Origin of the sequence: Kitasatospora sp. NPDC088779, assembly GCF_040685395.1 — a bacterium.
Lineage (GTDB): Bacteria > Actinomycetota > Actinomycetes > Streptomycetales > Streptomycetaceae > Kitasatospora.
Map to the genome: position 1 here is coordinate 1 of NZ_JBFBHW010000037.1, position 56,529 is coordinate 56,529.

Genomic DNA, 56,529 nt, shown 5'->3' on the forward strand with positions numbered 1-56,529 from the left:
CGCTGTTGAGTTCTCAAGGAACGGACACTTCCTTCGGACCGCCTTCCAGCGGGCCCTCCGGGCGCTTCGTTCTTTCGTGTTCCCAGCTTACCAGACGTTTTCCGCCCCGTTTACCGGAGGTTTTCGCATCTGAAATCTGGTGTTAACCGCCAAGTCGCGGCGACTCGGCCAACCATAGCGGGTCACCCGCCGGAGTGCGAATCGGGGCGCTCCCGGTGTCACCCGGTCGGCGGCATGATTTGTTGCTCTCGCGAGCATATACAGCAATGGTCCCGATTCGCCAAGATGCCTGTAGAGTGCGGCGCATCGACTAAGAGGACTAGACCACTAAACGGTCGGTGAGCCGCCGGACGACGAGCCGGACTGGGTGTGGGTCTTCGCCCGGGAATGTCAGCAGATGTCCGAAGTTGACATGATTTAGGCTTCAGTCGATCGTCCTGCCGCTGCTCGCGGCCGCTCGCTGTACCGCTCACTTGGGAGGCAGAACCATGACCACTGTGACGTCGCCGCTGACCGGCAAGGTCGTCGGGCTCGCCGGCGTGCCCGACCCGGTGTTCTCCGGCGCGATGGTCGGCCCCGGCACCGCGATCGACCCGGAGCGCCGGCCGACCGAGGCGGTCGCTCCGGTGGACGGCGTCGTCGTCTCCATGCACCCGCACGCGTTCGTCGTGGTGGACGCCGAGGGCCACGGTGTACTGACCCACCTGGGGATCGACACCGTGCAGCTGAACGGCGAGGGCTTCGAGCTGCTGGTCAACAAGGGCGACACGGTGACCCGCGGTCAGGCCGTCATCAAGTGGGACCCGGCCGCCGTCGAGGCCGCGGGCAAGTCGCCCATCTCGCCGATCGTGGCGCTGGAGGCGAACGCCGACTCGCTCGGCGACCTGCGGGAGGACGGCGAGGCCGTCTCCGGCGAGGCCCTGTTCAGCTGGAGCTGACCTCTTACTTTGCACACACCCGCCCCGCAGGAGTTGTCGGGGCGGCCCGGCACACAGCGGTTCCCGGCGGGGCCGCTCCTCTCAGCGGAGACAGGTGACATGAAGAAGACGCTGCGCGGCGTGGGTGTCAGCCACGGGGTCGCGATCGGCCAGGTGCGGCACATGGGGACGGCGGTGCTGGAGCCCCCGGCCACCCAGATCCCGACCGAGGACGCCCCCCGCGAGCAGGCCCGTGCCCAGGCCGCCGTCGAGGCGGTCGCCGCGGACCTGATCGCCCGTGGCAACCTGGCCGGTGGCGAGGCGCAGGCCGTCCTGGAGGCCCAGGCGCTGATGGCTCAGGATCCGGAGCTGATGGCCGACGTGTCCCGCCGGATCGCCGTCGGCAGCAGCGCCGAGCGCGGTGTGTACGACGCCTTCGCCGCCTACCGGGCCCTGCTCGCCTCCGCCGGCGACTACCTGGCCGGGCGGGTCGCCGACCTGGACGACGTCCGCAACCGCATCGTGGCCCGGCTGCTGGGCGTGCCGATGCCGGGTGTGCCGGACAGCGACGAGCCGTACGTGCTGTTCGCGCGGGACCTGGCGCCGGCCGACACCGCGCTGCTCGACCCGACGCTGGTGCTCGGCTTCGTGACCGAGGAGGGCGGGCCGACCAGCCACAGCGCCATCCTGGCGCGGGCGTTGGGCGTGCCGGCCGTGGTCGCGCTGCCCGCTGCGACGGACGTCGCCGAGGGCACCGTCGTCGCCGTGGACGGCAGCTCCGGTGACGTGCTGCTGGACCCCTCGCAGGAGAAGCAGGACGAGCTGCGGGCGGTCGCCGCCCAGCGCAAGGCCGCGCTGGCCGCGTCCTCCGGCCCGGGGCAGACCTCCGACGGGCACCGCGTGCCGCTGCTGGCCAACGTGGGCGGCCCGGCGGACGTGCCGGCCGCGCTGGAGAACGGCGCCGAGGGCGTCGGCCTGTTCCGGACCGAGTTCCTCTTCCTGGACGACTCCGCGAAGGCGCCCACCGAGGAGAAGCAGGTCGAGGCGTACCGCAAGGTGCTGGAGGCGTTCCCGGAGGGCCGGGTCGTGGTCCGGGCGCTGGACGCGGGCGCGGACAAGCCGCTGGACTTCCTCACCCCGGCCGACGAGCCGAACCCGGCGCTGGGCGTGCGCGGTCTGCGCACCCTGCTGGAGCACCCGGAGGTGCTGCGGACGCAGCTGCGGGCGCTGGCCAGGGCCGCCGAGGGCCTGCCGGTGCACCTTGAGGTGATGGCCCCGATGGTGGCCGACCGCAAGGACGCCAAGGACTTCGCCCAGGCGTGTCGCGAGGCGGGGCTGGAGGCCAAGTTCGGCGCGATGGTGGAGATCCCGTCGGCCGCGCTGCGGGCCCGGTCGATCCTCCAGGAGGTCGAGTTCCTCTCGCTGGGGACCAACGACCTCGCGCAGTACACCTTCGCCGCCGACCGTCAGGTGGGCGCGCTGGCCCGGCTGCAGGACCCGTGGCAGCCGGCGCTGCTGGACCTGATCGCCGCGGCCGCCGAGGCGGCGCAGGCCACCGGCAAGAGCTGCGGCGTCTGCGGTGAGGCGGCCGCCGACCCGCTGCTGGCCGTGGTGCTGACCGGTCTGGGCGTCACCAGCCTCTCGATGGGCTCGGCCTCGATCCCCTACGTGCGGTCGACGCTGGCCAAGTACACGCTGGCGCAGTGCCGCCGGGCGGCCGAGGCGGCCCGGGCGACGGACAGCGCCGAGGAGGCGCGGGCCGCCGCACAGCAGGTGCTGTCGGGCGAGTAGGACAGGTGAACAGCAGGAAGGGGTGCTCCCACCGGGCCGGTGGGAGCACCCCTTCGGCGTGTCCGGTCAGGCGGGGCTCTGCCGGTCGCGGCGAAGCTGCTCGAAGAAGCGCAGGTGGTCGATGTCGTCGACGGAGCCGGGGTTGACGGCCTGCTCCAGCGGGGTGCCGGAGAGGATCCGCTTGACCGGGACCTCGATGCGCTTGCCGGTGAGGGTGTGCGGGAGGCCGCGCACCGCGATGACCTCGTCGGGGACGTGGCGCGGGGAGAGTTCGGTGCGCAGCGAGGTGCGGATGCGGCCGATCAGCCCCTCGTCGAGCTCGGCGCCGGGGGCGAGGACGACGAACAGCGGCATCCAGTAGCCGCCGTCGGGCTCCTCCAGGCCGATGACCAGGGATTCGGCGATCTCGGGGAGGCGCTCGACGACCTCGTAGATGTCCGAGGAGCCCATCCGGACGCCCTGGCGGTTGAGCGTGGAGTCGGAGCGGCCGTGGATGACGACGGTGCCGCGGGAGGTGACGGTGATCCAGTCACCGTGGCGCCAGACGCCGGGATACATGTCGAAGTAGCTGTCGTGGTACCGGGTGCCCTCGGGGTCGTTCCAGAAGCCGGTGGGCATGGACGGGATGGGCTTGGTGACGACGAGTTCGCCGACGGTGTCGGTGTGCGGGTGGCCCTGGACGTCCCAGGACTCGACGGCGGCGCCGAGGCAGGGGGCCTGGATCTCGCCGAGGTGGACGGGCAGGGTGGGAACGCCGCCGACGAAGCAGGAGCAGACGTCGGTGCCGCCGCTGACGGAGGCGAGCCAGACGTCCTCCTTGACCTCCTCGTAGATCCAGCGGAAGCCGTCGGGCGGGAGCGGGGAGCCGGTGGTGCCGATGCAGCGGACGGCGGAGAGGTCGAGGTCGCGGCCGGGGTGCAGCTCGGCCTTGCGGCTGGCGATCACGTAGGCGGCGGAGGTGCCGAGGACGGTGGCGCGGGTGCGGGCGGCGACCGACCAGAGGGCGCCGGTGTCGGGGTGGCCGGGGCTGCCGTCGTAGGTGACGATCGTGGCCCCGACCAGGAGGCCGGCCAGTAGGAAGTTCCACATCATCCAGCCGGTGGAGGTGTACCAGAGGAAGCGGTCCTGGGGGCCGAGGTCGAGGTGGAGGCCGGCCTGCTTGAGGTGTTCGAGCAGGACGCCGCCCTGGCTCTGGACGATGGCCTTGGGCAGGCCGGTGGTGCCGGAGGAGTAGAGCACCCAGAGCGGGTGGTCGAAGGGGACGGCCTCGTAGACCGGCTCGACGTCGTCGGCGACCAGGTCGTCCCAGTGCAGGGCGCCCTCGGGGGCGGGGGCGCCGAGCAGCGGGACGTGGACGACGGTGCGCAGGGTGGGGAGTTCGCGGCGCAGTTCGGCGACGACCTCGGTGCGGTCGTGGTCCTTGCCGCCGTAGTGGTAGCCGTCGACGGCGAAGAGGACGGCGGGTTCGATCTGCTGGAGGCGGTCCAGGACGCTGCGGGCGCCGAAGTCGGGGGCGCAGCTGGTCCAGATCGCGCCGACGGCGGCGGTGGCGAGGAGGGCGACGGCGGCCTGCGGGATGTTGGGCAGGTAGGCGCTGACGCGGTCGCCGGGGCCGATGCCCCGGGCGCGCAGGGCGGCGGCCAACGAGCCGACCTGGCGGCGCAGTTCGGACCAGGTGAGGACGGCCGGCTGCTCGGTGGTCTCGTCGAGGTGCAGGACGGCCGGGCGGTCGGCGTTGGCCGGGTCCTCGGCGGCGCGCAGGGCGTGTTCGGCGTAGTTGAGGCGGGCGCCGGGGAACCAGCGGGCGCCGGGCATGGCGGGGTCGGCGAGGATGGCCTCGGGGGCCTGGGTGAAGCGGACGTCGAACCACTGGGTGATCGCGGTCCAGAAGCGGTCGAGGTCGGCGGTGGACCAGGCGTGCAGGTCGGCGTAGCGCTGGGCGGCCTGCTGGTCGTCGGCGGCCGGGGCGAGCGGGGCGGCCGGGGCGCCGTGGTGTCCGGCGGCCCAGGCCTGGAAGGCCACCAGGCTGGTGGCTGCGGCGCGAGCGGGGTTGGGGCGCCAGAGCGGTTGGTCCTGGGGTGGGGTGCTCACGGTGGTGGTCTCCCGGCCGGTGGTGGGGACGGGAGTGCTTGTGGCAGGCCCGTCCGGTTGGGCTGTCGGTGCAGACCATGCCATGCGAGCGGCCGCCGCGCCAGGGTCCGCCCGGTGGGTGCCGGGCCGGTCAGCGGCCGGAGATCCCGCCGCCGGACTCACCGCTGAACTCGCCGCCGAACCAGGAGCGGGAGACCCGGGTGTGGAAGGGGAAGGCGAGCGGGGTGTCGGGGGCGGCGAGCTGCCAGCCGTCGGTCTCGTCGGTGGGGCGCGAGGGCGGGAGGTCGGCGAGCGGACGGGCCGGGAGCAGGCCGAAGAGGCAGAGGAAGCCTCCCCTGGCGTCGGAGTCGGTGGCGACCAGGGTGATGTCGGCGGCGTCCGCCAGGATGCCGGTCTCCTCGCGCAGTTCGCGCACGCACGCCTGCTGCCAGCTCTCGCCGTAGTCCACGTAGCCGCCGGGGAAGGCGAGTTGGCCGTAGCCGGGCTCGATGGTGCGGCGGATGACGACGAGGGTGGGGTCGGCGTCGGGGCGGGTGACCGGGAGGAGGGTGACCACGACGGGCAGCGGGTTGCGGTAGCTGATCTCGGCGCAGCCGGGGCAGGTGCGGGGCCAGTGGTCGGTGCCGGCCGGGTAGGGCGTGCCGCAGAAGTGGCAGTGGGAGAACGGCTGGTTGACCGCGCGTGTCGGGTCGTCAGTGGTCATGGCCGGATGGTAGCCGGGTGCGCGCGGCTGCCGTCAGCGGAGCTCGCCGTCGCGGGTGGGGCGGAGCAGGGCGGGGTGCAGGAGGCTGGCGTCGCCGGCGTGGTAGGTGCGGGCCCGGGGGCCGCCGCGGGCGCCGCCGCGGGCGGTGGTGGCGCCGGTGCTCTCGACGAAGCCGGGGACGGAGAGGACCTTGCGGTGGAAGTTGCCGGGGTGGAGCTTCTCGTCCCAGACGGCCTCGTAGACGGCGCGCAGGTCGGGGATGGTGAAGTCGTAGGGCAGGAAGGCGGTGGCGAGCGGGCTGTACTCGAGTTTGGCCCGGACGCGGTCGAGGCCGTCGGCGAGGATGCGCGCGTGGTCGAAGGCGAGCGTGCGGGAGGACTGGCCGGTGGGCCCGCCGACACCACCCCCGTGGGTGTCGGCGGGCGCACCGGCGGCTCGGGGTCGGCCGCAGGGCCGTATGCCCAGGTCGAGGTCGGCGACGGGGTGCCAGGTGGCAGCTGCGGCGTCCGTGCCGGCCTGCGGGTCGGGCAGGTCGGGGGCGAAGGCGAGGTAGGCGACGGAGACGACGTGCATGCGCGGGTCTCGCTCGGGGGCGCCGTAGGTGCCGAGCTGTTCGAGGTGGACGCGGCAGAGCGCGGCCTCGACCTCGGAGCCGCCGAGCAGGCCGGTCTCCTCGGCCAGTTCGCGGGCGGCGGCCTCGTCCAGGCTCTCCTCCCCGGCGCGCAGGAAGCCACCGGGCAGGGCCCAGCAGCCCTGGTGGGGCGGGGCGCCGCGCTGGACGAGCAGGACGTGCAGGCCGCCGTGGCGCAAGGTCAGGGCGACCACGTCGACGGTGACGGCGATCGGGGCGTAGGCGCGCGGGTCGTAGGCGGCGAGCCACTCCTGCTCGCTCGCGGGCGTGGTCGGGGGCGGGGTGGACGGGTCGTCCGCTTCCATCACCGGCTCCTCTCCGCGCTCGCCGCCGTACGGGGTGCTGTCGTTCTCTGGCTGAGCACAACGTAGCGATTCCGTTCCCCGGCGGCAAATGGTTTTCCGGGTCCGCGGGGATGCCCGGCTTCTAGGCTGTGACCAGGAACGACCGCGCCCGAGGAGGCCCCATGCCCACTGCTCCCCCGCCGGACTTCGCCGCGGCGCTGGCGGCCGGTCCGCTGGTGCTGGACGGCGGGATGTCGAACCAGCTGGCGGCGGCCGGGCACGACCTCCTCGACGAGCTGTGGTCGGCGCGGCTGCTGGCGGACGCGCCGGAGGCGGTGGTGGCGGCGCACCGGGCGTACTTCGCGGCCGGTGCGGACGTCGCCATCACGGCGAGCTACCAGGCGAGCTTCGAGGGCTTCGCCCGGCGCGGAACGGGCCGGGCCCAGGCCGCGCGGCTGCTGGCGCGCAGCGTGGAGCTGGCCCGGGAGGCGGCGCGGGCCGAGCCGGGCGGGCGGCGGCGCTGGGTGGCGGCGTCGGTGGGGCCGTACGGGGCGGTGCTGGCGGACGGTTCGGAGTACCGGGGCCGGTACGGGCTGAGCACCGCGGAACTGGTGGCCTTCCACCGGCCGCGACTGGAGGCGCTGGCGGCGGCCGGGCCGGACGTGCTGGCGCTGGAGACGGTGCCGGACGCGGACGAGGCGCGGGCGCTGCTGGAGCTGGTGCGCGAGCTGGGCGTGCCGGCCTGGCTGTCGTTCAGCGTGGCGGGCGACCGGACCGGGGCGGGCCAGCCGCTGGCGGAGGCGTTCGCGCTGGCGGCCGAGGTGGACGAGGTGCTGGCGGTGGGCGTGAACTGCTGCACCCCGCAGGACGCGGACCGGGCGGTGGCGCTGGCGGCCGAGGTGACCGGCAAGCCGGTGGTGGTGTACCCGAACAGCGGGGAGGAGTGGGACGCCGCGCGCCGGGACTGGCGCGGCGAGCCGACGTTCCGCTCGGCCCGGGTGGGCGGCTGGCTGGCGGGCGGCGCACGGCTGGTGGGCGGCTGCTGCCGGGTGGGGCCGGACGGGATCGCCGCGCTGGCGGCGGAGGTCGCGGTGCGGCGGGGGCGCTCGAACGGCGTCGAGGAGTGAGGGACGTCCGGGGGTGAGCGGCGCGGCGGGTCGGCGGGCGGGCGGAGGTTAACAAACGGCCGAGCGCGGGTTACCGAGGGGGAAGGTGCACGGACCGGCGACGGCCTGGCAGACTCGTCCCGTTACCACCGCGGTCGACAATGTCGACCGCCTGTCAGCGCGGAGGTCCCCATGCCCGGCCCGATCCAGTCGCTCTCCCGGGCCGCCGCGATCTTGCGCCTGCTGGCCGGCGGTGAGCGCCGCCTGGGCCTGTCCGAGGTCGCGACGTCGCTGGACCTCGCCAAGGGCACCGCGCACGGCATCCTGCGCACGCTCCAGCAGGAGGGGTTCGTCGAGCAGGACCCGGAGAGCGGCAAGTACCAGCTGGGCGCCGAACTGCTGCGGCTGGGGCAGAGCTACCTGGACGTGCACGAGCTGCGGGCACGGGCGCTGGTCTGGGCGGACGACCTGGCCCGGGCGGCCGGCGAGACCGTCTACCTGGGGGTGCTGCACCAGCAGGGCGTGCTGGTCGTGCACCACGTCTTCCGGCCGGACGACACTCGGCAGGTGCTGGAGGTCGGCTCGATGCAGCCGCTGCACAGCACCGCTCTGGGCAAGGTGCTGGTGGCCTACGACCCGGTCGCGCGCGGCGAGTTGGGCGACGGGCCGTACGAGTCGTACACCCTGCGGACGCTGACCGAGGCGGCCGACGTGGACGCCGAGTGCGCGCTGATCCGCGAGCGCGGCTGGACGGACTCGATCGAGGAGACCTGGGAGGGCGTGGCCTCGATCGGCGCGCTGATCCAGGACCGGCGGCGCAACCCGGTGGGCGCGGTGTGCATCAGCGGCCCGGTGGAGCGGGTCTGCGAGGACGGCTTCGTTAAGCCGTCGCTGGTGGCCTCGGTGCGCAGCGCGGCACGGGCGATCTCCCGCGATCTGGGCGCCGGGCGCTTCTGAAACCCGAGGCCGCGCCGGCGGCCACATCGTCACGCTGAGGCGCGGACGGGCATCGGCCTGTCCGCGCCTTGGCGTTTTGCCCTGGTTTGGCCCGCTCCGCTGGGTAACTTCGGGGGAAGGGTCACAGCTCCGTAACCCTGCCTTGACGTGAGGGCAACCAGGGGAGGAAGCTTCCGCATAACGGTCGACATTGTCGAACGATGGCCGGGAAGATCACTCCCCCGATGCGCTCACCCGCACAACGATCGGCCGGCCGCCCCCACCCACACCTCCGGGCCATATGGACAAGGGAGTCTTTGTGTCCGCGTTCTCCAACGGCGACGTCTTCGTCGGCGAAACCCTCGGCACCGCCGCCCTGATACTTCTCGGTGGCGGCGTCTGCGCCGCCGTGACCCTCAAGAAGTCGAAGGCCCTCAACGCCGGCTGGCTGGCGATCACCTTCGGCTGGGGCTTCGCGGTCCTGATCGCCGCGTACATCTCGGCTCCGAAGTCCGGCGCCCACCTCAACCCGGCCGTCACCGTCGCGCTCGCCATCAAGAGCGGTGACTGGAGCCAGGTGCCGCTCTACCTCGGCTCCCAGTTCCTCGGCGCGATGATCGGCGCCGTGCTGGTCTGGCTCACCTACCTCGGCCAGTTCCAGGCCAACGAGGAACCCACCCTCGGCATCTTCTCGACCGGGCCCGAGATCCGGAACCCGATCCAGAACGTCGTCACCGAGGTCATCGGCACCTTCATCCTCTGCATGGCGATCCTCACCCTCGGCAAGAACGACGGTCTGGCCGCCGGCGGCCTCAGCACCCTGATCGTGGCCCTCACGGTCGTCGGCATCGGCCTCTCGCTGGGCGGCCCCACCGGCTACGCGATCAACCCGGTCCGCGACCTCGGCCCGCGCATCGTGCACTCGCTGCTGCCCATCCCGAACAAGGGCGGCTCCGACTGGTCGTACGCCTGGGTGCCGGTCGTCGGCCCGCTGATCGGCGGCGCACTGGCCGGCGGTCTGTACAACGCGATGTTCTGACGGGCCGGGTTCGAACCCGCCGAGCACGGGGACCGACCACTGTGTCGGGCCCACCCACCCCGTAACCCCCGAATCCTGAGCCGAGGACCCTCTGATGACCTCCACTGGCAACTACATCGCCGCGATCGACCAGGGCACCACCTCCAGCCGTTGCATCATCTTCGGCGCCGACGGCCGGATCGTCGCCGTCGACCAGCAGGAGCACCGGCAGATCTTCCCGCAGCCCGGCTACGTCGAGCACGACGCCGCCGAGATCTGGACCCGGGTGCAGTCGGTCGTCCGCGGCGCGCTGGAGAAGGCCGGCCTGACCAAGGACGACATCCGCGCGATCGGCATCACCAACCAGCGCGAGACCACCGTCCTGTGGGACAAGAACACCGGCGAGCCGGTCCACAACGCGCTGGTGTGGCAGGACACCCGCACCGAGGGCCTCTGCCGCGAGCTCGGCCGCAACGTCGGCCAGGACCGCTTCCGCCGCGAGACCGGCCTCCCGCTCGCCAGCTACTTTGCCGGCCCGAAGATCCGCTGGCTGCTGGACAACGTCGAGGGCCTGCGCGAGCGCGCCGAGGCCGGCGACATCCTGTTTGGCACCATGGACACCTGGGTGATCTGGAACCTCACCGGCGGTGTCAACGGCGGCAAGCACGTCACCGACGTCACCAACGCCAGCCGCACCATGCTGATGAACCTGCACACCCTGCAGTGGGACGAGAAGATCGCCGAATCGATCGGCGTGCCGATGGCCGTCCTGCCGGAGATCCGCTCCTCCGCCGAGGTCTACGGCGAGGCCGTCGGCGACCTGGCCGGCGTCCCGGTCGCCTCCGCGCTCGGCGACCAGCAGGCCGCGCTGTTCGGCCAGACCTGCTTCGACGAGGGCGAGGCCAAGTCCACCTACGGCACCGGCACCTTCCTGCTGCTCAACACCGGCGAGAAGATCGTCAACTCGTACCACGGCCTGCTGACCACCGTCGGCTACCGGATCGGCGACCAGGCCCCGGTCTACGCCCTGGAAGGCTCGATCGCCGTCACCGGCTCGCTCGTCCAGTGGCTGCGCGACCAGCTCGGCATCATCTCCACCGCCGCCGAGATCGAGACCCTCGCCAACACCGTCGAGGACAACGGCGGCGCCTACTTCGTCCCGGCCTTCTCCGGCCTGTTCGCCCCGTACTGGCGTTCCGACGCCCGCGGCGTGATCGCCGGCCTGACCCGGTACGTCACCAAGGGCCACCTGGCCCGGGCCGTCCTGGAGGCCACCGCCTGGCAGACCCGCGAGGTCGTCGACGCCATGCAGAAGGACTCCGGCGTCGAGCTCACCGCCCTCAAGGTCGACGGCGGCATGACCAGCAACAACCTGCTCATGCAGAACATCGCCGACGTCCTGGACGCCCCGGTCGAGCGCCCGTACGTGGCCGAGACCACCGCCCTCGGCGCCGCCTACGCGGCCGGACTCGCCGTCGGCTTCTGGAACGACCTCGACACCCTGCGGGCCAACTGGCACCGCGCCGCCGAATGGACCCCGCGCATGGACGAGGCCACCCGGGAGCGCGAGTACAAGAAGTGGCTCAAGGCCGTGGAGCGCACCATGGGGTGGGTGGAGGAAGAAGAGACCGACTGACCGACAAGCCGGTCGGGGCCCCGAGCCCCGACCGGCCGCCCGCCGTTCCGGCAGCGGGTGTCACCGCGTTTCACCGGCCCGCCGCACCGGGCCGACCGGCCTCTCAGCAGAGGCCGCACCGCACACGAGAGGAGTAACGGCGCCGCCTGACCCGCGCGCCGTACACAACCACCATGGCAACCATCCCGACCCTGGGCGCCGAGCGCACCGCCGGCCACACCGCCTCCCGCGCCGAGACCCGTGAGCTGCTCGGCAAGGCCACCTACGACCTGCTGGTGATCGGGGGCGGCATCCTCGGCACGGCCGTCGCCTGGACCGCCTCCCAGGCCGGACTCAAGGTCGCCATGGTCGACGGCGGCGACTTCGCCGGCGCCACCTCCAGCGCTTCCTCCAAGCTCGTCCACGGCGGTCTGCGCTACCTGCAGACCGGCGCGGTCAAGCTCGTCGCCGAGAACCACAAGGAGCGCCGCGCGCTCGCCACCGACGTCGCGCCGCACCTGGTCAACCCGCTGACCTTCTTCGTGCCGGTCTACAAGGGCGGCCCGCACAGCGCGCCCAAGCTCGGCGCCGGCGTCTTCCTGTACTCCGCGCTGTCCGCCTTCCGTGACGGCATGGGCCGGGTCTCCACCGCCGCGCACGCCGCCCAGCAGGTGCCCGCGCTGCGCACCGAGGGACTGCGCTCGGTGGCCGTCTACGGCGACCACCAGATGAACGACTCGCGCGTCGCCGTGATGACCGTGCGCGCCGCCGTCGACGCCGGCGCCGTGGTGCTCAACCACGCCGAGGTCACCGGCCTGCGCTTCACCGCCGGCCGGGTCACCGGCGCCGAGCTGCGCGACCGCCTGGACGGCACCGAGTTCGGCATCGACGCCCGCCTGGTGCTCAACGCCACCGGCCCGTGGGTGGACCACCTGCGCAAGATGGAGGACGCCGGCGCCGCGCCGTCGATCCGCCTCTCCAAGGGCGCGCACGTCGTCGTCAAGCGCCGCTCGCCGTGGCGCGCCGCGCTGACCATCCCGATCGACAAGTACCGCGTCTCCTTCGCCATCCCGTGGGAGGACCACGTCCTGCTCGGCACCACCGACGAGGAGTACACCGGCGACCCGAAGGACGTCCGGGCCACCGAGGCGGACATCGACCAGATCATGGGCGAGGCCGCGCACGCCATCCGTGACGAGCACCTCGACCGCGACCTGATCACCTACTCCTTCGCCGGCCTGCGGGTGCTGCCCGGCGGCCCGGGCGACACCGCCGCCGCCAAGCGCGAGACGGTCGTCACCGAGGGCAAGGGCGGCATGCTGTCGGTCGCCGGCGGCAAGTGGACCACCTACCGCCACATCGGCCGCACCGTGCTGGAGAAGCTGGCGCACGTGCCCGGCACCAGCCTCGGCGAGGACATGTCCCCGATCGCGGCGACCGTACCGCTGCCGGGCGTCGGCGCGCCGAACGCCGTCGCGCACCGGCTGCTGATCGACCGCGACCCGGGCTCCCGGATGGAGCCGCTGGTGGCCAAGCACCTGGCCAGCCACTACGGCACGCTGTCCTTCGAGATCGCCCGCATGATCGACGAGAACCCGGAGCTGGGCCGGCCGATCCACGAGGACGGCCCGGACGTCTGGGCGCAGGTCGCCTACGCGGCCGACAGCGAGTGGGCGTACACGGCGGACGACGTGCTGCGGCGCCGCACCACGATGACCGTGCGCGGGCTGGACACGCCGGAGATCCGGGACGAGGTCGAGGCCTTCCTCGCGAAGCGCGGAACCAAGTAAGCACAGCCTCGCGAAGCGCGGAACCAAGTAAGCACAGCCAGCTGGGCAGAGCCTCGCGAAGGGCGGGCACCCGGGTTCTCCGGGTGCCCGCCCTTCGTGCGCCCGGCTCGCGGGCGGGGTACGAAGGGGCTCCCGGCCGGCCGCTCAGATCGGCGTGCCCGCCTTGATGACGTGGCGGAGGCGGCGGTCGGGGCGGGTGAGGACGGTGAGGTCGGCGAGCGGGTCGCCGTCGACGAGGAGGAGGTCGGCGTGGGCACCCGGGGCGAGGGTGCCGATCCGGCCCTCCAGGCCGAGCGGGCGGCGGTCGTGGTGGCCGAGCGGAGCACGTCGGCGGCGGGCTGGACCCGGCCGCCGTCCTGGAACGGGCGCTGCCCGAGCTGGTACCGCCGCCCGCCACCGCCCGGCAGACCGCCGAGGTGGTCCTGGCCGCGCGCGGGGGCTGCTGGCCCGGACGGCGGCGGGCGGCGCGGCCGCGGAGGACCTGCTGGACGCGACGGCGGCCGTGCTGTCGGGGCTGCTGGGCTGAGTCACGGTCGTCGGACACGCCCGAGGGGCGGCACCCGTACGGGTGCCGCCCCTCGGCGGATGTCGGCGGCGGCGCCGGGCGCCGTCCGGCCTAGATGATCAGGCTGAGCGGCATGATCAGGGCGATGGCGACGACCGAGATCACCGTCTCCATCACCGACCAGGACTTCAGCGTCTGCCCGACGCTCATCCCGAAGTACTCCTTCACCAGCCAGAAGCCGGCGTCGTTGACGTGCGACAGGAAGAGCGAGCCGGCGCCGATCGCCAGGACCAGCAGGGCCGCGTGGGTGGAGGACATGTCGGCGGCGAGCGGGGCGACGATCCCGGCGGCGGTGATGGTGGCGACCGTCGCCGAGCCGGTGGCCAGGCGGATCAGCACCGCGATCAGCCAGCCGAGCAGCAGCGCCGAGATGTGCCACTTGCCGGACCACTCGCTCACCGCGTTGCCGACGCCCACGTCGATCAGGGTCTGCTTGAAGCCGCCGCCGGCGCCGACGATGAACACGATGCCGGCGATCGGGCCGAGCGACTTGCCGACGGTGTCGGAGATCCGGGCCTTGTCGAAGCCGGCCGCCTTGCCGAGGGTCAGCATGCCGAGCAGGGTCGCGGCGAGCAGTGCGATCAGCGGCGAGCCGATGAAGTCGAAGACCCGCTGGGCCATCGCCTTCGGGTTGTCGACCACCACGTCGGTCAGGGCCTTGCCGAGCATCAGCACGACCGGCAGCAGGATCGTCGCCAGCACCGCGCCGAAGGACGGCGTGTGCTCGGGCCTGGTGGTCTCCTCGGGGGCGGTGGCCTTCGGGATCTCCAGCGGGCCGACCCAGCGCTCGGCCAGCCGGGAGAACAGCGGGCCGGCCACGATCAGGGTGGGCACCGCGATCAGCAGGCCGAGCGCCAGGGTGATGCCGAGGTCCGCCTTCAGGGCGTCGACGGCGACCAGCGGGCCCGGGTGCGGGGGCACCAGGCCGTGCAGCACGGACAGGCCGGCCAGCGCGGGGATGCCGATCCGCATCAGCGGCACGTTGCCGCGGCGGGCGACCAGCAGCACGATCGGGATCAGCAGGACGACGCCGACCTCGAAGAACAGCGGCAGGCCGAGGACGGCGGCGATCAGCGCCATCGCCCAGGGCAGCGCCTTGTTGCCCGACCGGGCCAGCACGGTGTCCGCGATGATGTTGGCGCCGCCGGAGTCGGCGAGCAGCTTGCCGAGCATCGCGCCCAGCCCGATCAGCAGGCCGACGCCGGCCACGGTGGAACCGAAGCCCGTGGAGAAGCTGTTGAGCAGCTTGTCGAACGGGGCGCCCGCGACGGCGGCCAGCAGGCCGGAGCCGAGCGTGAGGGCGAGGAAGGGGTGCAGCTTCAGCTTGGTGATCAGTAGGACGATCACACCGATGCTGAGCAGGACCGCGATCAGCAGCTGGGAGTCGCTGCTGGTGTGCGGCAGGGCCGGTGGGGCGGCCGCGAGCAGAGTGGGGGCAATACTCACGCGAGGTCTCCATTGACCGGCCGCAGCAGCGCCACGGCCATCTCGACGAGTTCTTCGGGGGACGGACCGACGTCCAGGACGGCGCCGCGCTCGTGCGCGCCCAGGGGTTCCAGGGCGGCGTACTGCGAGTCGAGCAGCGACGGCGGCATGAAGTGGCCGGTGCGGTGGGCGAGCCGGTCCTCGACCAGCTCGTGACCGCCGCTGAGGTGCAGGAAGTAGGCGCCCGGGCAGGCCGCGCGCAGGGTGTCGCGGTAGCGGTGCTTCAGCGCCGAGCAGGTGACCACGCCGCCGGTGCCGTCCTCGGCCCGCTCCTTGAGCCAGGCGCCGAGGGCGCGCAGCCAGGGGGCGCGGTCCTCGTCGTCCAGCGGGATGCCGGCCGACATCTTGGCGATGTTGGCCGCCGGGTGGAAGTCGTCCGCCTCCGCGTAGGGGAGATCGAGGCGTTCGGCCAGCAGGCGGGCCAGGGTGGTCTTGCCGACACCGGAGACGCCCATCACCACGATGGTGAGAGGGGTGTCCGGGAGGTCGTGGTTCTCGACGCTGAGAGCCATGGGTGGTGCTCCTTCGTTGCCTGGCCGCCACTATCGCCTCAAAGATATGACGTATTCAAGTGGCGGAAACCAAATCGTCATACTTTTTGGCTGTGGGGTAGATCGCAGGGCGCAGGACCCGGTACGCGCCGGTGGTGGCGGCGGGGTGGGCGTCTACGCTGGGCGGATGGAGATCCAGGGGCTGCCCGGTCGGCTGCTTGACGAGCTCGGGCCGGCGATCGCGTCGGGGGAGATTCCCGAGGGCGCGGTGCTGCGCGGCGAGGAGCTGGAGGAGCGGTTCGGGGTGTCCCGGACGGTCGTCCGGGAGGCGGTGCGGATCCTGGAGGGGATGCGCCTGGTGGCGTCCCGGCGGCGGGTCGGGATCACCGTGCAGCCCAGGTCGCTCTGGGACGTCTTCGACCCGCTGGTGATCCGCTGGCGGCTGGCCGGCGCGGACCGCTCGGCCCAGCTGCGCTCGCTCGGCTCGCTGCGGGTGGCCGTCGAGCCGGCCGCGGCCGCGCTCGCCGCGGTGCACGCGAGCGACGACGACCGGCGCCAACTCGGCTCGCTGGCCGTTGAGTTGACCGTCTCGGCGCGGGCCGCCGACCTCACCACCTTCCTCCGGCACGACATCGACTTCCACGCCACCGTGCTGCGCGCCTCCGGCAACGAGATGTTCGCCCACCTCGGCGACACCGTGGGGGCGGTGCTCACCGGGCGGACCGAGTACCATCTGATGCCCCATCAGCCGGAGCCGTACGCGATCCGGCTGCACCGCGAAGTCGCCGACGCGATCTGCGCGGGGGACGCCGTCCAGGCCGAGCAGGCCATGCGGACGATCGTGGCGGGCGCCCTGGAGGAGCTCAACCAGCAGTTGGGCTGACCTCCCCCGGCGGCGGGCCGCCCGCTGCCGGCTGCCCGGATCACGCGCTTTGACGGCAGTTCGGTGGATTCGGACGCATAGTCCTGGTTCGACGGGGCAGAGTGAGGCGAGGGGGCGCTTTTCGCGTGCGCCCGTCCCGTGTCCGCCGCCGAGTCCGCGCCTGGGGGTCGATCGATGTCCGTGCCACGCCGCCGTCGCCGCCTGCCCGACGAGGTGCGCGCCGCCGCCGTCCGGGCGGTGCTCTGCCTGTCCTTCACGCTGGTCGGCGTGGTCGTCGCCACGCTCGCCTCGTACGCGGACAGTTGGCTGATGACGCCGGCGCTGATGGCGATGGGGCTCGGGGTGTTCGGCACGATGTGGTGCCTGCTGGAGATCCTGATCTCGCGCCAGGTCGCCGCCCAGCGGCAGCGCGCGCCCGGCTCCGCGCACCCGATGGCGGGCAGCCGGGCGCCCGACCCGCTGGCCGCCCGGCCGCTCCCCCGCCCCGGCGGGCCGCAGCGTCAGCCGCGGCTGCCGGCCGCGTAGGACACCCGCGGCCGGCGCCGCGGGTCAGTCCTCCGGGACGGCCCGGTAGTGGGTGGTGAGCCGGCCCGTGTCGTCCAGGACGTGGAAGGCGAGCATCGGCGGCTGGGTGAAGGAGATGCCGGGCCCACCCTCGCAGGGCAGCGTGACGGTGGAGACCACCCCCGGGGCGACCAGCAGGGGCAGTCCGGCGAAGGTGGTGGCGGCGCCGGTGTGGGAGTGGCCGCAGAGCAGGCCAGCCACCCGCGGGTGCCGGGCCAGCACCGCGCCGAGCGCCTCCTCGCCGAACTGGCGGATCGGGTCGACGTTCGGCAGGTGCAGGACGGCCGGCGGGTGGTGGAAGGCCACCAGCGCGGGCAGGTCGGCGCGGCCGGCCGCCAGTTCGGCGTCCAGCCAGGCCAGCGTCTCCTCGTCCAGCAGGCCGTCGTCGCGGCCCGGGATCGAGGAGTCCAGCATCAGCACGTCGGCGCCGGGCAGTTGGTGCAGCCGGTTGACCGGGCCGTCCACGGGGGCCTCGCCGAGCAGCACCTCCCGGTAGGGCGCCCGGCGGTCGTGGTTGCCGGGGCAAGTGAGCACCGGGTACCGGGAGTCCAGCACCTTGGCCACCTGCTCGTACTCGGCGGCCAGGCCGTGGTCGGCGAGGTCCCCGGTGACGAGCACGGCGTCCAGCGGGCCGGGCAGGGCGTCGAGGTACGCCATCGCCTGCCCGGCCCGCCGCAGGGCGCGCCTGCCGCCGTCCCGGCGGTGCTCCTGCCCGAGGTGGATGTCACTGAAGTGCGCGATCGTCAGCATGGACGCCACGCTAGTCAGTTGCGGACTGCACCGGAACCTCGGCCGGACGCTTGAACATCCGGGTGGCGGTGATCTCGCCGTGGATGGCCGGGCCGTCCGGGTCCTGCGGGGCGGGCAGGCCGGGGCGCAGGTGCTCCTCGACCGAGATGTACTTGAGGCCCGCCCGCAGGTCGGCGTCGTTGCGCAGCCGGATGACCAGCGGGAACTCGGCGAGCGCGGTGGTGTCGAACAGACCGGTGGTGTAGATCAGTTGGACGCCGAGCGCATCGGCCACGGCCCGCTGGAGCTCCAGCAGGTAGGTGGCGTTCGCGCGGCCGATCGGGTTGTCCAGGAACAGCGTGCCGGCGTGCCGCAGCTGGGACTGGCCGCGGTCGTTGGCGCGCAGCGCGGCCATCGTGCAGTACAGCGCGATGGCGGCGGTGAGCAGCTGGCCGCCGGAGAAGACGTCGGACATCTGGCCGACGCCGACCCGCTCGGCGCGCAGCACCGCGTCCGGCTTGAGGATCTCGACGCTGACGCCCTTCGGGCCGATCGCGGCGGCGACCCCGCGCAGCAGCAGGGACATGCCGTCGCGGCGCAGGTCGCTGTTCTTGCGGACGGCGGCGCGGGTGGCCTCGTCGATGACCTCGCCGAGGCGCTCGACCAGGGTGGCGTGGTCCGGGTCCTCGAAGCGGATCCGCAGGAACTCCTGGCCGGACCACTCCCCCAGGCCCTCGGGCAGCCGGGAGAGCCGCTGGGCGGCGCGCAGGGTGGTGAGCGAGGACTCGACCAGGCCGCGCAGGCGGTCGACGATCGAGCCGCGGTTGCGCTCCAGCTGGGCGAGTTCGTCGGTCAGCACGCGCAGCCGGGGCGCGAAGGCGGCGGCCCAGGCGGCGGCGTGCTCGGGCAGCGCGGCGGCGGGCAGTTCGCGGATCTGCTGGCGGGCGGGAGTGCGAACGGCCTCGTAGCGGGCGGCGTTGGCGTGCCGGACGAGGGCGTCGGAGGCGTCGCGGACGGCGAGTTCGGCGGAGGACAGCTCGCCGGCGGCGGTGCGCAGGGCGCGGCGGGCCTCGGCGGCGGTGCCGCGTGCCTCCGGCAGCGAGCCGAGGTAGGGCTCGACGGACTGGCCGTCGTCCTCCTGCTGCTCGCGCAGGCCGTCGCGCAGCTGGCCGGCGATTTCGTCGAAGTCGGCGGCGGCCGACTGGGCGGCGTCGAAGGTGCGTTGCAGGTCGGCGTGCGCGGTGCGGGCGGCGTCCAGGGCCTCCCGGCGCTCGGCGAGCCGGCTGGTGGCGGTGCGCAGCAGGACCTGGGCGTGCTCGGGGTCGGCGGGGACGAGGTCCTCGGGCAGTTCGGTGTGCGCCTCGCCGTCGGCGGGGGCGGAGCGCTCGGCCTCGCCGCGCAGGCGTCCGAGCTGCTCGCTGGCGGCGGCGGAGCGGGCCTCGATGGTGGCGACCAGGTCCTCGGCGCGGGCGGCCGCGGCCTGGCGGGCCGGGCCGTCGGCGCCGTCGGGGCTGCCGAGGAGTTCCTCGGCGCGGGTGCGGACCTTGTTGGTGAGGCGGTCGAGTTCGGTCGCGGCGGCGGCCTCGTCACCCTCGGCGCGGGCCTGCTCGGCGCGCAGGTCGGCGCCGACGCCGACCTTCTCGTACAGCTGGGAGGCGGCGCGGTAGGCCTCGCGCAGGGCGGGCAGTGCGGCGGGGGCGGTCTCGGAGGGCTCGTCGGCCTGCTCGGCGGCGGGGATCTCGGCGCGTTCGGCGCGCACGGTACGGGCGGTGCGGCGGGCGTCGTCGGCGGCGCGCTGGGCGGCGCGGCGGTCCTCGTCGCAGGTGCGGGCGCGTTCGGCGCAGACGGCCTGGCGGCGGTCGCACTCGGCGGCGTCCTCGGCGAGTTCGCGCTGGCGGCGGGCCCAGTTGGCGCGCTCGCGCAGCCGGAAGGCGAGGCCGGAGAGGGCGTCGGCGCGGCGGCGGGCGCGCTGGGCGGCCTCGCGGTGCTCCTCGTGGGCGGCGGCCGCGGCGGCGTGGTCGGTCTCGGCCTCGTCGTGGTCGGCGCGCAGGGTGGCCAGGGCGGCGGCGGCCTGCTCGGCGTGCTCGCGGGCGGCCTCGGCGGCGGCGGCGAGTTCGGCGAGGGTGCCGGGCGGGCAGCTGGCGTGCCAGGAGGCGAGGCGGGCGGCGAGGGCGCGGTCGGCACCGAGGCGGGCGGCGAGTTCGCGGATGTGCTCCTCGCGGGCGCCCGCCCGGGCGCGCAGTTCGCGGCGCTCGTCGTCGGCGGCGGACTCGTCGTGCATGGCCGGGTTCGGCGGCACCAGGAAGAACGCGGGCTGGTCGGTGATCGGGGCGATCAGGGAGGCGGCGGCGCCGACGGCGACGGTGGAGCGGGGCAGCAGGGCGGCGGCCTGCAAGGCCTCGCGGGCCCGCTCCAGCGAGGCGGGGTCGGTGACGACGACGCCGTCGACGAGTTCGGGGCGGGCGGCGAGGATCGCCTCGTGGTCGGCCGGGTCGACGGACTGGGCGAGGTAGCGCCAGCCCGGCAGGGCGGGGATGCCGTGCTCGGCGAGGTACTCGACGGTGGCCAGGACGTCCGGGCCGGGCGGCAGCAGTCCGCCGTCGCCGAGGGCGGCGAGGATGCGGGAGTCGTCGGCGGCGGCGGTGCGCAGGTCGAACAGGGTGCGTTCGGCCGTGGCGATGGACTCGTCGAGGAGTTCGCGCAGGTACTCGGCGTTGCGGTCGAGGACGGCGGGGGTGAGGAAGCCGGCGTCCTCCTCGGCCCCTGACCCGTCGTCGCTCCAGTCGGTGGGTGCGGGGGTCAGGGAGAGCAGGTCGGAGAGGCGCTGCTCGGTGGCGAGCAGGGCGGCGGTGCGCTGCTCGGCGGCGAGGGCCCGGGCGGCGGCCGTGCGGGCGTCGCCGGCGCGTTCGGCGGCGAGTTCGGCGCGGCCGGTGGCGGCGGCGGCCTCGCGCAGCCTGGCGGCGCAGGCCTCGGCGGTCGTACGGGCCTGGGCGAGGGCGGCGCCGGCGGCCTTCTCGACGTCGGCGGCGTGCAGGGCGGCGCGGGCCGGGTCGACGTCACCGTCGGCGTCGATGAAGCCGGCCTCGACGGCGGCGGCGGTCTCCTGCTCGACCTCGGCGAGGCGCTGGCGCAGGTGGTCGACCTCGCTGCGGGCCTTCTGGGCGGCGGTGGCGGCCTCGGTGGCGTCGGACTGGGCCTTGGCGCCGTCGTCCTGGAGCTCGCAGGCGCGCTGCTCCTCGGTATCGGCGCGGGCCTCGGCGGCCGCGGCGGCGGCCTCCAGGGCGCGGGCCAGGGCGGTGGCGGCGCGGGCGCGGGCAGCGAGCGCGGGGGCGGCGTCGAGTTCGGCCTCGCGGATGGCGGCGGCGACCCGGGTGACCCGGTCGGCGGCGGCGCGCTGGCGCAGGACGGTCTCGGCGGCCTGCCAGGCAGCGTGCAGGGTGCGGGCGTCGATGAGTTCGCGGCGCAGCGCGGCGGCCTCGGCGGTGGCCGCCGCGAGGCCCAGGGTGGCGTGCCGGTGGGTGAGTTCGGCGGTGATGAGGGTGTGCCGGGTGCGGTCGGCCTCGGCGGCGGTGACGGCGCCCGCGGCGGCGGCGACCTCGATGGCGAGGTCCTGGGCGCGGTCGCGTTCGGCGGCGGCGCGGGAGGTGAGGGCGTGGGCGAGGCGGCGGGTGCGGCGTTCGGCGGTGCGGTGGGCCTCGCGGACGCTCTCGCGGGCGCCGGTGGCCTCGACGATGCGTTCCAGCAGGTCGAGGGAGCCGGCGGTGAAGTCGCGTTCGGCGGTGAGTTCGGCGCGGCGGCCGAGCTTGGCGGCGAAGCCGTGGACGAGGTCGGCGAGGCCGTCGGTGTCCCGGGTGTCGGTGACGGCGCGCAGCAGCAGGTCGGTGAAGTCACTGTCGTGCTTGACCGCGAAGAGGCCGGCGGCCTCGCCCTCGTCGGCGTTCATCTCGCGCTGGTAGCGGAAGAGTTCGGGGTCGAGGCCGAGTTCGCCGAGGTGCTCGGTCCAGCGGTCGTGACCGTCCTCGAAGACCAGGTCGAGGTGCGGGTGGGCCTTGCCTGCCTCGGTGAGGGCGTCGCGGAAGCCCTTCATGGTGCGGCGGCGGCCGCGGGCCTTCTGGTCGCCGGCCAGGCTGATCCGTTCGGCGACCGGCAGCGAGTCCAGGGTGAGGCCGGGGCCGGGGCGGAAGGAGTACCAGGTCTCGGCGAACTTGCGCGGGTCGGAGGAGACCTGGCGGCCGCGCCACTCGCTGACCTTGCCGACCACGATCAGCTCGCCGGTGACGGTGTGCTGCCACTCCAGCGCGACGTGGCCGCAGTCGTCGGCGAGCAGGAACTTGCGCAGCACGCCGGAGCTGGCGCCGCCGAGGGTGTTGCGGTGGCCGGGGAGCATCACCGAGAAGATCAGCTTGAGCAGGACGGACTTGCCGCCGCCGTTCTCCAGGAAGAGCACGCCGGCCGGGGCGGGGCGGCGGACCGGGCCCTCGGCGTCCTCGCCGAACAGGCCGATCTGCTGCGGGGCCGGGTCGGCGACGGGCTCGCCGACGCCGCGCAGGTCGAGCACCGTGTCGGCGTAGCGGGCGCCGGCCGGGCCGATCGAGTAGAGGCGGACCCGGTTGAGCTCGTACATGTGCGGCGGTTCTCCGTGGCTGGGGGGTGGTCGGGACTCGGGCTCAGAGCGAGTGGAACGGCAGGCCTGCGTCGGCCACCAGTTCGTCGCCGGTGTCCGGCGGCAGCAGGCTGGCGGTGCCGTCGGAGACCGGGACGATGCCGAGGTCGAGCAGTTCGGCCATGGCCGCGCTGCCGGCCAGGTCGCGGACCTGGAGCTGGTAGCGGGCGGTGGTGCGGTAGGTGCCGCCGGCGTCGTCGGAGACCTTCTGCAGGAAGCCGGAGTCGACCAGGAACAGCACGGCCTTGGCGACGATGCCGATGGTGGAGCCGGAGAGCCGGCGGGCGTCCTTGGTGGCGCCGGTGGCGGTGCGCCGGGCCCACACCCGCCAGGCGGCCTCCAGGCCGGGGGCGTCGGACTGCGGGTCGGTGTTGTCGCCCTCGGTCGCGGCCTGCTCCTCCAGGCGGCGGCAGGCCTGGCGGACGAAGGCGTCGACGCCGTTGACGGTGATCCGGCCGAGGTAGCCGTCGTCGGCGAGGTCCTCGGGCCGGGGGAAGGCCATCGCGGCGACGGCGAGGTGGGCCAGGCCGTGCAGGAAGCGGTCGGTGGACTCGGTGGCGGCGCGGCGCGAGTAGTCCCCCATCCGGACGGCGAACACCGAGTCCTCGGCGGCGGCGACGGCCATGCCGGCGCGCGGCGAGACCTCCAGGACGACCAGGCCCATGCCGGTGGCGACGGCGTCGGCGAGCCGGGCGAACGGCGGGTCCTCGCGGTGGCGGCGGACGAGTTCGGCGTACTCGGCGTCGCGGGCGGGGAGCAGCTTGGCCTGGAGGCCGAAGGAGACCAGCCGGGCTGCGTCGGCGACGTCGCCGGGGGTGATCGGGGCGGGGGCCGCGGGTTCGGTCTCGGCCGCCCAGGACGCGTCGTGGTGGGTCGTCACGGGCGGTGCTCCTCGGGGCTGTTGCTGGTACGGGCGATCTGGTGGTGCGTCAAGACGGCGGCTTGGTCAGCCGGCGTCCTTGCGGTCGGCGGCCATGCCGGCCGCGTCGAGCAGGGCGCTGCCGACGATCAGGTCGGCGCCGCCGAACTGCGGGTCGCGCAGCGGGGTGCCGTCGTCCACGGCGAACAGCAGCCGCTCCTCGCCCTGCCGGTAGGCGGTGCCGACCGGCGGGCTGGCCGCGTGGACGGCCAGCAGGGCGACGAGGTACGGCAGCTCCGGGTCCTGCTCGCGGGCCTCGGCGAGCAGGCCGGAGAGCCGGCGGGGGGCGTCGGCGGGCAGGTCGAGCAGGAGCAGCGCGGCCTCCAGCTGGGCTTCGGAGAAGCGGCTGTCGTCCGGGGTGGCGACCAGGTCCGGGTCGGGCAGTTCGGCGCCGAGGTGCTCGCGCTCGACCGGCGGGGTGAGCAGCAGGTCGACCAGGTCGACGACCCGGACGGAGACGGGGGTGCGCAGGCCGGTGCCGCGGGCGAAGAAGGCACCGGTGGGGCCGACGGCCTGCTCGACCGGCAGCCGCAGCACGGGGGCGAGCAGCTGGCCGTAGAGGTCGATGCCGCTGCGGGCGCCGGGGGTGGCGAAGGCCTGCCGGTCCTGCTCGGCGCGGAACAGCGGGCCGGCCTCCAGCAGGCGGGTCTGCAGCTTCGTGTGCCGGCGGATGCAGTCCTTGACGATGTCGAGCAGCTCGGCGGCGCGGCGCTTGTGCTCGGCCCCTTCGGGGGTGTGGGGCTCGGCCTCGTCGCGGGCCTTGCGGATGTTGGTGAGAATCGCGTTCTCGTGCCGGTAGCGGTCGGCGATGTGGTCCAGCGCCTCGTCGATGAGGTCGGGGATGGCGCGCATCCAGTCGACGGCGCGGACGTTGCGCCGGGTCGCGTCGAGGGCGCGGCGCAGCGTCTCGGCGTACTGGACGGTGCGGTAGCGGGCCTGCTCGGCGGCGAGCTGGGCGTCGGCCAGGCGGCCGCGGCGGATCAGCACCTCCAGCTTGACCTCGGCGGCGATCTGGGCCGAGGTGACGTCGGTGTCGAGCGCGCCGACCAGGACGTTGACCGCCTCGTCGGTGGTGCGCAGGTAGACGCCGCCGTCGGGGCCGGGGACCTCCTCGATCAGCTTGAAGTCGTAGTCGCGCCGGACGTACGCGCCGTCCGCGCCGAAGGTGCCGTAGACGGCGCGGAAGCCCCGGTCGACGCTGCCGACGTTGATCAGCGACTCCAGCACCCAGCGGGCGACCCGCTCGTGCTCGGCGGCGGGGCGGTCGGCGGCCTGGGCGGCGACCCGGGGCAGCAGGCGGGCGAGCACTATGTCGCGGTCGGCGCCGGTGTCGAAGTCCATGTGCAGGGTGACCAGGTCGATCGCGGCGAGACCGACCTCGGCCATCGCGTAGCCGCCGTACTCGCCCGCCAGGTTGACCTTGCGGTTGTCCAGGTCGTGCAGGGGGGCGGTGCAGGCCAGCGCCTTGAGCCGGCGGGCCAGGCCCTCGTCGGCGGCGGGGCCGGGCGCGGGCCTCGCCGCGACGGACCCGGCGGGCGGCCGGGGGCCGGGCAGGGTGGGCGGGTCAGCGATGGCGGTCACGGTGGACAAGATTAGAGGTTCGCACCGACATCGACCGAAACGGGCCTTGTGGGCGGGCTGCGCGGCAGGCCGGAGGGCGTGTCGGGGGTGAATTCAGAACGGGATTTCGACGGGATTCCGCCAAATCCGAACCGATATTCGGCAAACCCGTGAAGGTGGCGCGTCGCTACCGTGATGATCGGCCTATGATCACTCGACTGGTCAAAGCAGGCTTCGCCGCCGCGCTGTCCGTGACCACCTTCGCCACCGGTGCCGCCGCCTCGTCAGCCGCCCCCGCCGACGCCCCCGCCGTTCAGGGGCAGCACGTGACCGCGGCCCTGAACGGCTTCCTGCCGGGCACCACCCCTCCCGGACCGGGCAAGCTCTCGGTCGGCTGGACCTCCGCCGGCACCCAGGACCTCACCGGGCCGACCCACATCACCGTCGACCTGCCGCCCGGGCTCACCACCGAGCTCGGCATGTTCTTCTCCACCCCGTACGACTACACCTTCACCGAGTCCGTCTCGCCCGACGGGCGCCACCTGGACGCCGTCCTCATCGGCACCCGCAGGCCCGGGCGCTACGAGTTCATGAAGCTGAACGTGGGCCGCGACTACACCCGGCAGCTGACCGGCCAGATCGTCGTGACCGTGTCCAATCCGAACGACACCGACCCGACCGGCCACGTGACGGCCCTGTCGGTCGACGGGACCACCCCGGCGCCGGTCGTCCAGGCGCCGCCCACGGTCGACGGCCTCGACACCACCACCGGCCCGGGCGCGGGCGGCACCGCGGTGACCGTCAGCGGCGGCAACCTGGCGCACGGCATGGTGCTGGTCGGCGGCGTCCCGGCGGCCGGCACCTGCACCGACACCGCCTGCACGGTGACCACGCCCGGCGGCTCGGGCAGCGCACCCGTCTCCGTGGTGACCCCCGGCGGCACGGTCGCGGCGCCGGCCGCCTTCGACTACACGGGCGCCCCGCCCCCGCCGCCGCCCGCGCCGACGGTCGGCAATCTGACCAACGCCGGCGGCCCGGCCGCCGGCGGCACCCAGGTGTACCTCCAGGGCGCCAACCTGACGTACGGGACGGTCGCGTTCGGCGGGGTGCCGGCCGCGCACGTCTCCTGCGGCCCGTCCTTCTGCTCGGCCACCTCCCCGGCGGCGGGCCCCGGCCCGGTGGACGTCACGGTGACCACGGCGGGCGGCACCAGTGCCCCGGTGACCTTCACGTACACCGCGTAGTCCCGACGTACACCGCGCGGTCCCGGCGGTTCCGATGCCCGGGTGCTCCGGCACCCGGGCATCGGCGTGTCCGGGGGCGCGCCGGCCCGGCGTCCGGGGGTGCGCGCCCGCCCGGCGTCCGGGGCGTGCCCGCACGTCAGGGGCAAGTTGAACGCGTTCAAAAGCAGGGTCTAGAGTCGGTTCCGTACAGACGGGACAAGGCCCCGCCTGCTCTTCGGCATGGAGGTTCGCACCATGGACACCAATCCGGGCACCGGTCCCGCGGCGGTACTGCGCAGAGTCCGGCGCTGGCTCTGGATCTTCGTGGTCTGCCTGGTGCTGAGCGGCCTGACGGCCTTCCCGCTGGAGACCGAGACCCGTTGGCTGGCCGACCTCGCGACCGGGCCGGCCGCGCCGCTGACCGACCGCTTCCCGGCCGCACTGGACTGGATCGAACGCGTCCGCACCGGCGTCGCGGAGACCAATGACCGCTACCCCTTCCTGGCCTACGGCACCGACTGGCTCGCCTTCGCCCACCTGGTGATCGCCGCCGCCTTCTGGGGCCCGATCAAGGACCCGGTCCGCAACATCTGGGTGATCCGCTGGGCGGTGCTCGCCTGCGGCGCCGTCATCCCCCTGGCCCTGGTCTGCGGACCGCTGCGGGGGATTCCCCTGAGCTGGCGATTCATCGACATGTCGTTCGGAATCGTCGGCGTCGTCCCGCTGCTGATCGTGCTGCGGGCGCTGCGCCCCCTGGAACGTTCCTTCCAGGGGCCGGTGGCCGCGAGCTGAGCCGGAGCCGCCCGGCGCCGCCCCAGGGCGTGTGACCAGGGGTCGCACGCCGGTGGGCCCCCCGGGCCCGGGTCACGGGCAACGGCCTTCATCCGCAGGCCCTACCATCTGGCTCAACAGCTGCTGGAAGGCGGACGGGCGTGGCCGATGCGGTGATCGATCTCAATGCGGACCTCGGTGAGGGGTTCGGACGCTGGACGCTGACCGACGACGAGGCCCTGCTGTCCGTGGTGACCAGTGCCAACGTCGCCTGCGGCTTCCACGCGGGAGATCCGTCGACGATGCGCCGGGTCTGCGCGCTGGCCGCCGAACGCGGCGTCCGGATCGGCGCCCAGGTCTCCTACCGCGACCTGGCCGGCTTCGGCCGCCGGGCCATGGACGTCCCCCCGGAGGAGCTCGCCGACGAGATCGCGTACCAGATCGGCGCCCTCCAGGTCTTCGCCCGCGCGGCCGGCTCCCGGGTCTCCTACGTCAAACCGCACGGCGCCCTCTACAACCGGGTGGTCACCGACTCCGAACAGGCCGAGGCCGTGGTGGCCGGCGTGCTGCGGGCCGGGGCGGTCTGCGACGGACCGCTGCCGGTGCTCGGACTGCCCGGCTCCCGGCTGCTCGCCGTCGCCGAGGGCGTCGGCCTCGCGGTCGTCGCCGAGGCCTTCGCCGACCGCGCGTACACCTGGGCCGGCACCCTCGTCCCGCGCCGCGACCCGGACGCCGTGGTGCACGACCCCGAATCGGTGATCACCCGCGCCGTCGGCATCGCCCGGGACGCCTCGGTGGAGGCCGTCGGCGGCGAACAGATCGCCGTCGAGGCCCGCTCCCTGTGCGTCCACGGCGACACCCCCGGCGCCGCCCAGCTCGCCTGGCGGATCCGCGGCGCCCTCGCCTCCGCCGGGGTCCGGGTGGAGGCGTTCACGTGACGCCCGCCGCCGTCCGGCGGGTCGGCGAGCGGGCACTGCTGGTCGAACTCGACGACACGGCGCAGGTCGCCGCGCTGTACGGATGGCTGCGCGAGCGGCAGGAGAGCGGGGCGCTCGGCGCGGTCGAGGAGATCGTGCCGGCCGCGCGCACGGTGCTGCTGGACGGCGTCGCGGACGTCGACGCGCTGGCGGCCCTGCTGCGCACGGCCCGTCCGTCGGCGGCCGCGGCGGCGACCGGGCCGCTGGTGGAGGTGCCGACGGTGTACGACGGCGCCGACCTCGCCGAGGTCGCCGCGCTGTGGGGGGTGTCCGAGGAGGCCGCCGTACGGATCCACACCGGGCCCGAGTACGTGGTCGCCTTCTGCGGGTTCGCGCCCGGCTTCGGTTACCTGACCGGGCTGCCGCCCCGCTACGAGGTCCCGCGCCGGGCCACCCCGCGCAGCAGCGTCCCGGTCGGCTCGGTCGCCCTGGCCGGCCCGTACACCGGCGTCTACCCGGGCTCCTCCCCCGGCGGCTGGCAGCTGATCGGGCGCACCGGGCTCGCGCTCTGGGACACCGGGCGCGAGCCGGCGGCGCTGCTGGCGCCCGGGGTGCGGGTGCGGTTCACGGCGGAACGGGCGTAGCGGGGGTGCGGGCCCACGACGGGCGGCGCGCGGGCCCCGGACGGCGGGGGACGAGGCGGACGAGATGGGGGCGTTGAGCGGTTTGCTGGTGGTGCGGCCCGGACCGTTGACCACCGTCCAGGACCTCGGACGGCGCGGCGTCGCCCACCTCGGAGTGCCCAGGGCCGGGGCGCTGGACGAGCCCGCGCTGCGGGCCGCGAACCGGCTCGTCGGCAACGAGCCGGGCGCCGCCGGGCTGGAGACCACGCTCGGAGGGGTCGCCCTGCGCGCCCTCGGGCCGGTGGTCGTGGCCGTCACCGGAGCACCCTCGCCCGTCCGGGTGGACGGACGGGCGGCCGCGTGGGGTGCGCCGGTCGCGGTGCCGGCCGGGGCGGTGCTGGAGGTGGGGGCGGCGACCGCCGGGGTGCGCGGCTACCTGTCGGTCGCGGGTGCGATCGCCGTCCCGCCGGTCCTGGGCAGCCGCTCGACGGACCTGCTCTCCGGCCTCGGACCGGCCCCGCTCGCCGCCGGCGACCGGCTGCCGATCGGCCCGCCTCCGCCCGACCGCCCCCGGCCCGACCTGGTGCCGCTGCCCGCTCCCCCGGCCGAACTGGTGCTGCGGCTGCGGCTGGGCCCGCACGCGGACTGGTTCAAGCCTTCGGCGCTGACCCGGCTGGCCCGCGACGGGTACCTGGTCTCCCCGGCCGGCAACCGGATCGGGCTGCGCACCGAGGGCCCGCCGGTCACCCGCGCCCGGGCGGGTGAACTACCCAGTGAGGGCATGGTGTTGGGCGCGGTGCAGATCCCGCCGGACGGGCGGCCGGTGGTCTTCCTGGCCGACCACCCGACCACCGGCGGCTACCCGGTGATCGGCGTCGTCCCCGCCGCCGACCTCGCGGCGGCCGCCCAGGCACGCCCGGGCACGCCGGTGCGCTTCGTACCGCTGCGGGAGCGCTGAGCGCCCGCCCGCACGCCTTCCGGCGCTCCCGGCGCGACGGCTGTTCGCACGCCGCCGAGGCCGCGGCGGTGCACTCAGACGGCGGGGGCGCCGAACCACCTGGACAGGTGGCCGCGCAGGCCCTGCTGGTCCTCGCCGACCCACGCCACGTGGCCGTCCGGGCGCAGCAGCACCGCGGGCACGTCCAACTCGTCGCTGACGTCGACGACATGGTCGACCCGGTCCGCCCAGCCCGCCACCGAGAGCCCGCCGGTCTGGTCGAGCAGCAGCCCGCGGCCGCCGTGCATCAGCCCGTAGAGCCGGCCGCGCTTCAGCTCCACGTCGCGCAGCCGGCGGCCGAGCAGTTCATGCCCTTCGCCGAGGTCGTAGCGGACCCCGATCGCGATGATCTTCTCGATCAGGTACCGGTTCACCTCCTCGAATTCCGCCAGTTCCGCCAGCAGTCGGCGCACCGCCCGGGCGCCGGGCTCCAGGGACATCAGGTGGATCTGCGCGCGGGTGTTGTCCAGCACGTCGGCGGCCACCGGGTGCCGTTCCGCGTGATAGCTGTCCAGCAGCCCCTCCGGCGCCCAGCCATCGACCTCGGCGGCCAGCTTCCAGCCGAGGTTGAACGCGTCCTGGACACCAAGGTTGAGCCCCTGCCCGCCGGTCGGCGGGTGGATGTGCGCCGCGTCGCCGGCCAGCAGCACCCGGCCGACCCGGTAGCGCTCGGCCAGCCGGGTGGCGTCGCCGAAGCGCGACAGCCAGCGCGGTGAGTGCGCCCCGAAGTCGGTGCCCGCGACGGCCCGCAGCTGCTGCTTGAACTCCTCGAAGGTCGGAGCGGCCGTACGGTCCTCGGCCACCCCCTCTGCGGGCACGATGACGCGGTACCCCCCATCCCCCTCGCGAACGGCGCCGAACCGCAGCTGGGTCTTGCGGACCTCCGCGATGACGGCGGCGATCGTCTCCGGCTCCTCAGCCAGCTCCATGTCGCCCAGCAGCGTCTCCACCCTGGAGGGCTCGCCGGGGAAGCCGACGCCGAGCAGCTTGCGCACCGCACTGCGGCCTCCGTCGCAGCCGACGAGGTAGCGCGAGCGCAGCCGTGTGCCGTCGGCCAGTTCGGCGCTCACCCCGTCCTCGTCCTGGCTCAGCCCGACCAGTTCGCAGCCGCGCCGGAACTCGGCGCCGAGCTCGGTGGCGTGCTCGGTCAGCAGCCGCTCGGTGACCGCCTGCGGGATGGCCAGGACGTACGCCTGGGTGGTGTCCAGCCGCTCCGGCCACTCCTTGCCGATGCCGGCGAAGAAGCCGCCGACCGCGAACTTCCGGCCGAGCGGGAGGAACCGCTCCAGCAGGCCGCGCTGGTCCATCACCTCAAGACTGCGCGCGTGCAGTCCGCGCGCCCGGGCCGGCAGGGGCGGCACCGTCTCCTTCTCCAGCACGAGCACCTGCACGCCGTGCAACCGCAACTCGCCGGCCAGCATCAACCCGGTCGGCCCGGCACCGACCACGATCACGTCAATCATCACAAACCCCCAGGTATGCCCGCAGATCCCGGCTTCGGCCGGTCATTCTGCGGCACGACCGGGGCCTTGCGGCAAGCCCCCCGGCGCGCTATACCTTGAGAGTGGCAAGGAGAGTCGACGACCTCCTTGCCTTCGTTGTTTCCGGTCATTGTTTGCTGGTCATTGTTTGCCGGTCGCTGTTTGCCGGTCGCTGTTTTCCGCTCGCTGCGTGCGCTCCGCTCAACGCCCCGACAGCAGTTCCGCCACCGCCCGCTGCCCCGGGTCGAGCGCCGACTCCCCGTCCTCCGCCGCCCATACGGCGTTCTGCAGCACCCGGGCGAGCGTCCAGGCGAGCGCCGCCTCGCGGTCCAGTTCCAGTGCCTCCACCAGGACGTCGAACCGCCACCGCAGCGCCCGGGCGACGTCGCCGGTGGCCAGGACGTCGGCCCAGCGGTTGCGCAGCGCCGGGAGGAGTTCGAAGCCGGGGTGCCCGACGAGCGGTTTGGGGTCGATGGCGAGCCAGGGGGCGCGGCCGCCGCTTTCGGGCGGGGCGAGGACGTTGCCGTAGTGCAGGTCCCAGTGCAGCAGCCGGTCGCCGGGCTCGGTGCGGGCCTCGCGCAGGGCCGCGGCGCAGTCGGCGAGCAAGCGCCGCTCGGCCGGGTCGGCGAGGGCCGCTGCCGCTGCCGGGGCCCGCGCGAGCAGATCGTCGGCGAGGTCCGCCAGCCGGCGCAGGTCCGGGACTTCGACCTGACGTTCAGTCAATTCCCCGAGCAGGCCTGCAAGGACGTGCAGCGCCTCCCGGTCGTCCGCGACATCCAGCAGTGAACGCCCCGGGTCGAGGCGCTCCAGCAGCATCGAGCCCGAGGCCGGTTCGTGGCCGAGGAGTCGAACGGCCCCTCGCCCACCCCAGGCCCGGAGGGCGACCGGCTCGCCCTCCGTCTCCTCGTCCACCGGCTGGAGCTTGAGCGCCGCGGGCGTGCCGTCGGCGCGCCGCACGGGCAGCACCAGCGCGTGAATGCCGTGCGCGGGCGGGCCGTCCAGGCGCAGCTCCCAGTGGTCGAGCAACTCGTCTGCCAGAGCAGGGAGTCGGGCCACCCAGGCGCGACCGTCCGGGCCGAGGGACTGCTCCAGCGACGCGGCCAGCCCGGGCGGGACCTCAACAGGCGGGACTTCAAAGGGCATTGTGCGGGCTCCTCTCCGACTCCCCCAGCCTACGGTCGAGGTTCGAGGCCGGCCGCCGAAACGAAGCCGTCGAGGTTGTCGAGCATGATGTTGTGCCCGCAGTCCGAGACGGCCGCCAACCGGACGCCCGCCTCCCGGAGTTGGTCGGCGCCGCGCGGCTCGCCGCCCGCCTCCGGGTACAGGAAGGTGCGCGGGAGGTCGAGGCCGAGCAGCAGTTCGCGCATCGTCGGCACCGTCGCCCGGGCCAGGTGCACGGCGCTGCGGTACAGCGCCTCGGGCCCGGCGAGGCGCATCGTGGACCACCAGGACGGGCCGACCCACGTGGCGACCTCGTCCCGGCCGCCGGCCAGGAACTCCTCCTCGGTGAAGCTCGCGATACCGCTGCTGCCGGGGCCGCGGCCGGGGGTGACCGGGTCCAGGTTGGCGTCGACCAGGACGAGCCGGGAGACCAACGCCGGATGCCGGTGGGCGAGGACGACGGCGATCGCGCCGCCCATGCTGTGGCCGATCACCTCGACTCCGGCGAGCCCGGCCTCCGCCAGGGCCGCGGCGACGGCGTCGGCGTGCCCCTCCAGGGTGTATCCGAAGTCGGCGGGTCGGTCGCTGAGGCCGAAGCCGAGCAGGTCGAGCAGCAGCGAGCGGCGCCCGGCGAGCCCCGGGTGGGCGGCAGCGGCCGCGAAGTAGGCGGGCGAGCTGGCGCCGAGGCCGTGCAGGCAGAGCCGGGCGGGCTCGACTCCGGGCAGCTCGACCCATCGGATCCGGTCGCCGTTCGGGGTGACGGGGGCGTGGCGCAGCACGGGGACTCCTCCTCCAGCGGGGGCTGGGACATCAAGGGCTGAGACATCAGGGGCTGGGAACGCCCAGACCATACCTCGACATCGAGGTATCACGGAACCGATATACCGAGGCTTCGAGGGACGAATCTGCGAGAGTGGCCCCATGCTGAAGCTCGCGATCCTCGGATTCCTCTACGACCGCCCGCTGCACGGCTACCAGCTGCGCCGCCACCTCGCCGCACTCACCGGGCACGTCCGCCCGATCAGCGACGGCACGCTCTACCCGGCGATCAAGCGCCTGGAGACCGACGGCCTGCTGGTCCGCGAGACCGAGCCCGGCAGCGCCGCCGCACCCCGGCACACCCTCCACCTCACCGAGGCCGGCCGCGCCGCACTGCTCGACCAGCTGCGCGCGCCCGAGCCGCTGGACATCAGCGACGAGAACCGCTGGTTCACCCTGCTCGCCTTCCTGCGCCACCTCGCCGACCCCGCCGCCCAGGCCGCCGTGCTCCGCCGCCGACTGGCCTTCCTCTCCGAGCCGGCGAGCTTCTTCTACGACGGCGACCGCCCGGTCGGCGCCGAGGAGTTCGCCGACCCGTTCCGCCGCGGCCTGCTGCTGATCGCCCGCGCCACCAGCGAGGCCGAACTCGCCTGGCTGCACTCGACCCTGACCGAACTGGAGGACGTACCGACGGCCTGACGGACCCACGGGCCAACGAGACCCACGGGCTGACGGACTCACGGACTCACGGACTCACGGACTCACGGACTGACCGAAAACCCGCTGCGGTGCCTTCCCTCCCCGCCCTGCCCGTGTTCCGATGACGCCCATGGGTAACGACACGCACACCGGCAACGTACGACGCGAGGGACACGACGGAACGGGCCCGGGCGCGATCACCCCGGACGGCTGCGCCGTCGAGCTCTGGGCCCGGCTCCCCGTCGGCGACGCCCCGGACGTGATCGAGGCCGCGGTGCCGGCCGGCGCCACCATCCTCGAACTGGGCTGCGGCGTCGGCCGGATGACGCACCCGCTGACCGACCGCGGCTTCACCGTGACGGCGGTGGACGAGTCCGCCGAGATGCTGGCCAGGGTGCGCGCGGGCATCCGCACCGTGCGCAGCCCGATCGAGCGGCTGGACCTCGGCGAGCGCTTCGACGTGGTCCTGCTCGCCTCCTTCCTGATCCACGCGGGCGACGAGGCGGTCCGCCAGGGCCTGCTGGAGACCTGCCGCCGCCACGTCGCCGCGGACGGCTGCGTGCTGATGCAGCGGGAGGGCGAGGACTGGCACCTCAACGTGCCGCGCGAGGGCAGGCTCGGCACCGACGGCGTGTCGCGCATCGTCTCCTCGACGCCGGTCGGGGACGGCGTGAACTCCGTCCACGCCGAGTACGAGTTCCCGGACGGCCGCTGGACGCACACCTTCCGCTCCCGGCCGCTCACCACCGCCGCGTTCGACCGGGCGCTGGCGGACGCCGGTCTGACGGTCGAGAGCTACCTGACGGAGGACCGCACCTGGGTCCGCGTCCGACCCGCCGGCTGAGCGGCGAAAGGGCAGGCGGAAGGGCAGGCGGACGGGCAGGCGGACGAGTCGGCGGGGCACGGAAGCGCCGGCGGGCAAAGCCGGGTCAAAAGGTGAACAAAGAATAGTCATCTTCACCCCGTACCATCGGCCGCGCGCCCGCCCGTGCGTGGCCCGAGGGCCGTGCGGGTCGCGGCCTGCCCGCCTGCCCGCACGCCCGCTCCGACCTGCGAGGACCGCACATGTACGACGACCCACGGATACCCCCGGTGGGTGTCTGGTGATCGACTGGTTCCACGGGGCCGTCCTCGGCCTGATCCAGGGACTCACCGAGTTCCTGCCCGTCTCCTCCAGTGCCCACCTGCGGGTCTTCTCCGCCCTGCTGGGCTGGGACGACCCGGGCGCGGCCTTCACCGCCGTGACCCAGCTCGGCACCGAGACCGCGGTGCTGATCTACTTCCGCCGGGACATCGTCTCGATCGTGCGGACCTGGACGCTGTCACTGTTCCGCCCGGCGCTGCGCTCGGACCCGGACGCCCGGATGGGCTGGTTCGTGATCATCGGCACGCTGCCGATCGGCATCCTCGGCAAGCTGTTCCAGGACACCATCGAGACCCATCTGCGCGATCTGCGGATCATCGGCACCACGCTGATCGTCTTCGGCCTGCTGCTGGCCTTCGCCGACCGCACCCGCGCGGTCCGGCACGCCCGGCCGATCACCGACCTCACCCTGCCGCACGCGTGCGCCTACGGCCTCGCCCAGGCGCTCGCACTGATCCCGGGGGTGTCCCGCTCCGGCGGCACGATCAGCGCGGGCCTGCTGCTCGGCTACAGCCGGGAGGCTGCGGCCCGCTACTCCTTCCTGCTGGCGATCCCGGCGGTGCTCGCCTCGGGGGCGCTGGAGCTGTTCAAGATCGGCGAGGGCCCGGCACCGGCCTGGGGGCCGACCATCCTGGCCACCGCGATCGCCTTCGCGGTCGGCTATGCGGCGATCGCCTGGTTCCTCAAGTACATCTCGCACCACAGCTTTCTGCCGTTCGTGGTCTACCGGGTGCTGCTCGGCGTCCTGATCATCGGACTGGTGGCCGGCGGCGTGCTGGCCCCGGACGCGGGCGTCGTGAAGTAGAACCGCGTTCCACCAGGACCGCGTTCCAGCACGCCCCCGGAACAGCAGTGGGCCGGGACACCCGAGGGGGTGTCCCGGCCCGTCGTTCGCCAGAAGCGGGGAGGCAGCCACCGGACTGCCGGGACCTACCGCCCGAACTCCCGGGCGGCGGTCAGCCGGCCGCGGACGGCAGCGTGGACCTCGGCCTCCTCGGCCGGATCGGCGGCGAGCCGGCGCAGGCGCTCCAGCACGCGCGCGTCACCCGTGGTGGCGACATGGCGCGCGGCGAGCTCCCGCGTGGCCTCCTCGCAGTCCCAGAGGCACTCGACGGCGGGGCCCTCGGGGAAGTGCACATCGGTCACGGCGAGCGCCCGGGCGGCACGGCCGCGCAGTTCGGAGGAGGCGGCCTCCCCGTAGATATGGCGCAGCACGGGGACGGCGTCGGCGGCGACCAGCCGCCCCGCACCGTCGACCAGCGAACCGAGCCCGGTACCGCTGACCCCGCGGACGGACACCCAGCGGCGCAGGCCGTCGACGACGAACGGCGCGTCGGCCGGCTCCCCGGCGTCGGCGAGCAGTTTGACGGCGGCCTCGCCGAGCGCGCTGTCCGCGCCCCCGGTGGCCGGGTCGGCCCAGCGGCGGGCCTGCGCCAGGACCTCGGGGCCGCGCATCCGGCCGACCAGTTCCAGGGCCGCGCGCACGATCCGGTCGTCGACGTCGACGGCGGCGGCCTCGATCAGCTCGACGGCGGCCGGGTCCCGCTGGTCGACCAGGTAGCGCAGTGCCGCCCGGCGGGCGCCGGGCAGGCCGCCGCGGGCGGCCTCCAGCACAACGGGGCGGTCCTCGGGCCGGACGACGGCGGTCAGGCAGCGGGCGGCGGCGGCGGCCCGGCGGTCCACGGCGTCGGGCGCGGCCGGATCGGCGGGTTCGGGCGCGGGCTCGGGCCGGCTGTCGGCTCCGCCGAGGAAGGCGCCGGCCCCGAGGGCGCCCAGGCTCCCCTGGTCGGCCCAGGCCAGGACGTCGGCGGTGGACCAGCCCGGGGTGACGCCGCCGCGGTTGAGCTGGCGCTGCCAGAGGTCGAAGGGTGACTGCTCGCTGGCCGCCGCCACTCTCGGGTGGTAGGCCGCCCACAGCCGCCAGGGCCGGGGCTCGTAGGCGTTGCGGATGAACTCGCGCAGCTCGGCGTCGCCCTCGGGGCCCGGGGCGAAGCGGTCCAGGACGGCGGTGCCGAGCAGCAGCAGGCCGCGGTCGTCGTCGCGCAGGGCGAGCTCGTCGAGGGCCCAGGCCCAGTTGGCACCGGTGGCGGTGTACTCGCGCAGCATCAGCAGCGCGTCGCGCCGGCCGTACGCGGCGAGGTGGCCCAGGACGGAGAGGGCGAGGCCGGTGCGGTTCTCGTCGTCGCTGACGAGGTCCTCGGCGGAGTGGAGATGGTCCTCGATGCCGTCGAGGGGCGCTTCCAGCTCCATGTAGAGACGGGCGTAGTAGAGGGAGCGGCTCTCGACCTGCCAGTCGGCTCGCGGATCCCTGGTGACGCACTCCTCCAGCGCGGCGATGGCCTCGGTACGGTCGGCGGCCAGCGCGTGGAGCTGCCCGTCACCGCGGCCTCGCTGCAGGAGGCCGAGGAGGCTGGCACTGGGTGCTATCACTGGCTCGAACATGAGGTCAGCATCCGTTGCGGCGGTCGTAGTGGCAACGGGATTTCCGTCGCCGGGGTCTCTGGTCGGTACTGCGGTGGGCGCCCGGGCGCCGGAATCACCGAAGGTTACCGCCTCGCGCCACCTTCCGCACACAGGGCGACGACGGCTGCTGCCACAGTGGCATATGCCAGGGGAATTTTGCCTGCGTTATGTCCAAATCGCCCGCAGGGGCGAGGGCGCTGTGCCACAGTCTTCTCACCACCGACGGCCCGCACGCGGCGGGCCACCCCCGAGCGATGGACCCGCCATGAAGATGCCCACAGGCGCCGCCCGCCCGCCGGACACCGCCACGGTGGACGGCGCCCCGGCGAGCGCGACGGACGACGGCGCGCGCGGCGAGCCGAGCGGCGACGCCGACAGCGGAACGGACGGCAGAGTGGACGGCACGGCGCAGGAGCCGTCCAAGAACCCCGACCTCGGCGACGGACCCGACGCCGGCGGCGTCCGCGACCACCTCATCGGCTCAGCCGAATGGGACCTCCTCACCGACCGCGTCCACTGGAACGCGGACACCTACCAGCTCCTCGGCTGCGACCCGGGCAACGGCCCGCTCAGCCTCGACCGGCTGCCCGACCGCCTCCCCGAGGCCGACCGGCCCGTGCTGCGCCGGATGATGACCGACGCCCTGGTCCACGGCCGCACCTCCGCCGGCACCCTGCGGATCCGCCGCGACGGCGCCCCGCACGCCAGCGTCGAGTGCGCGGGCGAGCCCGTCCTCGGCACGGACGGCACCGTCACCGCCCTGCGCATGCTGCTGCGGCCGGCACCCCCGAACTGACCGGGGCCCGCCGGGGCCTCAGAACCTCCGGGCCTCGGGACCCCCAAGGCTCAGGACACCCAAGGCTCAGGCCTCAGGGCCTCCGGGCCTCAGGACCGCTTCGGCCGCTTCTTCGCGTCCGCCGCCCGCAACTCCCGCCCCAGCTCGGCCCGCAGTTCGTCCACCACCGGCAGGCCCCGGTAGCGCGCGGTCAGCCGGTACATCTCGCGCAACCGGTCCCAGGTCCGGTGCGAGGAGTTCTGGCCGATCAGGTTCATCACCATCTTGGCCTGGAACTCCGCCGCGTCCGGCTCGCCGCTCAGCCAGTGCACCGAGGCCAGGGTGATCCGGTCGAACAGCGCCGAGCGCAGCTGCCCGGTGCCCTCCCGCAGGGTGATCACCCGCTCCGCGTGCCGCTGTGCCTGCGCCGCCGCCGAGGGGTCGTGCTCCGCCAGCGTGCGCAGCACCAGCGCCTGCATGCCGCGCAGTTCGGCCTCGTCGAACACCTGCATCCAGGACGGCGGCGGCTCCGGCGCGCCCTCGGCGAACAGGTCCTCGGCCTCGCCGAGCAGCCGCCAGGTGTCCTGGGAGTGCCCGATCGAGGCGTGCGCCCAGGCCTCGACGGTGTTCAGCATCGCGCGCGTTCTCGGCAGCACCCGGCCGCCGGCCGCCTTGGCCGCCGACATCAGGTCGATCGCGTCGTCGGCCCGGCCCAGGTGGACCATCTGCCGTGCGGCCCGGGAGATCGCCTCGCCGGCCCGCGGCCGGTCGCCGGCCTCCTTGGCCGACTCCGCCGCGATCATGAAGTACCGCTGGGCGGTGGGCTCCAGGCCCACGTCGTGCGACATCCAGCCCGCCAGCACCGCCAGGTTGGCCGCGACCAGCCACAGCCGCTGCTCCACCGCCGGGGCATGTCGGTGCGTCAGCAGGCCTCCCACCTCGTTCAGTTGACCGACCACCGCCTTGCGCTGGAGCCCGCCGCCGCGCGCCGCGTCCCAGGCGCGGAACACCAGGACCGAGCGCTCCAGCGACTCCACCTCGTCGAGCCCGACCGGGCCCGCGTCGTACACGTCCACCGCGGGGCGCACCCCGCCCTGGGTGATCACCTGGCGCGGCCCGGGGACCGAGGCCGCGTACGCGACCGCGTCCCCCCCGAGCCAGCCCTTCAACGAATCGGCGATGACCGTTCCGGCCGTGAGCGCGGCACCCGCGCCCACCAATCCACGTCGGTTCAGCATGAGGTCCATTCCCGTGAACTCGGTGAGGACCGCGGCCGTTCGATCCGGCGACCATGGCACTGCTGCGGACTGCGCCGCTCCGGACCTGGTGGGCCGGTGTCGTTCCAGACCGAGGTCCTCAGTGGTGACGACACGGCCGAGCCGCTCCGTGAACACGGCCGCCAGTACCCTCGGCACCGGATCCCGGGGGATCTCCCCCTGCTCGATCCAGCGCCGTACCCTCGACGTGTCGGTGGACAGCTGCTGCTGTCCCATCGCGGCACCCCGACGGTTGACCAGCCGCGCGAGTTCGCCCTTCGACCAACCGGTCAGGACGAACAAGTCAGCGAGTCGGGTGTTGGGTTCCCTGCTCAACGAAGCCCCCAGGTTCCTCGGCTGATTCGAGGCTAGAGGCTCCGGCAAGTGCCAGGCGAGCATTCGCCACCGTTCGCCAGGGCCCGCCAGACTACTAAGCCAGTGCGCCGCGGGTGTGTTGTAGGGGTGCGCCACCTCGCCCCCGGGTCGGGCGGCGTCCCACCGGCGTCGGGGCAGTCCCCCGACCGTGGCACGGGACGCTCCCGGTCCTCACCCGAGGGGGTGGCGCGGCCGGGTGGCGCGGGGGCGCCGGGCACGGCCACGGCAGTCCGGCCGACCGTACTCCCCAGGGTGCGGACGGCCGGAGCACCGCCGTCGTCCGGGTCTCATCGACCCCGCGTCCGTGCCCGGCGCCCGCGCACCACCCACCGCACCGAGTCAGGGCCGCCGTCACGCCAGGAAGCACGCGGCACCGGCCCTCCCCGCACCGCGGGGCGCACCTGCCGACGGACAGAAAGGGACCACCCTCACCCCATGTACTCCTCAGCGACGACCCCCTCGCCGACCGCGACCCGCACCGCGCTGCGCCCCCCCACCGCAGCCGCCGGGCGCCCCGGGCCGAAGCAGGTGCCCCCGTCGAGCCGCCCGGTGGCTCCGCACGGCACCGACGGCCGGTCCACGGACGCCCGGGTCCCGTCCGGCCGTACGGCGCTGGGGCTCCGCGGCCCCGAAGCGGCCCCGCCCGTCGGCGGCCGGCTCCCGCTCGCCCGCCAGGCCGACGGCCGGGTGCTGCGCCCGCCGCACCGGCCCGGCCAGGTCGGCGCCGGCCCCGAACGGATCGACCCGTCGGCGCTGCAGACCCCGGCGGTGCGGGCCGCGCTGGCGAGTGTCGCGCGGATATGTCCCGCGTTCACCCCGCGCCAGGTGCTGCGCGAGGGCAGCCGCCACATCCTGGTGGCGGGCACCATCGGGCGGGCCCCGGTGGTCGCCAAGTGCCTGGCGCCGCAGGCGGTGCGGAGTGGGTACTTCGAGCAGTTGGTGGCCGACTTCCACCACGAGGTCGCGGTCTACCGGGCGTTCGTCCGGCACCGCCCGCCGGTGCGGCTGCCCCGGCTGGTCGCCGCCGACCACGACCGCTGCGTGCTCGTCATGGAGCGCGTTCCCGGGCGCCCGGCGGCGCGGGAGCGCCACCCGGTCAACGCGCCCACCCCGGGCGAGGTGCGGGCGCTGCTGACCGCCGTCCGGACGCTCAACCTGTGGCGGCCGCCGACCGACGTGTTCCAGCCACGCATGGACTACCCGATGGAGATCGCCCGTTACCACTCGGTGGGCCAGCTCACCGACCGGGACGCCGGCGACCTGCGCGGCCTGCTGCACGGCCTCGGCCACACCCCGCTCCAGCTCTGCCACGGCGACGCCCTGCTCAGCAACATGCTGCTGGCGCCGTCCGGCCCGGTGCTGGTCGACTGGGAGCAGGCCGGCTGGTACCTGCCCGGCTACGACCTGGCGGTGCTGTGGAGCGTGCTGTCCGGCGACACCGCGGCGCGCCGCCAGATCAGCCAACTCGCCCAGAGCGGCGGCACGCTGGCCCGGGACGCGTTCCTGGTCAACCTGGTGCTGGTGCTGATGCGGGAGATCCGGCTGTACGACGTGCCGGGCGCCGGCGAGGAGCAGCGGATCATGATCCGCCGGCTCTACGACGACGCCGCGCTCGCCCGCCGGGCCGTCCGGGCCGCGGTCGGCACCCGCTGAGGCTCCGGGCCCCGAGCCCCCGGGGCCCGGAATCCGCTACGGCCGGCCGCCGCGCTCCAGGGCGGCCCGGCCGGCGGCCTCCAGGACGGCCTCGTCCGGGGCGAGGTGCACCCGGCTGCTCAGGACGTCCCGCAGGTAGCGCTCCAGCGGGTGACGCCGGCTCAGGCCGGGGTTGCCGGTGAGCGAGACCGCCTGCTGGACCGCCGCCGTCGCGGCCCGGGTGGCCAGCAGGTGGGCCGGGCCGGTCCGCGCGACCGCGTCCGGCTCTCCCCGGTCCACCCGGGGGGCCAGCCCCTCGACCAGTTCCTCGGCGCCGATCAGCTGGGCCTCGATCTCGCCGAGGGCACAGCGGTAGCGGGGCAGGGTGCCGAGCGGCTCGGTCAGATTGGCCGGAGTGCGCTGGTTGAGGAAACGGATCAGCCAGGACTGGGCGGCGCGAGCCACCCCGATCGCCACCGCGGAGAGCGCCAGATCGTGCCAGGCGAGGGAGAGTTCGGCGGCCCCGGCCGCGTCCGCCGCGCCGCCCTTGGGAGCGGTGAGGCCGAGCGCGAGCTCGGTCGGCACCCGGACCTGCTCCAGCACCACGTCGTGGCTGGCGCTGGCCCGCAGGCCGACCTGGTCCCAGGTCGGGTCGATCTCCAGGCCCTCGCTCTCGCCGCGGACCAGGAACGTCCCGACCCTCGGCTCCGCCTCGTCGGTCCGCGCGGTCACCGCCATCCAGGCCAGCGCCTCGGCGCCGGTGCAGTACGTCTTCCGGCCCGTCAGCGACCAGCCCTCGCCGTCCCGCCGAGCCACCGTGTCCGGCAGCGCTCCGGGCCGGCCGCCGGGCTCCGCGCGCAGCGTGTTGACCAGGGCGGGCCCGCGCCGGGACTCGGTGAGCAGCCGCCGGTAGCCCGCCGTCGGCCAGGCCGCCCGGCGGGCCTGCTCGGCGTGCTGGAGCAGCGTGAAGGCGGTGACCACGGCCACCGAGGCGTCCCCGCGCCCGAGTTGGGCCAGCACCCGGACGGTGTCGGCGAGCGTGCCGCCCGGTCCGCCGTACCGCTGGGAGACGGTCAGGGTGAGCAGTCCGGCCTCGTGCACCGCCTCGATGCCCTGGTAGGGGAAGGTGGCGTCGCGGTCGTGCTCCTCGGCGCGGGCGGAGAGCAGGTCGACCACCCGGGGCAGTCCGGCGAGGGCGGCGACGACGGCCGAGCGGTCGGGCGCGGGATCGGGCGCGGGGTGGCCGGAATCCGACGCTCCCGCGGCGGCGCCGGGCACGGCGGCGGCCGCGGTGTCGGACGGGCGGTCCGCGGGCGAACGGTCAGCGGCGGTGGTCGTCATGGTGCTGGGGCCTCCGGGCGGCAGCGTGGGCGCGGCAGATGCGGGCGGCACGCCGGACGGGCGCGCGGTACCGGACGGGCGGCCTCGGAGGTCGGCTCACGGCCCGCCCCCCGGATTCGGCGCCGGCCACGAACGGCCGGCCGCCCGCCGCCTCGGGGACGAATTCCCCCTCAGCGGCCCGGACACACCGCGCTGGCGGTGCGCCGCAGGTCCAGATAGCTGCGACGGGTCAGCAGCGGGAGACGGCACGACATGTTCGCGACTGTACGAACCCGTGATCGAAACCGTCAAGCTACGTCCGAGCCCTGGTCGAGGCCGGTCAGCCCTGCTGGAACATGTCGGCCGGGAGCGGCTTCAACAGCTGATACAGGTCGTCCGAAATCGGTCGGTCCCAGGACGCGATGGTGACCTGGACGCCGTCGCTGCGCCCGAACTGGGCGCAGAACACCCGCTCCTCGCTGACCTTGACCTTCTTCACGATCAGCAGGTCGTCCCCGAGCATCACCGGGAAGTCCTCGGCCGAGACGAAGTCGACCGGCTCGTCGTTCTCCAGCGCCGCGAGCAGCTGCCGCACCTCGAAGGGCACGCTGTCGCCGGTCTCCCGGGCGGGCGAGCCCTCGGGGAGGTTGCCGATGAACATCGCCGGGCCTCTGCCGCCGAACAGGTCGTAGCGCAGGAAGATCCCCTGGCAGGAGCCGTCCGGGCCGGTCATCATGGCCGCACCGAAGTCGCCGGGCCAGTCACCCGGGTCCATCGCGAGCACGTCGAAGTCCGGGCCGGCGGGCTGTCCGGAGCGACGGCGGAGAAAAGACATGGGAACATCGTACGTGCCCGGCACACCACGCTCGCGAGGTGGGTGGGGCACCGCCGGGAGATCGACGCTCAGAGACCAATGTTGACTCTGAGCAACCGTCCGGGCTACGTTCGGTTCAGCACGACAGCCGTTCTGGGTTTCACCCTCCGGGGGGACGGCATGTCGCAACGCGGCCCTACACGCGTTTCCCTCACTGTGCACATTGTCGTGCCGAACTGCCGAGCACCCAGCTTCGTCGTCGCACACAGCACAGCACACAAGCCAACAGTTCCATCACCACAAGCCAGATCCGCGGGGCCCCGGCCCGTCGCTCCCGCGGATCTTGCTCGGGACGCCGCCGCGTGGGGGCGTGCGGGTCCCGAGCAAACGGTGTCGCCGCCGAGTCGCTCTCGGCGTCGACGCCAGCCTCCCGGCGACTGCCGGCCCCTCGTGGGCCGGGACCGGCCGGCGCACCCCGGTGCGCAGGGGATGACTGGGAGGATGGCCTGGCAACACTGCCGGGTCGCACAGCAGGCGCCGTGTCTGGCCGCGTGGGGGCGGTGGGCACGGCGTCTGCCTGTGCTCATACTCTGAGCTGCGTTTGTCTAACAGTCAACAGAAATTCTGACGGGGCACGTTCAATAGATCATCAGTTGTGATGTTCGGGGCCGAAATCGACCGCGGAGCGGGCCCCGTTCCGACGGGGCCCGCTCCGCGGTCGTGCGACGGTCGCGCGGGCTCAGGTGAGGTCGAACTCGCCGTCCCGGGCACCGAGCACGAAGGCCCGCCACTCCCCCGGCGTGAACACCAGGACCGGACCGTCCTCCTGACGGCCGTCCCGCATCCCGATGTACCCGTCCACGAACGCGATCTGGACATCCCCGACGCCCTGGCTGCTGCACAGCCACTTCGCCCCGGTGAAGTCCACCTTCGGCTTCCCGCTCGGCGCCAGCTGCGGCTCCGCGCCGCCCGTCTCCACGTCGATCCCGCTGTTGACTGCCACTACCCGGTCTCCTCCCGACGGCTTTCCGGGCCAGCCTAACCACACCCGCCCGCCCCGGTCAGCGGGTTGACGAGGACTCCACCAGCCGGGCCCGGACGCCGCCGGAGGCCCGCTCAACGCGTGTCCCGCCCGACGGGGGCCACCGGAGCTGCCAGAGTGCTTGGCAACGCGGGGGACCACCCCCCGCCGGCCGTACGCGGGCCCTCGACGGCCCGTCCCGGCCCCGCCCCGGCCCCGCGGAACCCGATGCGCACCGGATGCGGCCCGCACCACCTCGCCCAGCACCGCCCACCACCGCCCAGAGGGAGCAGCCGATGAGCCGCCGGGACGGCACCCGCGCCGATGTCATCCCCATCTCCGACGCCCCCTCGGCCCACCCCCCTGCGCCCCGCACGCCACCCGCGCCCGCCACGCTGCCCCGGCCCGCCTCCGGCCGGCCCCCCGTGCACGGCCGGGTCGGGATCGTCCTGGTGTCGCACAGCCAGGAACTGGCCATCGCGGTGCGCACCCTCGCGCTCTCACTGACCGGATCCGACTCCCCCGCCCCGATCGCCGCGACCGGCGGGGACCAGGGCGGTCCCGGCATCAGCGCGGTCCTGGTGGCCGCCGCCACCCGCCGGGTCGACCAGGGCCACGGGGTCGTGGTGCTCGCCGACCTGGGCAGCGCCGTCACCACCGTGCGCGCCCTGCTGTCCGACGCCGACGAGCACGGCCTCCCGTTCCCGGTCCGCTTCGCGAACGCGCCGTTCGTCGAGGGCGCGGTGGCGGCCACCGCCACCGCCACCGCGGGCGGCGACCTCGCCGCCGTCCTGGACGCCGCGGAGGAGGCCTACCGGCAGCGCAAGGGCTGAGCGACCTCGCGAACTCCCGCCGCCTGGGGTGACCGGGCCACCACCATCGGCGAAGGGTCCGGGCTCCCGGCCCACCCGGGGTGGGGAGGCGGGGATGCGGGCCGTCCGCCGTGCGCCGGTCAGGGGCGCTCCTTGCCCTCCCACACGAAGACCGCCGACCCCTCGCACTCCAGCGCGTGGCGCAGCCGCTCGTGCTCGACCTCGATCATCGGCGGCAGCCCGTCCAGCGGGTACCAGCCGACCTCCAGCGACTCGTCGTCGTTCACCCTCGCCTCGCCGCCGACCGCCCGGCACCGGAAGGTCAGCACCAGGTACTGCGTCACGTCGCCGTTCGGGTAGGTGACCTGCGGCGAGACGGTGACCGAGGCGAGCAGTTCGGGCACCGCCACCACCCCGCTCTCCTCCAGGCACTCGCGCACCACGCCGTCGGCGGGCTGCTCACCGGGGTCGAGGATGCCGCCGACCGGCGCCCACCTCCCGTCGTCGGCCCGTCGGGCCAGCAGCACCCGGCCGCGGTCGTCCAGGACGACGGCGACGACGGCGGTCAGCCAGAGCGGACGGGTGCCCACCAGGGCTCGGAGATCGGCGAGGAACGGGGGAATGGCCATGCGCCGCAGCCTAGGCCCTGTCCGGCGGGGCCCCGGGCCGACGCCACCGACGGGCGGCCCGCGGCGCGCAGGCTCATCGCGCGAGACCGCCCTCCGGGCGCAGCAGGGCCAGCACGGTCAGCCCGAGGATCCGCAGGTCGAGCCGGAGCGAGCGGTGCTCCACGTACCAGAGGTCGAGTTCGGCCCAGTCCGGCCGGGCGAGCGGGTGGCGGGCCTGGAGTTGGGCCCAGCCGGTCAGTCCGGGCCGGACGTCGAGCCGGCCGCGCTCGCGGCGGGAGTAGCGGACCGCCTGGTCGGGGCGGACTGGCCGGGGGCCGATCACCCCCATCTCGCCGCGGGCGACGTTCCACAGCCGGGGCAACTCGTCCAGGCCGGTCCGGCGGAGCAGGGCGCCGAGCCGCCCTCCCCGGCTGGTCCGGAAGCGGAGGACCTGGAACTCCCGGCCGTGCCGTCCGGCCCGGGACAGCCGCAGGAGCACCGGGCCGCGCGCCGTGCAGCGCAGCAGGGCGGCGATCACCAGGGCCAACGGGAGCGCGACGATCCCCGCCAGGGCGGCGAGGGCGAGGTCCCCGCCGCGCCTCATCCGGCGGGCACGGTGGTGCGCGGTGCGCCGTCCGGCTTCCCGCCGGGTCCTCCGCCCGGATCTCCGCCCGGATCGGACGTGGCGCTGCCGCCCATCTCTTCCCCTCCACGGCACCGTCGAGCCGCAAGAACGCATTCACAGTAGGGGCGCCTCGGAGCCGTCGCCCGGGAATGGTGAAAGAAGTGGGCAGAGGATTGTCCGACAGGCCGAAATTCGGTCGATCTGACCAATATTGCTCGATCTGCTGCTCGACCTGCCACCTGGAATGCCGAGGGCAATCGAAGTACAGCCGTTCACCGAAGGCCGGCCGGCCGCCGAGGCGGTCAGAGCGCGGCGCGGCGGCGGTACCGCAGCAGCCCGAACGCGATCCGGCCGAGCAGCAGCACTCCCGCGGCCAGACAGCCCGCCACCGCCATCGCCCAGGCCGGACCGTCACTGTCCGGAACGATCACCGCCACCACAATGCCCAGCGCGAGGCAGGCCAAACCCACCATCGCCAGCGGAAGCTGGTGGGTGACCAGGGCACCACCACTCCACGCACGGGCCATCCTGGTCGCGCCGTGCAGGTGGAAGGGATCACGGTCCGCATCTGCCATGAGCCCAAGGTACCCCCGGCGAACGCCGGAGGCAGCCCGCGGGGAGTGAACGTTCGACCACCCGGTGCGACCGGCCCGCCGACCTCGCCCGAGCCCCCCGCGGCCCGGCCCCGATCGTGCATTCCGGCTCCACAATCAGTCCACATCAGTTCACATCAGTCCACGAAAAATCCTCGTCCCCCCGGTACAACCATCCACTCGGTGCAGCGGTCTCAATGGCATTGAGCGATCCAGGAGCCGTTCGCGGGAAGGGTGCGAGCCCCCACCGCGGACCGGAATACCCAGGAGGCGGAGCCGCCTCCTCCTGGGGTCGGAGGCCGGGCTCCGTCCTCCGGCGGTACCGCCACGCCGCTCGGCGACCGAGGGGGAACCGTGCCGCAGTCCCAGTCCACCACGTCGATCTCCATGGCCCCCACCAGGCCCGTCCCGTTCGTGCGCCCGCTGCCGACGGCCACCCGCCGCCACCCGACCGCCGACCGGGGCCGGGCAGACGCGCGGGGCGAATGGCTGCGGTTCGCCCCCGTCCAACCCCTGTTCCGCGCCCGCGCCGCACAACGCCTCGCCGTCCTCGCCTACCACGGCGTCACCGACCACCGGTCCTTCGGCGCCCAGCTCGACCGGCTCCGAAGACTCGCCACCCCGGTCTCGCTCACCGCCGTCCTCCAAGCCGCCACCGAACAGCGGCCACTGCCGCCCCGCAGCGTCCTGGTCACCTTCGACGACGCCGACCGCAGCGTCCTCACCCACGCCCTGCCCGCCCTCGACGCCCGCGGCATTCCCGCCACCGCCTTCGTCATCTCCGAGCTCATCGGCACCGAACGCCCCTTCTGGTGGCACGAGGCCGACTTCCTCGCCCGGCACGGCGGCCGTGCCCGCTCGCTCGACTGCGGGCACCCCTCCCAGTTGCTCCCCCGGCTCAAGGCCATGCCCGACCCCGACCGGCGGCGCAGCCTGCACGAGCTCCGGGTCAGCGCCGACCGCCGCCCACCCCGCCAGGAGCAGCTCACCCCCGCCGACCTGCTCGCCCTGCGCGACGGCGGCGTCGCCATCGGCAACCACACCCAGGGGCACCCCTGCCTCGGCCGCTGCGACGACGCCACCGTCCGCGCCGAGATCACCGGCGCCCACGAAGCCCTCACCCGCTGGCTCGGCGAACCCCCCACCGCCTTCGCCTACCCGGACGGCGGGCACGACCCGCGTGCCGAAACCGTCCTCCAGGAACTCGGCTACCGCCTCGGCTTCCTCTCCGACCACCGGCTCGGCCCCCGCATCCCCTCCCACCCGCTCCAGATCAGCCGCCTCCAGGTCGACTCCACCACCAGCACCCGCCGCTTCGACACCATCCTCTCCGGCCTCGAACCCGCCTACCGCCGCTGGCGCCGCCAAGCCGTCGCCTGACCGGCCGGGGCACGCAAGGGGGACGCAGGGGCACTCAAAGACACTCGGGGGCAAAAATGAGCCCTGCCGGGGATCGGCACGGTACGCCTGGGGGGCGAAATTTGGCCCTGCCTCAGCGGCCAACCACCCGCCCGTGGGGCAAAGCCTTGCCCCACGGGCACAGAACGTCGGTCAGGCCGACCTCCCGCATCAGCCGCCGCAGCCGGGGCGGCGATCCAGGGGCAGCCGGCCACCACGGGGCTCCTCGACCAACCCCCGGAAGTTGGAGGGCAAAGATTTGCCCCTCAACTCATGACAGAGAACCTGCCCGCGGCTGCCCCGGATGGGGATCAGCTGCGGTGGCCTTCCGCTCGGGCTGAAGGGCGGACCGCCGGCGGGCGAAACTTGGCCCGTCGGTGGTGAGGGTGACGGTCACGCCGGCAGCGTGCTGCGCATCAGGGCGGCGAGGGTGCGCCCTTGGGGGTAGAGGAGTGCGGCCGGGGGGAGGGCGGCGGGGGCGCCGGCGTGGAGCACGGTGATGGTACCGGCGCCGGTACGGGTGGGGTCGGTGACGCGGCGCAGGGCCTGGGCGGCGACGGCGTCGGCGGAGCCGTGCAGGGTGAGCGCCGGGGAGGCGGTGGGGGCGACGGCGGCACGGATGCGGTCGTCGACCAGTTCGTAGTGCGTGCAGCCGAGGACGATCGCCGCGGTGCCGGCGGGGGTGCGGGCGGCGGCGTCGGCGATGGCGTCGGTGATGCCGGCGTCGTCGCCGTGTTCGATGGCGTCGGCGAGGCCGGGGCAGGCGACCTCGGTCACGTCCGCGGTGCCGCCGAAGTCGCGGATCAGGCCGCGCTGGTAGGCGCTGCCGGTGGTGGCCGGGGTGGCCCAGATGGCGACGGAGCCGCCGAGGGCGGCGGCGGGCTTGATCGCCGGGACGGTGCCGACGACGGGCAGCCCGGGTTCGAGTTCGGCCCGGAGGGTGGCGAGCGCGTGCACGGAGGCGGTGTTGCAGGCGATGACCAGCGCGTCCGGTTCGAGCTCCGCGGCGGCGAGCGAGCAGCCTCGGGCGAGGTCGGTGACCTCCTCGGGCGTGCGCGGCCCCCAGGGCATCGAGGCCGGGTCGGAGGAGAGCACCAGATCGACGTCCGGGCGCAGCTTCCGAAGGGCGGCGGCGGCGGCCAGCAGGCCGATTCCGGAGTCCATCAGTGCGATCTTCACGGGGCAAGACTTTAGTCGATCCGCCCGATCCGGCCGGTTCTGCGGCAAACTGCGGGAGTGACCGTCCTGTTGTGGATCGCCGCGTTCTCCCTGCTGGTCTGGCTCTGGTTGGCGTGCTGCCACGGGCTGTTCTGGCGCACCGACGTGCGGCTTCCGCCGCGCCGTCCGCCGGTGCGCTGGCCGCGGGCGGTGGTGGTGGTGCCGGCCCGGGACGAGGCGCAGGTGCTGCCGGTGAGCCTGCCGACGCTGCTGGCGCAGAAGTACCCGGGGCGGGCGCGGGTGATCCTGGTGGACGACCACAGTTCGGACGGCACGGGCGCGGTGGCGGCGGAGCTGCGGACGATGGACGGGCTGGAGCTGACCGTCACGACTCCTCCCCCGCTGCCCCCGGGGTGGACGGGCAAGTTGTGGGCCCTGCGGCACGGGGTGGAGCTGGCCGGTCCGGACGTCGAGTACCTGCTGCTGACGGACGCGGACATCGCGCACGGGCCGGACTCGCTGGCGGAGCTGGTGGCCGCGGCGGAGAGCAACGGGCTGGACCTGGTGTCGCAGATGGCCCGGCTGCGGGTGGAGACCGGCTGGGAGCGGCTGATCGTGCCGGCCTTCGTCTACTTCTTCGCGCAGCTGTACCCGTTCCGCCGGAGCAACCGGCCCGGTGGGCGGACGGCGGCCGCGGCGGGCGGCTGCTCGCTGGTGCGGCGGGAGGCGCTGGAGCGGGCCGGCGGGGTGGCCGCGATCCGGGGCGCGGTGATCGACGACGTGTCGCTGGCGCGGGCGGTGAAGTCCTCGGGCGGGCGGACCTGGCTGGGGCTGGCCGGGGCGGTGGACAGCGTCCGGCCGTACCCGCGGCTGGAGCAGTTGTGGCGGATGGTGTCGCGCAGCGCGTACGCCCAGTTGCGGCATTCGCCGCTGCTGCTGCTCGGGACGGTGCTGGGGCTGGGGCTGGTGTACCTGGTGCCGCCGGTGGCCGCGGCGGCCGGGCTGGTCGCGGGGGCGCCGGCGGTGGCGGTGGCGGGCGGGGCTGCCTGGGCGCTGATGGCGGGCACCTACCTGCCGATGGTGCGGTACTACCGGCAGCCGGCGCCGGCCGTGCTGCTGCTGCCCTTCACGGCGGGGCTGTACCTGCTGATGACGGTGGACTCGGCGGTGCAGCACTGGCGGGGCCGGGGCGCGGCGTGGAAGGGCCGGACGTACTCACGGGCCTGAGCGTGCCGGGGCCCGAATTCGCGGGCGCGGCAGTCCGGTCGGCTCCATACTGCTCGGATGGACCGTCAGAGGATCTCCCGTCTCGCCCATGCCCACCACCCGATCGCGGCGCCGCTGACGGACGAGTCGGTGGCCCTGCTGCTGGAGCGCGCGACCGCCGGAGCGGCGGACGGCCGGGCGCTGGACCTCGGCTGCGGCGAGGGGGCGTGGCTGGTCCGGGCGCTGGCGGCGCGTCCGCGCTGGCGGGCGGTGGGGGTGGATCTGGACGCGGCGGCGCTGACCCGGGCCAGGGAGGCGGCGACCGCGCTCGGCGTGGTGCGCCGGATCGGCCTGCACCACGTGGACGCACGGCAGTTCAGCTCGGTCGAGCCCTTCGACCTGGTGCTGTGCGTGGGTGCCACCCACGCCTTCGGCGGGCTGCTGCCGACGCTGGCGGCGGCCCGCGAGCACCTGGCCCCGGGCGGGCGGGTGCTGGTCGGCGAGGGCTTCTGGGAGCGGGAGCCGTCCCGGGCGGCCCTGGACGGGCTGGGCGCGGCCCAGGACGACTACGCGGACCTGGCGACCACCACCGACCGGGTGCTGGCGGACGGCTGGACACCGGTGTCCGGGTACGTGAGCAGCCGGCAGGAGTGGGACGACTACGAGTTCGCGTGGACGGGCACGCTGGCCGAGTGGGCGCTGGAGCACCCGGACGACCCCGACGCGGCGGCCGCCCGGGAGGCCGCGGACCGGCACCGGCGGGAGTGGCTGCACGGCTACCGGGGGACGCTCGGCTTCGTGACGTACCTGCTGCGCCGGGACTGACCGCCCGGCGGAGCGGGCCGCCGGAGGGCTGTTCGGTCCCGGCCCGCGGCGGGCTCAGTGCCCGCGCAACTGCTCCTGCTGGACCAGGTAGTCCAGCACCTCGGGCATCGCCTCGACGCCGCCGGCCTTGCTCGGCGAAGTCCGGTACTCGCCCTGGACGACCACCGTCGGCAGCTCGTTGACGCCGTAGCGGACGAACTCGACGGCGGCCTCGTCGACCGACCGCGCCACCTCGTCGGAGCGGTACGTCCGGCGGAAGAGCTGCGCGTCCACGCCGTGGCGCACCGCCCAGTCGGTGGCGGTGGCCTCGGTGGTGAGGTCGGTCTGGTCGGTGTGCACCGAGCGGAAGACGCTGCTCTGCAGGCGCTCGACCAGGCCCAGGCGCTCGAGCGTGTAGTACAGGCGCGCGTGGCCGCGCTGGGCGCCCTCGTCCGGGCTGCCCGGCCAGATCGCCGGGACGCGCCGCAGGGCGACGTCCGCGCGGTGCTTCTCGGCCCAGGCCTGCAAGGGCTGTTCGAGCTGCTGGGAGTGGACGCAGTCGTACCAGAAGAACTCGGCCGCCTCCGTGCGGACGCTCTCGCGCACCGGCTGCGGATGGTCGAGCTTGACGAACTGGGATCCCTCGGAGGGGGGTTGGTGACTCACCGCGCCGGCCTGGAGGGGGGATACGGCGATCCCGGCGGCGATGGCGAACAGGACGGTGGACCGCAGCAGCGACTTCGAGTTCACACCGGGCAGTGTGCTGGCGGCGGTTCGTTACCGTCGAGTTCGGCCGGGCGCGCTGGCCCGGATTCGCCCGATCGGCCCAGCCCGACGCCCAGCCCGGCGCCCGGCCCGGCGCGCGACTCGACGCCCGGCCCGGCCCGCCGCCGCGGGTCTGTCACGGACCGGTGCGCACCCCCGGGCCACCCCCCGCCCACACCTCGGCGACCAGCCCCTGCCAGGCGTCCACCACGGCGCCGAGCTCGAAGTGCTCCAACGCGTGCGCCCGGGCGGCCGCGCCGAGGCCCGCACGGTTGCACGCCAGCACCTTGGCCAGCGCCTCGGCGAGGGCGAGCGGGTCCCCGGGGGCGACGAGCGCGCCGGTGGCACCGTCCCGGACCACCTCGCGCACCCACCCGACGTCGGTGGCGACGGCGGGCACGCCGGCCAGCGCGGCCTCGATCAGCGCGCCGGGCACGCCCTCGCTGTCGCTGGTGAGCAGCAGCGCGTCGGCGGCCCGGTAGAGCGGCGCCGGGTCGGGCAGGGCGCCGAGAAAGTGAGCGCGGGCGGCGGCCGGGTGGCGGGCCAGCGTCTCGCGCAGCGGGCCGTCCCCGGCGATGGCCAGCCGGACGTCCGGCAGCCGGTCCAGGACGTCGAGGGCGAGGTCGAGCCGCTTCTCCGGGGAGATCGCGCCGATCCAGGCGACCAGCAGGACGTCGGCGGGCAGGCCGAGCGCGTGCCGGGCGGCGCGCCGGTCGGCCCGGCCGTCGGCGGGCGGATAGCTCTCGGCGGCCCGGGAGTTGGAGATCACGTGGACCTTGCCGTCGGGCAGCCGGAACTGCCCCTCCAGGACGGCGCGGGCCTCGTCGGTGAGCGTGGTGACGGCTGCCGCGCGGTGCATCAGCGCGCCGCCGCGCACCCGGCGCAGCCGGTTCGCCGTCCAGTAGCGGGGGTGGCCGACGGAGACGTAGACGAAGGGGGTGCGGGTGCCGGCCAGGGCGAGGGCGCAGGCCGCCAGGGTGTCGGAGCCGTGGGCGAGGACCACGTCGGCGCCGCGGGCGGCCGCGCGCAGCGCCCGCAGGGTGCCGGGGCGCAGACGGCCGGAGCCGAGGACGGCGGCGCGTAAGTCCTCCTCGTCGGCGCAGGCGCCGGGGTGCGGGTCGGGCTGCCGGTCGAGCCCGTCGGGGCGGGCGCCCGGACCGGCGCCGGCGCGAACTCCGGTGCGGTCCGCGGCGCGGGGCCCGGGGAGGGCGGGCCCGGCGGCCGGGTGCGGGGCGAGGGCGCACAGCGCGGAGGCCTGGCCCCGGCGGCGCAGTTCCCGGTGGAGGTCACGGGCGAAGTTCTGGGCGCCGCCGCGGCGTGGATCACTGATCAGGTGCAGGACGCGGGGACGGGTTCCGGCCGGGTCGGCCGACGTATGGTCGGGCATGGACCGACCTTGGCACAGCGCCCCGCGCCGTACAGCCCCTTCGCGCAACCTGGTGGTGGCCCGTGCGCCCGCGTGAATACACCTGATGTGCGCTGCTCGACTGCGGCCGTGCGCCGGTTGCTCCCGTCGTGCGCCCTGTTCCGCCCCCTCTCGCCCTGCCTCGCCCCGCCTCGCCCCGCCGCACCCCGGCGTCCGACCCCGGCCGCCGTACGGCTGGCGGGCCTGACGGCCACCTGCGATGCTGATCACCAGTCAGGGGGCGTCCGGCACGGGAGAACGGACGCGCCCGCAGCGGGCGGGGGTGGCCGGTGCAGGTGCTTCTGGTGGTCGACAGTGTGAACCGGGCCGGCGGGGCGGAGCGCGCCCTGGTCTCGATGGCTCCCCAACTGGTGCGCGCCGGAGTCACGTTGGACGTCGCCTACCTCTACGACTCCCCCGGCGGCTGGCAGCCGGAGCTGACCGCGGCGGGCGCCGCCGTGTTCGGCGTCGGCCGACCGACCGGGGCCGCCACCGCCGCCGCGCTGCGCCGGCTGATCCGCGAACGCCGGCCCGATCTCGTCCACACCGCCCGCCACGCCTCGGACGTGCTCGGCCGGGCCGCCGCCCTGGCCGCCCGCACCCCGGTGGTTTCCAGCCTGCTCGACCCCGCGTACGGACCGGAGCAGTCGGCGGCGCACGGGGCGAGCCCCTGGCGGATGCGCACCGCGCAGGCCCTGGACGCGGCCACCGCCCAGGGCGCCCGCCGCTTCCACGCGCTCACCCGGCACGTGGCCGGCACGATGGCGCGGCGGCTGCGCATCCCCCGGCGGCGGATCGACGTGGTGCCGCGCGGGCTCGACCCGGAGCTGCTGGGCACGGCCACCCCGGAGCGGCGGGCCGCCGTGCGCGGTGCCCTGGAGCTGGCGCAGGACGTGCCGGTGGTGCTGGCCGCCGCCGGCCAGCACCACCGGAAGGGCCTGGACGTGCTGTTGGCGGCCTGGCCGGCGGTCCGGCGCGCGCAGCCGGGGGCCGTCCTGCTGCTCGCCGGCGCGGCGGGCCCGGAGAGCGCACGGCTGCGGGCGCTCGCCGAGTCCGCCGGGAGCGTCCGCCTGCTCGGGCCGCGCGAGGACGTGGCCGATCTGATGGCCGCTGCCGACGTGCTCGCCGTGCCGTCCCGCTGGGCGGGCCAGGGCGGCACGGCGATCGAGGCGATGGGCGTCGGGGTGCCGCTGGTCTGCGCGGACGTGCCGGCGTTGCGCGAGACGGTCGGCTCGGAGGACTACGCCCGGCTGGTGGCACCGGAGCGGCCGGCCGAACTGGCGGCGGCGGTCGTCGACACGCTGGACGACCGGGCGGCGGCGCGGGTGCGGGCGAAGGCCGCGCGGGCGCGGTTCCTGGCCTCGTTCACGCTGTCCCAGGTGTCCGCGCACATGGTCGAGTTCTACGAGCGCGCGCTGCGGGTGCGGCCGCTCTGACCCCTCCGGCCCGGCGGCGGCCGGATCGACCCGTACGCGGAGCGCCCGGGCTCCGCCCGGAACCGGCCGGCGAGTCCTGCGGCCCGTTACGCGGATCGGGTGAACGCGGTTGGACCTCGGCCCGGCCCGGTCGGCAGGATGTCCGGCCGGGGCGCCCGTCACGCTGCCTCATCTCCCCCTTCCCCGTACGGATTTGGAGTCACCCGGTGTTCAAGGGATTCCGCAGCTTCCTGCTGCGCGGCAACGTGGTGGACCTCGCAGTCGGCATCGTGATCGGCGCGGCCTTCACCGCCGTGGTCACCGGGTTCGTCACCGCCTTCCTCACCCCGCTCATCGGGGTCGCCACCGGCGCCGTCGGCGACTTCACCCAGAAGACCTTCGAGGTGGCCGGCGCCCGGTTCCCGTACGGGGTCTTCGTCAACGCGCTGATCGGGTTCGTGCTGGTCGCCGCGGTGATCTACTTCGCCGTGGTGCTGCCGGTCGGCAAGCTGCAGGCGCGCTTCGAGTCGGCCAAGCCGGCGCCGGTCGTGAAGGTCGACTGCCCGGAGTGCCTGAGCCCGATTCCGGCCGCGGCGACCCGCTGCTCCTTCTGCACCTCGGAGGTCTCGGGCCGGCCGGGTCTCCCGGCGCAGGCGCAGGCGTTGCAGGCGAGCTGACCACGGGCCCGAGGCCGCTGACGGGGACTTTATTCCCGAAACATTCACGAGCCCTCGTCGGACCGTCGGCGGGGGCTCGAATGCGCCGGCGCACGCCCTGTCCGCAAAAGTTTCTCCGGCGGGCCCCGAACCGTCCACCGCCCGGTCACCGCAAGGGTTCGCCGCGCCGCCGTCCGGGTACTGTTCGATCACTGACGGCACGCCAAGGTTGTCCGGAACTGAACGCCGGTATGTCCGTTCTTCCTACTTTCGAAACCTTTGTGCGAGCGAAGACTGTGTAAACAGTCGAACTGCTCCCCCTCCCGCTCTCCTCAGCAGGCGCGTTGTGGGCTTACCGTATGCCCCATGACCTCGCCCCGCTCCTACGACGGAGTCGGCTACCCCTCTCCGTCCTTCTCCTCCGGCACGCCGATCTACGACAGCCTCGTGGCTGAGCGCGGCGTCCCCCAGATCGCACCCATCAACGTGCCGGCGGCCCTGCCGCCGGCCATGTCGTCCGGTTACGGGGCCAGCGCCGGCCCGTCCTACGAGAACCGGTACGGCAACGGGTACGAGAGCGCCGGCAGCAACCTCCCCGCGCTGCCGCCCGCCCGCCTCGCCCTGGGCCCCGGCCCGAGCAGCGGCCCCTCCGCCGGTCCCGCCACGGCGTACATCCCCGCGCAGCCGGCGCCGGCGTACGCCTCCGCGCCCCAGCCGCCCGTCCCCGGCTACGGCGCCCCCCAGCAGTACCAGCGGCCGCAGCCCGCCGCACCGGCCTTCGCGCAGACCGCCAGCGGCGGCTACCAGCCGACCGGCGGCCAGAGCTTCGGCGGCCAGAACACCTTCATCGGCGGCCAGGGCGGCCAGCAGTCCTTCGGCGCGCAGCCGATCGGCGGTCCGGGCGCGTTCGGC

At 74.5% G+C, this 56,529-nt stretch carries 49 protein-coding genes and 1 pseudogene; 26 read left to right on the plus strand and 24 right to left on the minus strand.

Annotated features, from left to right (window positions below):
- The first annotated feature begins 488 nt into the window (after positions 1-488).
- Together AB0P03_RS28595 and ptsP are read left to right on the plus strand one after the other, a co-directional pair.
- Positions 489-938 carry a PTS glucose transporter subunit IIA gene (locus AB0P03_RS28595; RefSeq protein ID WP_363586840.1) on the plus strand — a complete coding sequence of 150 codons (450 nt, stop codon included), beginning with the start codon at positions 489-491 and terminating at the stop codon, positions 936-938.
- A gap of 99 nt (positions 939-1,037) precedes the next feature.
- On the plus strand, positions 1,038-2,708 hold the full coding sequence (ptsP, locus tag AB0P03_RS28600) for a phosphoenolpyruvate--protein phosphotransferase (protein WP_363586841.1): 1,671 nt from the start codon (positions 1,038-1,040) through the stop codon (positions 2,706-2,708).
- A 66-nt stretch (positions 2,709-2,774) separates the two neighbouring features.
- Here the strand turns inward: ptsP and AB0P03_RS28605 are convergent, their stop codons facing one another.
- From AB0P03_RS28605 to AB0P03_RS28615, 3 genes are all read right to left on the minus strand, one after another.
- Positions 2,775-4,799: an acetoacetate--CoA ligase gene (locus AB0P03_RS28605; RefSeq protein ID WP_363631524.1), complete on the minus strand. Its 2,025-nt coding sequence runs from the start codon at positions 4,797-4,799 to the stop codon at positions 2,775-2,777.
- A gap of 130 nt (positions 4,800-4,929) precedes the next feature.
- Positions 4,930-5,502 (minus strand): NUDIX domain-containing protein, encoded by a 573-nt coding sequence (locus AB0P03_RS28610; protein ID WP_363586843.1) that lies wholly within the window; start codon positions 5,500-5,502, stop codon positions 4,930-4,932.
- A 33-nt stretch (positions 5,503-5,535) separates the two neighbouring features.
- Positions 5,536-6,438, minus strand: a complete 903-nt coding sequence (locus tag AB0P03_RS28615) for an NUDIX domain-containing protein (protein ID WP_363631526.1) — start codon at positions 6,436-6,438, stop codon at positions 5,536-5,538.
- 161 nt (positions 6,439-6,599) lie between these two features.
- On the opposite strand from AB0P03_RS28615, the gene mmuM reads away from it, so the two are divergent.
- The 5 genes from mmuM (at position 6,600) to AB0P03_RS28640 (ending at position 12,882) form a co-directional block, all read left to right on the plus strand.
- Positions 6,600-7,544 (plus strand): homocysteine S-methyltransferase, encoded by a 945-nt coding sequence (gene mmuM, locus AB0P03_RS28620; RefSeq protein WP_363586845.1) that lies wholly within the window; start codon positions 6,600-6,602, stop codon positions 7,542-7,544.
- Between the two features lie 171 nt (positions 7,545-7,715).
- A complete protein-coding gene (locus AB0P03_RS28625; RefSeq protein WP_363586846.1) occupies positions 7,716-8,480 on the plus strand; it encodes an IclR family transcriptional regulator in 765 nt (254 codons plus the stop codon).
- Positions 8,481-8,778: 298 nt separating this feature from the next.
- Entirely contained in the window at positions 8,779-9,498 is a 720-nt protein-coding gene (locus AB0P03_RS28630) for an MIP/aquaporin family protein (RefSeq protein WP_363586847.1), read from the plus strand.
- Between the two features lie 94 nt (positions 9,499-9,592).
- Positions 9,593-11,113 (plus strand): glycerol kinase GlpK, encoded by a 1,521-nt coding sequence (glpK, locus tag AB0P03_RS28635; protein ID WP_363586848.1) that lies wholly within the window; start codon positions 9,593-9,595, stop codon positions 11,111-11,113.
- Positions 11,114-11,286: 173 nt separating this feature from the next.
- Positions 11,287-12,882, plus strand: a complete 1,596-nt coding sequence (locus tag AB0P03_RS28640; RefSeq protein ID WP_363586849.1) for a glycerol-3-phosphate dehydrogenase/oxidase — start codon at positions 11,287-11,289, stop codon at positions 12,880-12,882.
- Positions 12,883-13,026: 144 nt separating this feature from the next.
- Here the strand turns inward: AB0P03_RS28640 and AB0P03_RS28645 are convergent, their stop codons facing one another.
- The 3 genes from AB0P03_RS28645 to AB0P03_RS28655 form a co-directional block, all read right to left on the minus strand.
- Entirely contained in the window at positions 13,027-13,413 is a 387-nt protein-coding gene (locus AB0P03_RS28645) for a hypothetical protein (RefSeq protein ID WP_363631528.1), read from the minus strand.
- A gap of 85 nt (positions 13,414-13,498) precedes the next feature.
- Positions 13,499-14,887, minus strand: a complete 1,389-nt coding sequence (locus AB0P03_RS28650) for a gluconate:H+ symporter (protein WP_363586884.1) — start codon at positions 14,885-14,887, stop codon at positions 13,499-13,501.
- 2 nt (positions 14,888-14,889) lie between these two features.
- Positions 14,890-15,444, minus strand: a complete 555-nt coding sequence (locus AB0P03_RS28655; RefSeq protein ID WP_350884259.1) for a gluconokinase — start codon at positions 15,442-15,444, stop codon at positions 14,890-14,892.
- A gap of 166 nt (positions 15,445-15,610) precedes the next feature.
- Between AB0P03_RS28655 and AB0P03_RS28660 the strand changes: the two genes are divergently transcribed.
- Positions 15,611-16,306, plus strand: coding sequence for an FCD domain-containing protein (locus AB0P03_RS28660; protein ID WP_063350185.1), 696 nt, complete (start codon positions 15,611-15,613; stop codon positions 16,304-16,306).
- A gap of 174 nt (positions 16,307-16,480) precedes the next feature.
- Positions 16,481-16,831 carry a hypothetical protein gene (locus AB0P03_RS28665; protein ID WP_350884255.1) on the plus strand — a complete coding sequence of 117 codons (351 nt, stop codon included), beginning with the start codon at positions 16,481-16,483 and terminating at the stop codon, positions 16,829-16,831.
- Between the two features lie 24 nt (positions 16,832-16,855).
- Here AB0P03_RS28665 and AB0P03_RS28670 read toward each other — a convergent pair whose 3' ends face one another.
- The 4 genes from AB0P03_RS28670 to AB0P03_RS28685 form a co-directional block, all read right to left on the minus strand.
- Positions 16,856-17,620, minus strand: a complete 765-nt coding sequence (locus AB0P03_RS28670; RefSeq protein ID WP_363631530.1) for a metallophosphoesterase — start codon at positions 17,618-17,620, stop codon at positions 16,856-16,858.
- Between the two features lie 10 nt (positions 17,621-17,630).
- A complete protein-coding gene (locus tag AB0P03_RS28675) occupies positions 17,631-22,223 on the minus strand; it encodes a hypothetical protein (protein WP_363631531.1) in 4,593 nt (1,530 codons plus the stop codon).
- Between the two features lie 43 nt (positions 22,224-22,266).
- A complete protein-coding gene (locus AB0P03_RS28680) occupies positions 22,267-23,142 on the minus strand; it encodes a hypothetical protein (protein ID WP_363631532.1) in 876 nt (291 codons plus the stop codon).
- A gap of 66 nt (positions 23,143-23,208) precedes the next feature.
- Positions 23,209-24,753, minus strand: coding sequence for a hypothetical protein (locus tag AB0P03_RS28685; RefSeq protein WP_363631568.1), 1,545 nt, complete (start codon positions 24,751-24,753; stop codon positions 23,209-23,211).
- Positions 24,754-24,947: 194 nt separating this feature from the next.
- Here AB0P03_RS28685 and AB0P03_RS28690 point away from each other — a divergent pair, with 194 nt between their 5' ends.
- The 5 genes from AB0P03_RS28690 to AB0P03_RS28710 all read left to right on the plus strand — a co-directional run bounded on the left by AB0P03_RS28690 (position 24,948) and on the right by AB0P03_RS28710 (position 29,233).
- Positions 24,948-25,985 carry an IPT/TIG domain-containing protein gene (locus tag AB0P03_RS28690; RefSeq protein ID WP_363631533.1) on the plus strand — a complete coding sequence of 346 codons (1,038 nt, stop codon included), beginning with the start codon at positions 24,948-24,950 and terminating at the stop codon, positions 25,983-25,985.
- Between the two features lie 234 nt (positions 25,986-26,219).
- Positions 26,220-26,756, plus strand: coding sequence for a hypothetical protein (locus tag AB0P03_RS28695; protein WP_363631535.1), 537 nt, complete (start codon positions 26,220-26,222; stop codon positions 26,754-26,756).
- A 140-nt stretch (positions 26,757-26,896) separates the two neighbouring features.
- On the plus strand, positions 26,897-27,673 hold the full coding sequence (locus AB0P03_RS28700; RefSeq protein ID WP_363586856.1) for a 5-oxoprolinase subunit PxpA: 777 nt from the start codon (positions 26,897-26,899) through the stop codon (positions 27,671-27,673).
- The gene (pxpB, locus tag AB0P03_RS28705; protein WP_363586857.1) at positions 27,670-28,296 is read left to right on the plus strand and encodes a 5-oxoprolinase subunit PxpB; all 627 of its coding nucleotides are present in this window, start codon (positions 27,670-27,672) and stop codon (positions 28,294-28,296) included. Before AB0P03_RS28700 ends, pxpB begins: the two co-directional genes overlap by 4 nt.
- 73 nt (positions 28,297-28,369) lie before the next feature.
- A complete protein-coding gene (locus tag AB0P03_RS28710) occupies positions 28,370-29,233 on the plus strand; it encodes a biotin-dependent carboxyltransferase family protein (RefSeq protein WP_363631537.1) in 864 nt (287 codons plus the stop codon).
- A gap of 74 nt (positions 29,234-29,307) precedes the next feature.
- On the opposite strand, the gene rox is transcribed toward AB0P03_RS28710, so the two are convergent.
- The 3 genes from rox to AB0P03_RS28725 all read right to left on the minus strand — a co-directional run bounded on the left by rox (position 29,308) and on the right by AB0P03_RS28725 (position 32,690).
- A complete protein-coding gene (gene rox, locus AB0P03_RS28715; protein ID WP_363631539.1) occupies positions 29,308-30,735 on the minus strand; it encodes a rifampin monooxygenase in 1,428 nt (475 codons plus the stop codon).
- 219 nt (positions 30,736-30,954) lie between these two features.
- The gene (locus AB0P03_RS28720; protein WP_363631540.1) at positions 30,955-31,896 is read right to left on the minus strand and encodes an aminoglycoside phosphotransferase family protein; all 942 of its coding nucleotides are present in this window, start codon (positions 31,894-31,896) and stop codon (positions 30,955-30,957) included.
- Positions 31,897-31,925: 29 nt separating this feature from the next.
- Positions 31,926-32,690, minus strand: a complete 765-nt coding sequence (locus AB0P03_RS28725; RefSeq protein WP_363631570.1) for an alpha/beta hydrolase — start codon at positions 32,688-32,690, stop codon at positions 31,926-31,928.
- Between the two features lie 145 nt (positions 32,691-32,835).
- On the opposite strand from AB0P03_RS28725, the gene AB0P03_RS28730 reads away from it, so the two are divergent.
- The 3 genes from AB0P03_RS28730 to AB0P03_RS28740 all read left to right on the plus strand — a co-directional run bounded on the left by AB0P03_RS28730 (position 32,836) and on the right by AB0P03_RS28740 (position 35,321).
- Positions 32,836-33,372 carry a PadR family transcriptional regulator gene (locus AB0P03_RS28730; RefSeq protein WP_363586861.1) on the plus strand — a complete coding sequence of 179 codons (537 nt, stop codon included), beginning with the start codon at positions 32,836-32,838 and terminating at the stop codon, positions 33,370-33,372.
- A gap of 130 nt (positions 33,373-33,502) precedes the next feature.
- Positions 33,503-34,216: a class I SAM-dependent methyltransferase gene (locus AB0P03_RS28735; protein WP_363631541.1), complete on the plus strand. Its 714-nt coding sequence runs from the start codon at positions 33,503-33,505 to the stop codon at positions 34,214-34,216.
- Positions 34,217-34,475: 259 nt separating this feature from the next.
- On the plus strand, positions 34,476-35,321 hold the full coding sequence (locus AB0P03_RS28740; protein WP_363586863.1) for an undecaprenyl-diphosphate phosphatase: 846 nt from the start codon (positions 34,476-34,478) through the stop codon (positions 35,319-35,321).
- A gap of 125 nt (positions 35,322-35,446) precedes the next feature.
- On the opposite strand, the gene AB0P03_RS28745 is transcribed toward AB0P03_RS28740, so the two are convergent.
- Entirely contained in the window at positions 35,447-36,958 is a 1,512-nt protein-coding gene (locus AB0P03_RS28745; RefSeq protein WP_363631543.1) for a HEAT repeat domain-containing protein, read from the minus strand.
- A gap of 286 nt (positions 36,959-37,244) precedes the next feature.
- On the opposite strand from AB0P03_RS28745, the gene AB0P03_RS28750 reads away from it, so the two are divergent.
- The gene (locus AB0P03_RS28750; protein WP_363586865.1) at positions 37,245-37,775 is read left to right on the plus strand and encodes a hypothetical protein; all 531 of its coding nucleotides are present in this window, start codon (positions 37,245-37,247) and stop codon (positions 37,773-37,775) included.
- A gap of 89 nt (positions 37,776-37,864) precedes the next feature.
- Here AB0P03_RS28750 and AB0P03_RS28755 read toward each other — a convergent pair whose 3' ends face one another.
- Positions 37,865-39,346, minus strand: a complete 1,482-nt coding sequence (locus AB0P03_RS28755) for a hypothetical protein (RefSeq protein WP_363586866.1) — start codon at positions 39,344-39,346, stop codon at positions 37,865-37,867.
- Positions 39,347-39,820: 474 nt separating this feature from the next.
- On the opposite strand from AB0P03_RS28755, the gene AB0P03_RS28760 reads away from it, so the two are divergent.
- A complete protein-coding gene (locus tag AB0P03_RS28760) occupies positions 39,821-41,038 on the plus strand; it encodes a phosphotransferase (RefSeq protein ID WP_363586867.1) in 1,218 nt (405 codons plus the stop codon).
- Between the two features lie 36 nt (positions 41,039-41,074).
- Here the strand turns inward: AB0P03_RS28760 and AB0P03_RS28765 are convergent, their stop codons facing one another.
- The 3 genes from AB0P03_RS28765 to AB0P03_RS28775 all read right to left on the minus strand — a co-directional run bounded on the left by AB0P03_RS28765 (position 41,075) and on the right by AB0P03_RS28775 (position 44,130).
- Positions 41,075-42,358 (minus strand): acyl-CoA dehydrogenase family protein, encoded by a 1,284-nt coding sequence (locus AB0P03_RS28765; protein ID WP_363631544.1) that lies wholly within the window; start codon positions 42,356-42,358, stop codon positions 41,075-41,077.
- Between the two features lie 319 nt (positions 42,359-42,677).
- Entirely contained in the window at positions 42,678-43,172 is a 495-nt protein-coding gene (locus tag AB0P03_RS28770) for a hypothetical protein (RefSeq protein ID WP_063350170.1), read from the minus strand.
- Positions 43,173-43,890: 718 nt separating this feature from the next.
- Entirely contained in the window at positions 43,891-44,130 is a 240-nt protein-coding gene (locus AB0P03_RS28775; RefSeq protein WP_363586888.1) for a DUF397 domain-containing protein, read from the minus strand.
- Between the two features lie 467 nt (positions 44,131-44,597).
- On the opposite strand from AB0P03_RS28775, the gene AB0P03_RS28780 reads away from it, so the two are divergent.
- Positions 44,598-45,005: a PTS fructose transporter subunit IIA gene (locus AB0P03_RS28780; RefSeq protein ID WP_363586889.1), complete on the plus strand. Its 408-nt coding sequence runs from the start codon at positions 44,598-44,600 to the stop codon at positions 45,003-45,005.
- A 119-nt stretch (positions 45,006-45,124) separates the two neighbouring features.
- Here the strand turns inward: AB0P03_RS28780 and AB0P03_RS28785 are convergent, their stop codons facing one another.
- From AB0P03_RS28785 to AB0P03_RS28795, 3 genes are all read right to left on the minus strand, one after another.
- Positions 45,125-45,613 carry an NUDIX domain-containing protein gene (locus AB0P03_RS28785; protein ID WP_363631546.1) on the minus strand — a complete coding sequence of 163 codons (489 nt, stop codon included), beginning with the start codon at positions 45,611-45,613 and terminating at the stop codon, positions 45,125-45,127.
- Between the two features lie 73 nt (positions 45,614-45,686).
- Complete coding sequence (locus AB0P03_RS28790) at positions 45,687-46,196, minus strand: sugar transferase (RefSeq protein WP_363631548.1); 510 nt, start codon at positions 46,194-46,196, stop codon at positions 45,687-45,689.
- 323 nt (positions 46,197-46,519) lie between these two features.
- A complete protein-coding gene (locus tag AB0P03_RS28795) occupies positions 46,520-46,792 on the minus strand; it encodes a hypothetical protein (RefSeq protein WP_350884215.1) in 273 nt (90 codons plus the stop codon).
- 372 nt (positions 46,793-47,164) lie between these two features.
- Between AB0P03_RS28795 and AB0P03_RS28800 the strand changes: the two genes are divergently transcribed.
- Positions 47,165-48,190 (plus strand): polysaccharide deacetylase family protein, encoded by a 1,026-nt coding sequence (locus tag AB0P03_RS28800; RefSeq protein ID WP_363586871.1) that lies wholly within the window; start codon positions 47,165-47,167, stop codon positions 48,188-48,190.
- 411 nt (positions 48,191-48,601) lie between these two features.
- On the opposite strand, the gene AB0P03_RS28805 is transcribed toward AB0P03_RS28800, so the two are convergent.
- Complete coding sequence (locus AB0P03_RS28805; protein WP_363586872.1) at positions 48,602-49,387, minus strand: aspartate/glutamate racemase family protein; 786 nt, start codon at positions 49,385-49,387, stop codon at positions 48,602-48,604.
- 57 nt (positions 49,388-49,444) lie between these two features.
- Between AB0P03_RS28805 and AB0P03_RS28810 the strand changes: the two genes are divergently transcribed.
- Positions 49,445-50,593 carry a glycosyltransferase gene (locus AB0P03_RS28810; protein WP_363586873.1) on the plus strand — a complete coding sequence of 383 codons (1,149 nt, stop codon included), beginning with the start codon at positions 49,445-49,447 and terminating at the stop codon, positions 50,591-50,593.
- A gap of 57 nt (positions 50,594-50,650) precedes the next feature.
- Entirely contained in the window at positions 50,651-51,397 is a 747-nt protein-coding gene (locus AB0P03_RS28815) for a class I SAM-dependent methyltransferase (RefSeq protein WP_363586874.1), read from the plus strand.
- A gap of 54 nt (positions 51,398-51,451) precedes the next feature.
- On the opposite strand, the gene AB0P03_RS28820 is transcribed toward AB0P03_RS28815, so the two are convergent.
- Positions 51,452-52,126, minus strand: a complete 675-nt coding sequence (locus tag AB0P03_RS28820) for a thiol:disulfide interchange protein DsbA/DsbL (protein ID WP_363586875.1) — start codon at positions 52,124-52,126, stop codon at positions 51,452-51,454.
- 151 nt (positions 52,127-52,277) lie between these two features.
- Positions 52,278-53,528, minus strand: a complete 1,251-nt coding sequence (locus tag AB0P03_RS28825; protein WP_363586876.1) for a glycosyltransferase family 4 protein — start codon at positions 53,526-53,528, stop codon at positions 52,278-52,280.
- Positions 53,529-53,851: 323 nt separating this feature from the next.
- Here AB0P03_RS28825 and AB0P03_RS28830 point away from each other — a divergent pair, with 323 nt between their 5' ends.
- The 3 genes and pseudogenes from AB0P03_RS28830 to AB0P03_RS28840 all read left to right on the plus strand — a co-directional run.
- The gene (locus AB0P03_RS28830) at positions 53,852-54,982 is read left to right on the plus strand and encodes a glycosyltransferase family 4 protein (RefSeq protein ID WP_363586877.1); all 1,131 of its coding nucleotides are present in this window, start codon (positions 53,852-53,854) and stop codon (positions 54,980-54,982) included.
- Positions 54,983-55,188: 206 nt separating this feature from the next.
- Positions 55,189-55,638, plus strand: a complete 450-nt coding sequence (gene mscL / locus AB0P03_RS28835; RefSeq protein ID WP_363586878.1) for a large conductance mechanosensitive channel protein MscL — start codon at positions 55,189-55,191, stop codon at positions 55,636-55,638.
- 345 nt (positions 55,639-55,983) lie between these two features.
- Positions 55,984-56,256, plus strand: a pseudogene (locus AB0P03_RS28840) (DUF6643 family protein); the annotation flags it as partial.
- Between the last annotated feature and the right edge of the window lie 273 nt (positions 56,257-56,529).

Bases quoted from the DNA above. Each gene is read 5' to 3' on its own strand.
- AB0P03_RS28595 (WP_363586840.1), top strand. From the start codon at position 489: ATGACCACTGTGACGTCGCCGCTGACCGGCAAGGTCGTCGGGCTCGCC.
- ptsP (WP_363586841.1), top strand. From the start codon at position 1,038: ATGAAGAAGACGCTGCGCGGCGTGGGTGTCAGCCACGGGGTCGCGATC.
- AB0P03_RS28610 (WP_363586843.1), bottom strand. From the start codon at position 5,502: ATGACCACTGACGACCCGACACGCGCGGTCAACCAGCCGTTCTCCCAC.
- AB0P03_RS28615 (WP_363631526.1), bottom strand. From the start codon at position 6,438: ATGGAAGCGGACGACCCGTCCACCCCGCCCCCGACCACGCCCGCGAGC.
- mmuM (WP_363586845.1), top strand. From the start codon at position 6,600: ATGCCCACTGCTCCCCCGCCGGACTTCGCCGCGGCGCTGGCGGCCGGT.
- AB0P03_RS28625 (WP_363586846.1), top strand. From the start codon at position 7,716: ATGCCCGGCCCGATCCAGTCGCTCTCCCGGGCCGCCGCGATCTTGCGC.
- glpK (WP_363586848.1), top strand. From the start codon at position 9,593: ATGACCTCCACTGGCAACTACATCGCCGCGATCGACCAGGGCACCACC.
- AB0P03_RS28640 (WP_363586849.1), top strand. From the start codon at position 11,287: ATGGCAACCATCCCGACCCTGGGCGCCGAGCGCACCGCCGGCCACACC.
- AB0P03_RS28655 (WP_350884259.1), bottom strand. From the start codon at position 15,444: ATGGCTCTCAGCGTCGAGAACCACGACCTCCCGGACACCCCTCTCACC.
- AB0P03_RS28660 (WP_063350185.1), top strand. From the start codon at position 15,611: ATGGAGATCCAGGGGCTGCCCGGTCGGCTGCTTGACGAGCTCGGGCCG.
- AB0P03_RS28665 (WP_350884255.1), top strand. From the start codon at position 16,481: ATGTCCGTGCCACGCCGCCGTCGCCGCCTGCCCGACGAGGTGCGCGCC.
- AB0P03_RS28670 (WP_363631530.1), bottom strand. From the start codon at position 17,620: ATGCTGACGATCGCGCACTTCAGTGACATCCACCTCGGGCAGGAGCAC.
- AB0P03_RS28675 (WP_363631531.1), bottom strand. From the start codon at position 22,223: ATGTACGAGCTCAACCGGGTCCGCCTCTACTCGATCGGCCCGGCCGGC.
- AB0P03_RS28690 (WP_363631533.1), top strand. From the start codon at position 24,948: ATGATCACTCGACTGGTCAAAGCAGGCTTCGCCGCCGCGCTGTCCGTG.
- AB0P03_RS28695 (WP_363631535.1), top strand. From the start codon at position 26,220: ATGGACACCAATCCGGGCACCGGTCCCGCGGCGGTACTGCGCAGAGTC.
- rox (WP_363631539.1), bottom strand. From the start codon at position 30,735: ATGATTGACGTGATCGTGGTCGGTGCCGGGCCGACCGGGTTGATGCTG.
- AB0P03_RS28720 (WP_363631540.1), bottom strand. From the start codon at position 31,896: ATGCCCTTTGAAGTCCCGCCTGTTGAGGTCCCGCCCGGGCTGGCCGCG.
- AB0P03_RS28730 (WP_363586861.1), top strand. From the start codon at position 32,836: ATGCTGAAGCTCGCGATCCTCGGATTCCTCTACGACCGCCCGCTGCAC.
- AB0P03_RS28735 (WP_363631541.1), top strand. From the start codon at position 33,503: ATGGGTAACGACACGCACACCGGCAACGTACGACGCGAGGGACACGAC.
- AB0P03_RS28745 (WP_363631543.1), bottom strand. From the start codon at position 36,958: ATGTTCGAGCCAGTGATAGCACCCAGTGCCAGCCTCCTCGGCCTCCTG.
- AB0P03_RS28750 (WP_363586865.1), top strand. From the start codon at position 37,245: ATGAAGATGCCCACAGGCGCCGCCCGCCCGCCGGACACCGCCACGGTG.
- AB0P03_RS28760 (WP_363586867.1), top strand. From the start codon at position 39,821: ATGTACTCCTCAGCGACGACCCCCTCGCCGACCGCGACCCGCACCGCG.
- AB0P03_RS28765 (WP_363631544.1), bottom strand. From the start codon at position 42,358: ATGACGACCACCGCCGCTGACCGTTCGCCCGCGGACCGCCCGTCCGAC.
- AB0P03_RS28770 (WP_063350170.1), bottom strand. From the start codon at position 43,172: ATGTCTTTTCTCCGCCGTCGCTCCGGACAGCCCGCCGGCCCGGACTTC.
- AB0P03_RS28785 (WP_363631546.1), bottom strand. From the start codon at position 45,613: ATGGCCATTCCCCCGTTCCTCGCCGATCTCCGAGCCCTGGTGGGCACC.
- AB0P03_RS28790 (WP_363631548.1), bottom strand. From the start codon at position 46,196: ATGAGGCGCGGCGGGGACCTCGCCCTCGCCGCCCTGGCGGGGATCGTC.
- AB0P03_RS28795 (WP_350884215.1), bottom strand. From the start codon at position 46,792: ATGGCAGATGCGGACCGTGATCCCTTCCACCTGCACGGCGCGACCAGG.
- AB0P03_RS28815 (WP_363586874.1), top strand. From the start codon at position 50,651: ATGGACCGTCAGAGGATCTCCCGTCTCGCCCATGCCCACCACCCGATC.
- AB0P03_RS28825 (WP_363586876.1), bottom strand. From the start codon at position 53,528: ATGCCCGACCATACGTCGGCCGACCCGGCCGGAACCCGTCCCCGCGTC.